The 54397-nt window shown below is 67.6% G+C and carries 56 protein-coding genes and 1 pseudogene (2 of these 57 cut by a window edge); 20 read left to right on the top strand and 37 right to left on the bottom strand.

Annotation, left to right across the window (positions count from 1 at the left end):
- The 9 genes from BS74_RS07635 to BS74_RS07595 all read right to left on the bottom strand — a co-directional run.
- Positions 1–250, bottom strand: partial view of a type II toxin-antitoxin system VapC family toxin gene (locus BS74_RS07635; protein ID WP_038057586.1) — the 5' portion only. It extends 152 nt beyond the left edge of the window; only the first 250 of its 402 coding nucleotides appear in the window; it begins with the start codon at positions 248–250; its stop codon lies beyond the left edge, outside the window.
- The gene (locus BS74_RS07630; protein ID WP_038057584.1) at positions 247–501 is read right to left on the bottom strand and encodes an AbrB/MazE/SpoVT family DNA-binding domain-containing protein; all 255 of its coding nucleotides are present in this window, start codon (positions 499–501) and stop codon (positions 247–249) included. The genes BS74_RS07635 and BS74_RS07630 overlap by 4 nt, the downstream gene beginning before the upstream one ends.
- A gap of 43 nt (positions 502–544) precedes the next feature.
- Positions 545–1855 carry a TldD/PmbA family protein gene (locus tag BS74_RS07625; RefSeq protein WP_038057582.1) on the bottom strand — a complete coding sequence of 437 codons (1311 nt, stop codon included), beginning with the start codon at positions 1853–1855 and terminating at the stop codon, positions 545–547.
- Positions 1852–3246, bottom strand: a complete 1395-nt coding sequence (locus tag BS74_RS07620; protein WP_038057580.1) for a TldD/PmbA family protein — start codon at positions 3244–3246, stop codon at positions 1852–1854. The genes BS74_RS07625 and BS74_RS07620 overlap by 4 nt, the downstream gene beginning before the upstream one ends.
- Before the next feature lie 51 nt (positions 3247–3297).
- Positions 3298–4221 carry a DNA polymerase III subunit delta gene (gene holA, locus BS74_RS07615; RefSeq protein WP_038057569.1) on the bottom strand — a complete coding sequence of 308 codons (924 nt, stop codon included), beginning with the start codon at positions 4219–4221 and terminating at the stop codon, positions 3298–3300.
- Between the two features lie 15 nt (positions 4222–4236).
- Positions 4237–5394 (bottom strand): acyl-CoA dehydrogenase family protein, encoded by a 1158-nt coding sequence (locus BS74_RS07610; RefSeq protein WP_038057567.1) that lies wholly within the window; start codon positions 5392–5394, stop codon positions 4237–4239.
- 69 nt (positions 5395–5463) lie between these two features.
- On the bottom strand, positions 5464–5673 hold the full coding sequence (locus tag BS74_RS07605) for a hypothetical protein (RefSeq protein ID WP_038057565.1): 210 nt from the start codon (positions 5671–5673) through the stop codon (positions 5464–5466).
- 5 nt (positions 5674–5678) lie between these two features.
- Positions 5679–6104, bottom strand: a complete 426-nt coding sequence (locus BS74_RS07600; RefSeq protein ID WP_038057563.1) for a DUF1999 family protein — start codon at positions 6102–6104, stop codon at positions 5679–5681.
- A 7-nt stretch (positions 6105–6111) separates the two neighbouring features.
- A complete protein-coding gene (locus BS74_RS07595) occupies positions 6112–7443 on the bottom strand; it encodes a vWA domain-containing protein (protein WP_038057560.1) in 1332 nt (443 codons plus the stop codon).
- Between the two features lie 235 nt (positions 7444–7678).
- On the opposite strand from BS74_RS07595, the gene tsaD reads away from it, so the two are divergent.
- Together tsaD and secA are read left to right on the top strand one after the other, a co-directional pair.
- Positions 7679–8662, top strand: a complete 984-nt coding sequence (gene tsaD / locus BS74_RS07590) for a tRNA (adenosine(37)-N6)-threonylcarbamoyltransferase complex transferase subunit TsaD (protein ID WP_038059030.1) — start codon at positions 7679–7681, stop codon at positions 8660–8662.
- Between the two features lie 38 nt (positions 8663–8700).
- A complete protein-coding gene (gene secA, locus BS74_RS07585) occupies positions 8701–11664 on the top strand; it encodes a preprotein translocase subunit SecA (RefSeq protein ID WP_425427249.1) in 2964 nt (987 codons plus the stop codon).
- Positions 11665–11867: 203 nt separating this feature from the next.
- On the opposite strand, the gene BS74_RS07580 is transcribed toward secA, so the two are convergent.
- The 7 genes and pseudogenes from BS74_RS07580 to BS74_RS07540 all read right to left on the bottom strand — a co-directional run bounded on the left by BS74_RS07580 (position 11868) and on the right by BS74_RS07540 (position 19402).
- Positions 11868–12602, bottom strand: coding sequence for a YebC/PmpR family DNA-binding transcriptional regulator (locus tag BS74_RS07580; protein WP_038057558.1), 735 nt, complete (start codon positions 12600–12602; stop codon positions 11868–11870).
- The gene (locus BS74_RS07575; protein WP_038057556.1) at positions 12589–14124 is read right to left on the bottom strand and encodes a cation:proton antiporter family protein; all 1536 of its coding nucleotides are present in this window, start codon (positions 14122–14124) and stop codon (positions 12589–12591) included. The genes BS74_RS07580 and BS74_RS07575 overlap by 14 nt, the downstream gene beginning before the upstream one ends.
- Before the next feature lie 69 nt (positions 14125–14193).
- Positions 14194–14829 carry a DsbA family protein gene (locus BS74_RS07570; RefSeq protein ID WP_038057552.1) on the bottom strand — a complete coding sequence of 212 codons (636 nt, stop codon included), beginning with the start codon at positions 14827–14829 and terminating at the stop codon, positions 14194–14196.
- A 34-nt stretch (positions 14830–14863) separates the two neighbouring features.
- Complete coding sequence (speE, locus tag BS74_RS07565) at positions 14864–15808, bottom strand: polyamine aminopropyltransferase (protein WP_038057550.1); 945 nt, start codon at positions 15806–15808, stop codon at positions 14864–14866.
- 2 nt (positions 15809–15810) lie between these two features.
- The gene (gene speD / locus BS74_RS07560; RefSeq protein ID WP_038059025.1) at positions 15811–16212 is read right to left on the bottom strand and encodes an S-adenosylmethionine decarboxylase; all 402 of its coding nucleotides are present in this window, start codon (positions 16210–16212) and stop codon (positions 15811–15813) included.
- 21 nt (positions 16213–16233) lie between these two features.
- Positions 16234–18832: pseudogene (locus BS74_RS13020) on the bottom strand (DNA translocase FtsK).
- Between the two features lie 78 nt (positions 18833–18910).
- Positions 18911–19402, bottom strand: a complete 492-nt coding sequence (locus tag BS74_RS07540) for an OmpH family outer membrane protein (RefSeq protein ID WP_038059020.1) — start codon at positions 19400–19402, stop codon at positions 18911–18913.
- Positions 19403–19499: 97 nt separating this feature from the next.
- Here BS74_RS07540 and BS74_RS07535 point away from each other — a divergent pair, with 97 nt between their 5' ends.
- The gene (locus BS74_RS07535; RefSeq protein ID WP_038057544.1) at positions 19500–19934 is read left to right on the top strand and encodes a hypothetical protein; all 435 of its coding nucleotides are present in this window, start codon (positions 19500–19502) and stop codon (positions 19932–19934) included.
- An 84-nt stretch (positions 19935–20018) separates the two neighbouring features.
- Positions 20019–20651 (top strand): CBS and ACT domain-containing protein, encoded by a 633-nt coding sequence (locus BS74_RS07530; RefSeq protein WP_038057542.1) that lies wholly within the window; start codon positions 20019–20021, stop codon positions 20649–20651.
- Here the strand turns inward: BS74_RS07530 and pheA are convergent.
- Complete coding sequence (gene pheA / locus BS74_RS07525) at positions 20648–21469, bottom strand: prephenate dehydratase (RefSeq protein WP_038057540.1); 822 nt, start codon at positions 21467–21469, stop codon at positions 20648–20650. The genes BS74_RS07530 and pheA overlap by 4 nt on opposite strands.
- A gap of 51 nt (positions 21470–21520) precedes the next feature.
- Here pheA and BS74_RS07520 point away from each other — a divergent pair, with 51 nt between their 5' ends.
- The 5 genes from BS74_RS07520 to BS74_RS07500 are packed head-to-tail and all read left to right on the top strand — an operon-like array spanning position 21521 to position 25693.
- Complete coding sequence (locus BS74_RS07520; protein ID WP_038057539.1) at positions 21521–22270, top strand: response regulator; 750 nt, start codon at positions 21521–21523, stop codon at positions 22268–22270.
- Positions 22271–22273: 3 nt separating this feature from the next.
- A complete protein-coding gene (locus tag BS74_RS07515; RefSeq protein WP_038057538.1) occupies positions 22274–23296 on the top strand; it encodes a lipid II:glycine glycyltransferase FemX in 1023 nt (340 codons plus the stop codon).
- A 43-nt stretch (positions 23297–23339) separates the two neighbouring features.
- Positions 23340–23906, top strand: a complete 567-nt coding sequence (locus BS74_RS07510; RefSeq protein WP_038057537.1) for a hypothetical protein — start codon at positions 23340–23342, stop codon at positions 23904–23906.
- Positions 23903–24760, top strand: a complete 858-nt coding sequence (locus tag BS74_RS07505; RefSeq protein WP_038057536.1) for an LptA/OstA family protein — start codon at positions 23903–23905, stop codon at positions 24758–24760. The genes BS74_RS07510 and BS74_RS07505 overlap by 4 nt, the downstream gene beginning before the upstream one ends.
- A gap of 3 nt (positions 24761–24763) precedes the next feature.
- Positions 24764–25693: an LPS-assembly protein LptD gene (locus tag BS74_RS07500; RefSeq protein ID WP_038057535.1), complete on the top strand. Its 930-nt coding sequence runs from the start codon at positions 24764–24766 to the stop codon at positions 25691–25693.
- A gap of 53 nt (positions 25694–25746) precedes the next feature.
- Here the strand turns inward: BS74_RS07500 and BS74_RS07495 are convergent, their stop codons facing one another.
- Both BS74_RS07495 and BS74_RS07490 read right to left on the bottom strand, forming a co-directional pair.
- Positions 25747–27255: an ABC transporter ATP-binding protein gene (locus tag BS74_RS07495; protein WP_038057533.1), complete on the bottom strand. Its 1509-nt coding sequence runs from the start codon at positions 27253–27255 to the stop codon at positions 25747–25749.
- 118 nt (positions 27256–27373) lie between these two features.
- Positions 27374–28498, bottom strand: coding sequence for a BMP family lipoprotein (locus BS74_RS07490; RefSeq protein WP_038057530.1), 1125 nt, complete (start codon positions 28496–28498; stop codon positions 27374–27376).
- A 60-nt stretch (positions 28499–28558) separates the two neighbouring features.
- Between BS74_RS07490 and ligA the strand changes: the two genes are divergently transcribed.
- The gene (gene ligA / locus BS74_RS07485) at positions 28559–30583 is read left to right on the top strand and encodes an NAD-dependent DNA ligase LigA (RefSeq protein ID WP_038057528.1); all 2025 of its coding nucleotides are present in this window, start codon (positions 28559–28561) and stop codon (positions 30581–30583) included.
- A 15-nt stretch (positions 30584–30598) separates the two neighbouring features.
- On the opposite strand, the gene thyX is transcribed toward ligA, so the two are convergent.
- On the bottom strand, positions 30599–31417 hold the full coding sequence (thyX, locus tag BS74_RS07480) for an FAD-dependent thymidylate synthase (protein WP_038057526.1): 819 nt from the start codon (positions 31415–31417) through the stop codon (positions 30599–30601).
- A 181-nt stretch (positions 31418–31598) separates the two neighbouring features.
- On the opposite strand from thyX, the gene trpB reads away from it, so the two are divergent.
- Positions 31599–32816, top strand: coding sequence for a tryptophan synthase subunit beta (gene trpB, locus BS74_RS07475; RefSeq protein WP_038057524.1), 1218 nt, complete (start codon positions 31599–31601; stop codon positions 32814–32816).
- Positions 32813–33592 carry a tryptophan synthase subunit alpha gene (gene trpA / locus BS74_RS07470; RefSeq protein WP_038057522.1) on the top strand — a complete coding sequence of 260 codons (780 nt, stop codon included), beginning with the start codon at positions 32813–32815 and terminating at the stop codon, positions 33590–33592. Before trpB ends, trpA begins: the two co-directional genes overlap by 4 nt.
- 37 nt (positions 33593–33629) lie before the next feature.
- On the opposite strand, the gene mqnC is transcribed toward trpA, so the two are convergent.
- A complete protein-coding gene (gene mqnC / locus BS74_RS07465) occupies positions 33630–34763 on the bottom strand; it encodes a cyclic dehypoxanthinyl futalosine synthase (RefSeq protein ID WP_185747714.1) in 1134 nt (377 codons plus the stop codon).
- A gap of 56 nt (positions 34764–34819) precedes the next feature.
- Between mqnC and BS74_RS07460 the strand changes: the two genes are divergently transcribed.
- From BS74_RS07460 to metG, 4 genes are all read left to right on the top strand, one after another.
- A complete protein-coding gene (locus tag BS74_RS07460; RefSeq protein ID WP_038057520.1) occupies positions 34820–35305 on the top strand; it encodes an adenosine diphosphatase in 486 nt (161 codons plus the stop codon).
- A 36-nt stretch (positions 35306–35341) separates the two neighbouring features.
- Complete coding sequence (gene bcp, locus BS74_RS07455; RefSeq protein ID WP_185747713.1) at positions 35342–35818, top strand: thioredoxin-dependent thiol peroxidase; 477 nt, start codon at positions 35342–35344, stop codon at positions 35816–35818.
- Between the two features lie 2 nt (positions 35819–35820).
- Positions 35821–36504 (top strand): ribose-5-phosphate isomerase RpiA, encoded by a 684-nt coding sequence (gene rpiA, locus BS74_RS07450; RefSeq protein WP_038057518.1) that lies wholly within the window; start codon positions 35821–35823, stop codon positions 36502–36504.
- Positions 36505–36599: 95 nt separating this feature from the next.
- Positions 36600–38489 (top strand): methionine--tRNA ligase, encoded by a 1890-nt coding sequence (gene metG, locus BS74_RS07445; RefSeq protein ID WP_038057515.1) that lies wholly within the window; start codon positions 36600–36602, stop codon positions 38487–38489.
- A gap of 136 nt (positions 38490–38625) precedes the next feature.
- Here metG and BS74_RS07440 read toward each other — a convergent pair whose 3' ends face one another.
- Complete coding sequence (locus BS74_RS07440; protein ID WP_038059001.1) at positions 38626–39951, bottom strand: S41 family peptidase; 1326 nt, start codon at positions 39949–39951, stop codon at positions 38626–38628.
- 77 nt (positions 39952–40028) lie between these two features.
- On the opposite strand from BS74_RS07440, the gene ftsE reads away from it, so the two are divergent.
- Entirely contained in the window at positions 40029–40757 is a 729-nt protein-coding gene (gene ftsE / locus BS74_RS07435; protein WP_038057513.1) for a cell division ATP-binding protein FtsE, read from the top strand.
- Positions 40754–41314 carry a ribosome hibernation-promoting factor, HPF/YfiA family gene (gene hpf, locus BS74_RS07430; RefSeq protein WP_038057512.1) on the top strand — a complete coding sequence of 187 codons (561 nt, stop codon included), beginning with the start codon at positions 40754–40756 and terminating at the stop codon, positions 41312–41314. The genes ftsE and hpf overlap by 4 nt, the downstream gene beginning before the upstream one ends.
- Before the next feature lie 6 nt (positions 41315–41320).
- Here the strand turns inward: hpf and BS74_RS07425 are convergent, their stop codons facing one another.
- Genes BS74_RS07425 through BS74_RS07405 form a run of 5 tightly spaced genes read right to left on the bottom strand, consistent with a single transcriptional unit; the run spans position 41321 to position 44454 of the window.
- Complete coding sequence (locus tag BS74_RS07425; protein WP_185747712.1) at positions 41321–42607, bottom strand: murein hydrolase activator EnvC family protein; 1287 nt, start codon at positions 42605–42607, stop codon at positions 41321–41323.
- Positions 42607–43461: a cell division protein FtsX gene (locus tag BS74_RS07420; RefSeq protein ID WP_038057510.1), complete on the bottom strand. Its 855-nt coding sequence runs from the start codon at positions 43459–43461 to the stop codon at positions 42607–42609. Before BS74_RS07420 ends, BS74_RS07425 begins: the two co-directional genes overlap by 1 nt.
- A gap of 10 nt (positions 43462–43471) precedes the next feature.
- Positions 43472–43741: a dihydrofolate reductase family protein gene (locus tag BS74_RS07415; RefSeq protein ID WP_038057508.1), complete on the bottom strand. Its 270-nt coding sequence runs from the start codon at positions 43739–43741 to the stop codon at positions 43472–43474.
- Positions 43742–43765: 24 nt separating this feature from the next.
- Positions 43766–43981, bottom strand: coding sequence for a dihydrofolate reductase family protein (locus tag BS74_RS07410; protein WP_038057506.1), 216 nt, complete (start codon positions 43979–43981; stop codon positions 43766–43768).
- The gene (locus tag BS74_RS07405) at positions 43978–44454 is read right to left on the bottom strand and encodes a peroxiredoxin (RefSeq protein ID WP_051946811.1); all 477 of its coding nucleotides are present in this window, start codon (positions 44452–44454) and stop codon (positions 43978–43980) included. Before BS74_RS07405 ends, BS74_RS07410 begins: the two co-directional genes overlap by 4 nt.
- A 108-nt stretch (positions 44455–44562) precedes the next feature.
- Here BS74_RS07405 and BS74_RS07400 point away from each other — a divergent pair, with 108 nt between their 5' ends.
- Positions 44563–44829 carry a hypothetical protein gene (locus BS74_RS07400; RefSeq protein ID WP_038057504.1) on the top strand — a complete coding sequence of 89 codons (267 nt, stop codon included), beginning with the start codon at positions 44563–44565 and terminating at the stop codon, positions 44827–44829.
- A gap of 19 nt (positions 44830–44848) precedes the next feature.
- On the opposite strand, the gene BS74_RS07395 is transcribed toward BS74_RS07400, so the two are convergent.
- Genes BS74_RS07395 through BS74_RS07370 form a run of 6 tightly spaced genes read right to left on the bottom strand, consistent with a single transcriptional unit; the run spans position 44849 to position 50740 of the window.
- Entirely contained in the window at positions 44849–45781 is a 933-nt protein-coding gene (locus BS74_RS07395; RefSeq protein ID WP_038058996.1) for a vWA domain-containing protein, read from the bottom strand.
- The gene (locus tag BS74_RS07390) at positions 45778–46698 is read right to left on the bottom strand and encodes a vWA domain-containing protein (protein ID WP_038057503.1); all 921 of its coding nucleotides are present in this window, start codon (positions 46696–46698) and stop codon (positions 45778–45780) included. The genes BS74_RS07395 and BS74_RS07390 overlap by 4 nt, the downstream gene beginning before the upstream one ends.
- Positions 46665–47534, bottom strand: coding sequence for a DUF58 domain-containing protein (locus BS74_RS13015; protein ID WP_038057501.1), 870 nt, complete (start codon positions 47532–47534; stop codon positions 46665–46667). Before BS74_RS13015 ends, BS74_RS07390 begins: the two co-directional genes overlap by 34 nt.
- Positions 47494–48531 (bottom strand): AAA family ATPase, encoded by a 1038-nt coding sequence (locus BS74_RS07380; protein WP_038057499.1) that lies wholly within the window; start codon positions 48529–48531, stop codon positions 47494–47496. Before BS74_RS07380 ends, BS74_RS13015 begins: the two co-directional genes overlap by 41 nt.
- 56 nt (positions 48532–48587) lie before the next feature.
- Positions 48588–49682 carry a zinc-dependent alcohol dehydrogenase gene (locus BS74_RS07375; RefSeq protein ID WP_038057497.1) on the bottom strand — a complete coding sequence of 365 codons (1095 nt, stop codon included), beginning with the start codon at positions 49680–49682 and terminating at the stop codon, positions 48588–48590.
- Complete coding sequence (locus BS74_RS07370; RefSeq protein ID WP_038057495.1) at positions 49679–50740, bottom strand: class II aldolase/adducin family protein; 1062 nt, start codon at positions 50738–50740, stop codon at positions 49679–49681. The genes BS74_RS07375 and BS74_RS07370 overlap by 4 nt, the downstream gene beginning before the upstream one ends.
- 44 nt (positions 50741–50784) lie before the next feature.
- On the opposite strand from BS74_RS07370, the gene BS74_RS07365 reads away from it, so the two are divergent.
- Complete coding sequence (locus BS74_RS07365) at positions 50785–51759, top strand: P1 family peptidase (RefSeq protein WP_038057493.1); 975 nt, start codon at positions 50785–50787, stop codon at positions 51757–51759.
- Here BS74_RS07365 and BS74_RS07360 read toward each other — a convergent pair whose 3' ends face one another.
- The 4 genes in view from BS74_RS07360 to BS74_RS07345 are tightly spaced (at most 57 nt apart) and all read right to left on the bottom strand, a layout consistent with a single transcriptional unit that may run on beyond the window.
- Positions 51760–52764, bottom strand: a complete 1005-nt coding sequence (locus BS74_RS07360) for a S1C family serine protease (protein ID WP_038057491.1) — start codon at positions 52762–52764, stop codon at positions 51760–51762. It lies immediately after the preceding gene.
- 57 nt (positions 52765–52821) lie between these two features.
- The gene (locus BS74_RS13010; protein ID WP_038057490.1) at positions 52822–53919 is read right to left on the bottom strand and encodes a HAMP domain-containing protein; all 1098 of its coding nucleotides are present in this window, start codon (positions 53917–53919) and stop codon (positions 52822–52824) included.
- Between the two features lie 23 nt (positions 53920–53942).
- Positions 53943–54320 (bottom strand): hypothetical protein, encoded by a 378-nt coding sequence (locus BS74_RS07350; RefSeq protein WP_038057489.1) that lies wholly within the window; start codon positions 54318–54320, stop codon positions 53943–53945.
- Positions 54317–54397 carry the 3' end of a cupin domain-containing protein gene (locus tag BS74_RS07345; protein ID WP_038057488.1) on the bottom strand. The gene runs 216 nt beyond the window's last position, so the window shows 81 of its 297 coding nt (coding positions 217–297); its start codon lies beyond the right edge, outside the window; it ends in the stop codon at positions 54317–54319. The genes BS74_RS07350 and BS74_RS07345 overlap by 4 nt, the downstream gene beginning before the upstream one ends.

Genomic DNA, 54397 nt, shown 5'->3' with positions numbered 1-54397 from the left:
AAAGGCCAAACCGCTCCCCCGCCAGGGTCCATACCTGGAGGGGCATCTCGGGGCGCAGGCGGATGGCGAAGGCCTGCAAAAAGGCTTCCAAAAGGGGCCAGCCTTCCCCGGCCCGCAGCTCGGCGTACACCGGCGGGCTCAAGAACAAGGCGTGGAAGGCGCAGGTTTCCAGAAGGCCTACCGCCTCGGCGTGGAGGGCATCCTTGGGGTCCAAGGCGGCCAGGATGACGTTGGTGTCCAGGCTGGTCATCCTTCCCTAAGGGCGCGCACGTACCCCACCGCGTCGTGCCCTGTGGCCCTTCCCAAGGCTTCGGCCTCCTCGGGGTAAGCCTGGAGAAGCTTCTGCAGGAGCTCCCGCACGGGGGGGCGCACGGGACGCAGGCGGATCTCCCCCTCCACCACCTCCACCCGGAGCTTTTCCCCGGGGCGTAGGCCCAGGGCCCGGCGCACCTCGGCGGGCAGGGTGATCTGGTACTTGGGGCTGACGGTGACGGTGGCCATGCTTTTAGCTTAGCGCAAAGCGCCAAGCAGATTTTGCTTTGCGCTAAGCCCCGGCGAAGGAAAGCTCCGCCACCGCCACCATAGGGCTTCCCAAGGCGGCGCCCATCACCTCCCAGTCCAGCTCGTCGCCCACGGCCTCTATCGCCTGAAGGAGCTCCAAGAGGTTCCCGCTTACGGCGAAGTTTTCCACCGCATGCCGCGCCTCCCCTTCCTCCACCCATAGCCCCAGGGCCTGCAGGGAGAAGTCCAGGCTCACGGGGTTGGCCCCGGCGTGGAGGCCCATGAACTCGGTGATCAAGACGCCCTTCTCTAGGCGCAGGTTGCCCACGGGCTCCAGGTAGAGGTTCGTGGGGGCCACGTCCAAGACCCCCCGGTAGGTGCGGAAGGCGTGGCCGGTGTTTTCCTGGCCCAAGGCCCTTGCGGTTTCCGCATTGTGCAGGAAAGTTTTGAAGATCCCCTTCTCCACCACCACCGTGCGCCGGGCCGGGGTGCCCTCGGCGTCAAAGGGACGGGAAAGGAGCCCCTTTTCCAAGGTGGGGTCGTCCACCAGGGTGACCCATTCGGAGGCGATCCGCTCCCCAATCCGGTTTAGGAGGCGGCTTTTGCCCTCCAAGGCGCTTTTTCCCGAAAGGGAGCGGGCAAGCACCCAGAGGAGGCCCGCCATGGCCTTGGGCTCCAGATAGGCCCGGTAGCGGCCCGTGGGGAGGGGTTTGGCGTTCAGAAGCCTGGCGGTCCTCTCCCGGATCTCCAAGGCGGTGCGGCCGGGGTCTAGGGCGTGGAACTCCTTGGCCAGCTGGAAATCCCAGCCCTGCTTGAGGCTTGCCCCCTCCCCCATGACCAGGCTTCCCCCCATTCCCGCAAGGCCCGTGCGGAAGTCCCCCTCGGCCCCCAGGGTGCTGGCCAGGGCCACCCGGACCTCCTTCTCCATATACCCCCCCATGAGGACGCTTCGGGTCCTGGGGTCTTCCCACAGGGCCTTTTCCAGGGCCAAGGCCCCTTGCTTCTTGGTTTCCAGGGGAGCGGAAAGGCCTTCCCCCAGAAGGTCGTGGCTTCCCAGGGCCCGGCCCGGGGGGATGAGGCCTTCCTTGTCCGCCAGGAGGGCGTTATCCCGGGCCTCCGCCAGGGCCCACTCCAGGGCTTCCGGGGAGAGCTCCTCCGTGTAGGCGTAGCCCACCCGGCCCTGGGCCACCACCCTTAGGCCGATGCCCCCTTGGCGGGCCTCCTTGATCTCCTCCAGGGCGCCTTGCCGGGCCCGTAGGGAAAGCTCCCGCTCCTCCTGGAAGAGGACCTCCGCCTCGAGGCCCAGCTCCTTGGCCCGCCGCAACAGGTACCGCTTGGCTTCCTCCAGGGTCATGCCCTACCTCCCACCACGATCTCCGAGACCAGCACGTGGGGCTGGCCCACCTCCACGGGCACCATCCCCGAGAGGCTTCCGCACATCCCGGGGGCGTTTTCCCAATCCTTGGCCACCGCCACCACCTTCCGGATGGTCTCCGGCCCTTTGCCCACCAGCATGGCCCCCCGCACCGGCTCCTCTATGCGCCCCTTGCGGATGATGTACCCCTCCTGCACCGCGAAGTTGTACTCGCCCGAGCCCGGCTTCACCTGTCCACCCCCCATCTCCTTGGCGTAAAGGCCGAACTCCACCCCCGCGATGAGCTCCTCCACCTCCTTGTCCCCCGGGGCGATGAAGGTGTTGCGCATCCTGGAGGTGGGGGCGAAGGTGTAGTCCTGCCTGCGCCCTGACCCGGTCATGGGGTAGCCGGTGAGGAGGTGGCCCAGCCGGTCCACCATGTAGCTTTTGAGGATGCCCTTTTCAATGAGCACCGTGCGCTCCGTGGGGCGGCCCTCGTCGTCCACCTCCGTGGAGCCCCAGGCGTGGGGCAGGGTGCCGTCGTCCACATAGGTGACCGCGGGGCTGGCCACCTCCTCCCCCAGCCGGTCCGCGAGGACGCTGGCCTTTTTGGCCACGCTGGTGGTCTCCAGGAGGTGGCCCAGGGCCTCGTGGAAGAGGACCCCGCCGAAGGCGTTCCCCACCACCACGGGCATGGTCCCGGCAGGGGCGGGCTTGGCGCGGAGGTTGGTGAGGGCCTGGCGGGCGGCCTTGGCCCCCACCTCCTGGGGCGGGTAGAGCTCAAAAAGCTCCAGGCCCACGCTCTTGCCCGGGGCGGCGTAGCCGGTCTGCACCTCGGTGCCGTCCTGGGCCACGGCCAGCACGTGGAGCCGGGTGCGGACCCGCTTCTCCTCCGCCCAAGTGCCCTCGCTGTTGGCGATCAGGACCTCCTGTTCCCATTCCTGGAGGCTGGCCTCCACCCTTTGGACCTCGGGGGCGATCCGGGCCCCGGCCTCGGCTTCCAGGAGGCGCTCCAGGCGGAAGCGCTTGTCCTTTTCCGAGAAGGGCACCTTGGGGGTGTGGAGGCCTTGGGGGGCGGTTTTGCGGAAGTCCAGGCCCCCGGCGCCCCGTTCGTCCACCCGTCCCAGGGCCCCCTTGGCCCTGAGGAGGGTTTCCAGGGCCTCCAGGAGGCCTTCTTGGGTGAGCTGGTTGGTGTAGGCGTAGACCACCTCGAGGCCGAAGAAAAGCCTGATCCCCGCCCCGTAGTCCAGGCCGGAGATGGCCTCCTCCAGCTTCCCCGAGCGCACGGTCATGCGCCGCCTTCGGGAGCGCTCCGCATAGATCTCGGCGAAGTCGGCCCCGCCCTTTAGGGCCTGCCGCAGGACCAGGGCCACCAGGTCTGGGTTTAGCATGGCTAGAGGCTACCCCGGCACTGACCGGCAGGTCAATCCCAGGGGCGGGCTTCAGGCGGGCCTTGCCGGGGCGAGGCGGAGGAGGGCGTAGACCGCCCCCTCCAGGGCCAGCCAGGGGTCCTTGCCCTCCTTGGCCCGGCGCTCCGCCTGGACCAGGGCGTCCAGGCCGGCCAGGAGGGTTGCCTTGGGGAGGCCGCGAGCCAGCTCCAGGGCCCTTTTGGCGGCGTAGGGGTGGGCCTCGAGGCGGAGGAGGTCCGCTTCCGTGGGCCTGGGGTTTTCCTCCAGGAGCATCCAGGCCTTGGCCAGGAGGGAAAACTGCCAGGCGAAGGCCCCCAGGAGCCTTAGGGGCTCTTCCCCTTCCTCCCTTAGCCGCTTCAGGCGGCGGAAGGCCTCCTTGGCGTTTCCCTCCAGCACCGCCCGCACCAGGTCAAAGCCGCTTACCGGGGGCTTTAGGGCCACCACCCGCTCCACCTTCTCCAGGGTGAGGGGGGGGTCCAAAAGGGAGAGCTTCTCCAGCTCCCTTTCCAGGGCCTCGAGGTCCCCTTCCAGGGAGGCCAGGTACTGGGCGATGCCGGCGGTTAGCCGAAACCCCAGGCGCTTGGCCCGGTTCTCCAGGTGGCGGATGAGGTCCTTGCCCTTGGGGGTAGGGAAGTCCCGCCGCTCCCGGGTGCGGTAGAAGGCGGCCCGGGCGGTGGTGGGCTTGGGGTCCAGGATGAGCACGGCCACCTCTTCGGGGACGTTTTCCAGAAGGGGCTTGAGCGCCTTCCACTCCCCCTCGCTCACCTCCCGCAGGTCCAAAAGGGCCCCCGCCTGCCCGAAAAGCCCGGGGCGTAGGGCCTCGGCCAGGGCCTCGGGGGTGGGGTCAAGGTACAGGCCCCGCCCCTGGCCGGCCAAGCGGGTCAGGCCCCGAAGGGAAGCCTCCTGGAGGAGCGCCTCCTTGGCCAGGAAGGGGTCGCCGGTGAAGGCGATGACCATGGCGTCCGCCTTCCGCTAAAAGGCGTTCAGCCCCGTGGCCTCCCTGCCCAGGACCAGGGTGTGGATGTCGTGGGTCCCCTCATAGGTGTAGACGGTTTCCAGGTTCAGCATGTGGCGGATGGCGTGGTACTCCAGGGTGATGCCGCTTCCCCCCAGGATCTCCCGGGCCAGGCGGGCGGCCTTGAGGGCCTTCATCACGTTCTGCCTTTTGGCCAGGGAGACCTGGGCGGGCTTGAGCTTCCCCTCGTCCTTGAGCCGGGCAAGCCGCCAGGCGAGAAGAAGCCCCTCGGTGTGGTCGGCAAGCATCTCCGCCAGCTTGGCCTGCACCAGTTGCTTTTGGGCGATGGGCTCGCCGAAGGTGCTTCGGCTCTTGGCGAAGTCCACCGCCTCGGTGTACACGGCCTCCAGGGCCCCCAGGACGCCCCAGGCGATGCCGAAGCGGGCCTGGGTGAGGCAGGAGAGGGGGGCCTTGAGCCCCTCCGCCTTGGGGAGGCGCAAGGCCTCGGGTACGCGCACCTCCTCCAGGACCAGCTCGCTGGTCACCGAGGCGCGCAGGCTCATCTTGTGCTTCACCTCCCGGGCCTGGAAGCCTTTGGTATCCGTGGGGACGATGAAGCCCAAGACCCGGCCCTCCTCGTCCTTGGCCCAGATGAGGGCGATCTGGGCCAGGTTGCCGTTGGTGATCCACATCTTGGTGCCGTTTAGCACCCAGGTGTCCCCCTCCCGGCGCGCCCGGGTCTTCATGTTGCCGTAGGGGTCCGAGCCCCCGTCGGGCTCGGTGAGGCCGAAGCAACCCACCATCTCCCCCCGGGCCAGCTTGGGCAGGAACTCCCGCTTTTGTTCCTCGCTGCCAAAGGCGTAGATGGGGTACATCACCAAGGAGCTCTGCACGCTCACGAAGCTCCTGAGCCCCGAGTCCACCCGTTCCAGCTCGTAGGCGATGAGGCCGTAGGCGGCGCTGCTCACCCCTGCCCCCCCGTACTCCGGGGGCAGGGTGGGGCCTAGGAAGCCCAGCTCCGCGAACCTGGGTATGAGGTGGGTGGGGAAGACCCCTTCCTCCCACCACTGGCCTATATAGGGCAGGGCCTCCTTCTCCAGGAAGCGCCGGGCGGCCTTTTGGATCTCCCTTTCCTCCGGGGTGAGGAGGTCTTCAATGGCGTAGAAGTCCAGCATGGGGCACCTCGGCTACCAGTCTACCCTGCCCCAGGGGTCCCCACCGAAGCCAGGGCTTCGGTGGGGCATTTAGAGCATGCCCGCCAAAAACCCCTCCTCCCGGATGGTGCGCAGGAGGTCCATCACCGTCAGGACCTGGGGGTCGTACTCCACCAGGATTTGGGCGGGGCCGGTGGCCTGCACCTGGGAGGTGCCGGGAAGGCCCTTGAGGGCGGTAAGGATCCGCTCCATCCCCTCCGGGGTGGGCTCCCCTCGGATGCCAATGAGAACCCGGTTCATGGCCCTTATTCTAGGACGCCCCGGGTTTCGCCCCGTTGCCCGCGGCTTCCCAGGACCCGCACCGCCAGGACCAGGGGACCGATGGCGAAGCCCTGGGCCTTTAGGGCCTGGGCCAGTTCCTCCCGCCCGGGGTCCAGGTGCAGGGCCACCTCGTAGACCCCGGCGTCGTAGGCGCTTTTTACCACCGCGGCCAGGAGGCCCTCCAAGGTGGCCTGGTCCTTGCCCTCCACCCGGCTGACCAGGACCGTGGTGGCCTCCCCCTGCCACACCGCCTGGGCCAGGGCGAAGCCCTTGGGTTCCTCCCCTTCCTCGGCCAAAAAGGAGTGGCCGGTGCGGGCAAAAAAGCGCACGGCCCCCAGGCTTAAGGGCCGGTTTCCCGCCACCCGGTTGAGGAGGTCCAGGTCCAGTTCGGTAAAGGGACGGAAGCGCATGGGCCCATTATGCCCCCTGGGCCTTCGGCCTGGGGCGGAAAAGGAGGGCTTCCAGGAGGAGCACCAAGGCGGCCAGGAGGGCCAGGAAGCGGCCTCCCCCTCCTTGCCCCTTGGGGAGGAAGCTGGGCCCCGGGGTGGGGAGGAGGGTTTCCCCGGGGGAGAGGAGTCCGCTTCGCACCTCCCGGTGGGACTTTAGGAAGTTGTAGACCAGCAAGGGGAAGAAGGGGCGGTCCTGGATGGCGGCCAAGGGGGGCAGGTAAAGGCCCCCTTCCGTCAGGTAGATGAGGCCCACCCCGCCCTCCCCTTCCGCCAGGGGCCGCCAGGGAGCGGGGGGTGGGGGAGGTGGGGGCAGGCGCTCCCCCAGGAGGGCCACCCCTTCCAGGAGGGGGTGGGGGGTGGTGAGGAGGATGGGGGTGGGGCTTCCCCCGGAAGGGGCCAGGTACAGGCTGGGGCGCTCCGGGGCGCCTTCCGGCACCCCTATCCGCACCCGGACCTCGTCCCCCAGCACCGCCCCCAGCAGGCGGAAGAGCCTCTTTAGGGCAGGGAGGGGAGGGTAGTCCACCCCCAGGCGGCGGAGGCCGAAGCCCGCCTCGTCGTCCAGGTCCAGGGCGCCCCCATCCAGGAGGCGGGCGGTGAAGGTGGGGGGGAGGTTTTCCAGGCGGGCAAAGCCCCGGGGTGGGACGGGCACCTCCTCCACCTTGCCCCCTAGGGCCACCCTTGCGGTGAGGGTGCGGCTCGCGCTGTTGCCTAGGGCTAAGAAGCCGTGGGCCACGGCCACGAGGCCCAGGTTCTCCCTTGGGGTGCCCACCCCCAGGTACCCCTCCACCCCGGGGGGCGGGGGGGCGTCGCTGACCACCACCACCGGGGCCTTGAGGAGCCGTCGCCCTAGGGCGACGGCCTCCTCCAGCCGGGCCTGGCGGTCCTTGGCCTCCAGCTCCAGAAGCCTTCCCCTTAGGGCGATCCCAGGGGCGGGGCCATGGGCTTGGGGCCTTTCCCCAGCCCGCACCAAGACGGCCTCCGGGGTTCTTTCCAGAAGGGGAAGGAGCCTTTCCTTGGCCAGGTCCAGCCGGGTCTTGGCCCCCTCCCGGGCGGCCATGCTGGCGGAGGCGTCCACCACGAAGACCATGGGGGAGGGGCCTAAGGGGGGGTCCTCGAGGGCCAGGACCATCAAGGCGGCCGCCAGGAGAAGGAGAAGAAGCCTTAGGTCCAACCGGGGCCTAAACCGCCTCCGCCTGCCCCTCTGCCAAAGCCACACCCCGGCCCAGGGGCGCACCCTGGGCCTTTGGGCCCGGTAGAGGAGGTAGACCAGGAGGAGGACCGGAAGGAGAAGCCACAGCATTGCCCTTAGCCTAAGGGCTCATGCCTGGGGGTTGCCGCGGGATAGGGACCCAGAAGGCTATCTTCTGGACGGGGCGCTTAGCCCCTCCTTGGGGGGTCTGTTAGAGTAGCGGAAGGGGAGGCCAAGCTCCGGGGGCTTTCGGAAGCGGAAGGCGCTTGGAGGAGGGGAAGGGGCCTTCCCCAGGCCCTCTTGGCCCCTTACGGGGTTTGGCGCTGGAACCGAGGGCGGCATGGGCGTGTGGGTTTTGGGCATCGATACCTCCTGCGACGACACCGGGGTGGGCCTGGTGCGGGATGGGGAGGTGGTGGTCAACCTGGTGGCCAGCCAGGTGGCCCTGCACCAGGCCTACGGCGGGGTGGTGCCCGAGCTGGCCAGCCGCGAACACCTCAAGGTCCTTCCCCTCCTGGTGAGGGAGGCCTTGGCCCAGGCGGGGATCGGGCCCAAGGACCTCTCCCTCATCGCCGCCACCCGGGGCCCTGGGCTCATCGGGGCCTTGCTGGTGGGGTACACCCTGGCCAAGGGGATGGCCTGGGCCTTGGAGAGGCCCTTCTACGCCATCCACCACCTCGAGGCCCACATCGTGGCCGCCTGGCCCGAGGGCCTAGCCCCTCCTTTCCTGGCCCTGGTGGCCTCGGGGGGGCACACCCACCTCTTTGAGGTGCAGGCCTTGGGCCGTTACCGCCTCCTGGGGGCCACCCGGGACGATGCCGCGGGGGAGGCCTTTGACAAGGTGGCGCGGCTTCTGGGCCTGGGCTTTCCCGGGGGGCCCGAGATCGAACGCCTGGCCCAGGAGGCCAGGGGGGAGGTGCCCTTCCCCGTGCCCCTGCGGGAGCAGAAGGGCTACGACTTCAGCTTCTCCGGCCTTAAGACCAAGGCGGTGCAGCTGGTGGAGGCGGGGCATGAGGCCTCGGCCCTGGCCAAGGGGTTCCAGGAGGCGGCGGTGGAACATCTGGCCCAGGTGGTCCTCCGGGCCGCCCGGGACACGGGCCACCGGGTGCTCCTGGTGGCGGGGGGGGTGGCGGCCAACCGGGCCTTGCAGGCGCGCTTCCAAGAGGCGGGGCTCAGGGTCCACTTCCCTCCCAAGGGGCTTTCCCAGGACAACGGGGCCATGGTGGCCCTGGCCGCCTGGCGGCGCCTCCAAGGGGGTTTCCCTCCCAGCCCCTTGTCCCTGGGGGCCACCGCCTACTGGCCCTTGGAGGCTTCCCCTGAGGAGGCCTGAAGGCTTTCTCATCCTGAAGGGGTACAATCGGCCTTAGGATGCTGGGCCTCATACGGAAGCTTTTTGACAACAACGAGCGGGAGATCGCCCGCTACTACAAGCAAGTGGTGGAGCCCACCAACCGGCTGGAGTCGGAGGTGGAGAAGATCCCTGACCTGGCCGCCGCCTACGCGGAGCTTAGGGAGAAGCACGCGAGGGGCGCAAGCCTCGAGGAGCTTCTCCCCATGGCCTTCGCCCTCACCCGGGAATCCGCCAAGCGCTACCTGGGCATGCGCCACTTTGACGTGCAGCTCATCGGCGGGGCGGTGCTCCACGAGGGCAAGATCGCCGAGATGAAGACCGGGGAGGGGAAGACCCTGGTGGCCACCCTGGCCGTGGCCCTGAACGCCCTGAGGGGTAGGGGCATCCATGTGGTCACGGTGAACGATTACCTGGCCCGCCGCGATGCGGAGTGGATGGGGCCCGTGTACCGGGGCCTGGGCCTCAGCGTGGGGGTGATCCAGCACAGCTCCACCCCGGAGGAGCGCCGCAAGGCCTACCTGGCGGACGTCACCTATGTGACCAACTCCGAGCTGGGCTTTGACTACCTCCGGGACAACATGGCCATCAGCCCGGACCAGTTGGTGCTCCGCCACGACACCCCCTTGCACTACGCCATCATCGACGAGGTGGACTCCATCCTCATCGACGAGGCCCGCACCCCCCTCATCATCTCCGGCCCGGCGGAAAAGGCCACGGACCTCTACTACAAGATGGCGGAGATCGCCAAGAAGCTGGAGCGGGGCCTGCCCGCCGAGCCCGGGGTGCGCAAGGAGCCCACGGGGGACTACACCATCGAGGAGAAGAACCGCTCCGTGCACCTCACCCTTCAGGGGATCGCCAAGGCGGAAAAGCTCCTGGGGGTGGAGGGGCTTTTCAGCCCGGAGAACATGGAGCTGGCCCACATGCTCATCCAGGCCATCCGGGCCAAGGAGCTCTACCACCGGGACCGGGACTACATCGTCCAAGACGGCCAGGTCATCATCGTGGACGAGTTCACGGGCCGCCTCATGCCAGGCCGCCGCTACGGGGAGGGGCTCCACCAGGCCATCGAGGCCAAGGAGGGGGTCAGGATTGAGCGGGAAAACCAGACCCTGGCCACCATCACCTACCAGAACTTCTTCCGCCTCTACGAGAAGCGGGCCGGCATGACCGGCACCGCCAAGACCGAGGAGAAGGAGTTCCAGGAGATCTACGGCATGGACGTGGTGGTGGTGCCCACCAACCGCCCCATGATCCGGCAGGACTTTCCCGACGTGGTCTACCGCACGGAGAAGGGCAAGTTCTACGCGGTGGTGGAGGAGATCGCCGAGAAGTACGAAAGGGGCCAGCCGGTCCTGGTGGGCACCATCAGCATCGAAAAGTCGGAGAGGCTTTCCCAGATGCTCAAGGAGCCCCGCCTCTACCTTCCCCGGCTGGAGATGCGCCTGGAGCTTTTCAAGAAGGCCAGCCAGAAACAGCAGGGGGAGGAGTGGGAGCGCCTGAGGAAGCTTTTGGAGAAGCCCACCCAGCTTAAGGACGAGGACCTGGCGGCCTTTGAGGGGCTCATCCCCCCGAAGGGGAACCTGCGCGCCGCCTGGGAGGGCTTGAAGCGGGCGGTGCACACCCTGGGCGTCCTGCGCCAGGGCATCCCCCACCAGGTGCTGAACGCCAAGCACCACGCCAAGGAGGCGGAGATCGTCGCCCAGGCGGGCCGGAGCAAGACGGTCACCATCGCCACCAACATGGCGGGCCGGGGCACGGACATCAAGCTGGGCGGAAACCCCGAGTACCTGGCGGCGGCCCTTCTGGAGAAGGAGGGCTTTGACCGGTACGAGTGGAAGGTGGAGCTCTTCATCAAGAAGATGGTCTCGGGCCAGGAGGAGGAGGCCCGGGCCTTGGCCCAGGAGCTGGGGATCAAGGAGGAGCTCCAGGAAAAGATCCGCCAGATCCGGGAGGAGTGCAAGGCGGACGAGGAGAGGGTGCGGGCCTTGGGGGGGCTTTTCATCCTGGGCACCGAGCGGCACGAGTCCCGGAGGATTGACAACCAGCTAAGGGGCCGTGCGGGGCGCCAGGGGGACCCGGGGGGAAGCCGTTTTTACGTGAGCTTTGACGACGATCTCATGCGGCTGTTCGCCTCGGACCGGGTCATCGCCATGCTGGACCGCATGGGCTTTGACGACTCCGAGCCCATAGAGCATCCCATGGTGACCCGCTCCATCGAAAGGGCACAGAAGCGGGTGGAGGACCGGAACTTCGCCATCCGCAAACAGCTTTTGCAGTTTGACGACGTGATGGCCCGCCAGCGGGAGGTCATCTACGCCCAGCGGCGCCTGATCCTCTTGGGCAAGGACGAGGAAGTGAAGGAGGCCGCCTTGGGCATGGTGGAGGAGACGGTGGCGGGGATTGCGGAAAACGTCCTAAACCCCCAGGTGCATCCGGAGGATTGGGACCTCGAGGCCCTCAAGGCCGCCCTGCTGGACACCGTGCCCCAGCTTGCGGGCTTCCCCTTTGAGGAGCTTCGCACCCTGAAGCCGGAGGAAGGGGTGGAGCGCCTGGTGGAGGCGGCCCTCGAGGCCTACGAGGCCAGGGAGCAGGAGCTTTCCCCGCCCCTTATGCGGGCCGTGGAGCGCTTCGTGATCCTCAACGTGGTGGACTCCGCCTGGAAGGAGCACCTGCACAACCTGGACGTCCTCCGCCAGGGCATCTTCCTCCGGGGTTACGGGCAGAAGGACCCCTTCCAGGAGTACAAGATCGAGGCCACCCGGCTTTTCAACGACATGGTGGGCTTCATCAAGGGGGAGGTGGCCAAGTTCCTCTTCCGGCTTAGGGTGGAGGCGGAGCCCATGCGCCCGGTGCGGGAGGCCCCCTACGTGCCGGTTCCGGCACCCAAGGAGGAGGCCCGGCCCTTCGGCGTGGAGAAGAAGCGCCCCGCCACCCCCCGCCCCAGCCCGGCCTTTCCCGCGCCGAGCGGCGGCGGCTGATGCGGGAGGAGAAGAAGCGCAAGAAGGAGTAGCGCCCTTTTCCAAAAGCCTTTCCTGGGCGTTGCCGCGCTTGGCCTAAAGGGGTTTGCTGAGGCCCCCACCTTGGCTAAAGCCAAGGTGGGGTTAAAGGCCAAGGCATGCCAAGATGCGGGCTTGGCCCCTGGCCAGGGTCAGGGAAGAGGGGGGGTGCGCATTTGGGAGGGTTAGGCCTCCACCTGGAGGCTTGCGGGGTCCAGGTTGGTGTAGACGTGTTGCACGTCGTCAAGGTCCTCCAAGGCTTCCACCAGGCGCATGACCTTCAGGGCCTCCTCCGGGGGCAAGGCCACGGTGTTCTGCGGGTGCTGCACCACCTCCGCCGCCTCCACGGGGATGCCCCGCGCCTTTAGCTCCTCGGCGATGCGGTAGGTACCGGCGGGGTCGGTGTAGATGGTGAGGCTTTCCCCTTCCTCCTCGAGGTCCAAGGCCCCTAGCTCAATGGCCGCCTCTTGCGCCGCCTCGGAGTTTGCGCAGACGATCACCCCCTTGCGCTCAAACTGCCAGGCCACGCTGCCGCTGGCCCCCAGGGAGCCCCCGTATTTGTTGAACACGTGGCGCACCTCCCCGGCGGTCCGGTTGCGGTTGTCGGTGAGGGCGTAGACCAAAAGGGCCACGCCCCCCGGGGCATACCCCTCGTAGACGATCTCCTCGTACTGCTCGGCCCCGTCCCCGCCGCCTTGCAGCTTTTGCAGGAGGCGCTCAATGTTTTCCATGGGGACATCGTCGGCGCGGGCCGCCTCAATGGCGTTTCGTAGCTGGACGTTGGCCTCCGGGTAGGGGCTTCCCCCGGCTCGCGCCGCCGCCTGGATGGCCCTTAGGTGTTTGGAGATGATCTTGCCGCGCTTGAGGTCGTTGGCGGCTTTCTTGCGCTTGATCTGTGCCCACTTGCTATGACCGGCCATGGCTCACCCCACCCATTATAGCCAGCTTCTCCAGGACCCTTTCCGCCAGGCGTTCCCCCGCCTCGCGGAAGGGGTGGAAGAGGAGGGTCACGCCCGCGGCTTCCAAGGCGGGGTCCTCCTCCAGGTGGAAGCTGGTGGCGGCCAGGATCCCCTTAAAGCCCCGCTCCTTCAGCCAGCGGGCGGCCAGCAGTTTGGCCTCCAGGTCGGGCAGGGCCAAGACCACGGCTTTCAGGCCGCTTAGGTCCAGGCGTTCCCAAAGCTCGGGGTCCTCCGCGTCCCCGTAGAAGACCCTGCGCCCCTTGGCCTGGTGGCGGGCCACCTTCTCCGGGTCGGCGTCCAGGCCCACGGGGCGCTCCCCCCCGGCCTCCAGAATGCGGTAGACGGCGCCCCCCGTGCGGCCCATGCCCACGATGAGCGCCGTGGCCCCTTCCAGGCGCTCGGGTTCCTGGTCGGGGTGGGCCACCCTTCGCTCCAGGGGAAGGAGGCGGGCCTCGAGGCGCTTGTAAAGGCTATGGCTGTACCGGGCCAGGGGGGCGGAAACGGCCATGGAAAGCGCTACCCCTAAGGCCAGGGTGGGAAGGCTATAGGGCAAAAGCCCCGCCCGCTCCAGGACCACCCCCACGATGAGGGCAAACTCCGAGTAGTTCCCCAGGTACATCCCGCTCACGAAGGCGGTGCGGGCCCGAAGCCCCAGGAGGAGAAAGAGGGCGAAGAAAAGGGGGGATTTGATCAGGACGAGGAGGAGGGAGGCCAGGACCAGTCCCGGCTCCACGCCCCTTAACCCTTCCCGGAGCCCTATGTCTAGGAAAAACGCCACGAGGAAGGCTTCCTTTAGGCCCCAAAGGGCCTTGGCCATCTCCCCTCCCTTTTCGTGGCCGGAGAGGAGGACGCCCATGGTCAAGGCTCCCAGCTCCGGGGACAGGCCCGCCTGGCGGAAGCCTTCTCCCCCAAGAAGGGCAAGGCCCAGACCAAAGAGCACCAAAAGCTCCTCGTGGCCGCTTTTTTCCAGAAGCCAGGACACGGCGAAGCGCCCCAGGGGCACAAGGAGGATGAGGCCGGCCCAAGGGCTGATCCGGTTTTCGCCGTAAAGGGTGATGAGGCCCACGGCCACCAGGTCCTGAAGGACCAGGATGCCCACGCTGAGGCGACCGTGGTAGGTGGTCAGCTCCTTCTTGTCCTCCAGGACCTTCACCACCAGCACGGTGCTGGAAAAGGCCAAGGCCATGGCCAGGGGAAGGCTTCCCAGGAGGAGGAAGGCCAGGAGGGAGAAGAGCAGGAGGTGGAGCCCCCCTGCCACCAGGACTCGAGGCTCCAAGAGGTCCTGGAAGCGGAGCTTTAACCCCACGGTGAAAAGCAGAAGGAGCACCCCGATCTCCGCCGCATGGTGCAGGAAGTCGGTCTCCCCCAGGCCCAGTCCGTTTAGGGCAAAGCCTGCCCCCAGGTAGCCCACCAAGGGGGGAAGCCCCAGGCGGCTGGCCAACAGGCCCAGGGCGAAGGCGGCGGCCACCCAGAGGGCCTCCATGGGTCCTAGGGTAACAAATAAGCCAAAACACGGCAGGCTAAGGCCTGCCGTGTTTCTACACCCATCCCCCTACTTTTTCTCGGCCAAGGCTTTATCCAGGAGGTTTTTCCACTCCTCGTAGCTCAGGAAACCGGTGCGCTTTTCCCCGGCGATGAAGAAGGTGGGGGTGCCGGTGAGGCCCAGGTCCGTGGCCAGCTTCTGGTCGGCCAGGACCCCCTCCCGGTGCTTGTTGGAGGCCAGGCACTGGGCAAAGGCGGCCTCGTCCAGCCCCATCTGTGCCGCCAGATCCAGCAAATACCGGTCCAGGACGCTCCCTTGCAGGTTCCCCCAGCCGGAGGCGGCCCGGAAGAGGACCTCGTGGTACTCGTAGTAACGCCCCTGGTCGGCGGCGCAGGCGGCGGCCTCGCTGGCCCGGATCACGTGGGCCTGGCCGGGGAAGGGGAAGTCCCGGAAGAGGTAGCGCACCTTGCCGGTGTCCATGTACTCGGCCTTAAGCCGGGGGAGGACGTTCAGGGCGTGGTTTTGGCAATGGGGGCAGAGGTAGTTGGAGAAGTCCACCACCACCACGGGGGCGTCCTCGGGGCCCAGGGCGAAGCGGGCGCCCTGGGCGGGGTCCAGCCCCCGCTGCCCCTTGGGGCCCCAAAGGATCCAGCCCAGGCCCACCAGGGCCAAGGCCACCACCACGAGAACGATCACGCGTTGCATGGGCCTACTTTACCATGCCCCGGGTGAGAAGGCTTTAGCCCCGGTAAGGGGCCTGCCGGGCCTCCCCTTCCGGGGTAACGTAGAAGGGGTTCTGGTCGGTGGACACCAGGGTTTCCCGGTCAATGGCCTCTTGGATGTCCTTGGGCAGGACGAAGAGGGCCTCGAGGTAGGGGGCGGAAAGGTGCCGCAGGGCCAGCTGCCGTTCCCGGATGCGGGCCTCGATCACCCCTTCGGAGAAGGCGGCGGGGTCAAAGGCATCCGAGGCCAGGAGGAAGCCGAAGTTCAGGAAGAAGCCGGGGATGTGGTTCTTGTAGCTGCGCACATAGCGGAAGGCTTCCCGCACCGTGCGGTGGATCACCGGGTGGATCCGGTGGTGGGTGAGCATGATCATGCCCGCCTGCATGCCCATGATCCCCCCCGGGTTCAGGTGGGCCTTCACCAGCCGGTAAAACTCCACGGTGTAAAGGAGCCTGGCGGGGTTGTCTTCCCCCACGGGGTCCGTGAGGTCGATGAGGATCACATCGTACGTGTCCTGGTTCTTTTCCAGGTAAGCCCGGGCGTCGTCGATGATCAGGACCGTGCGGGGGTCCTCAAAGGCCCCCTGGTGCCATTCGGGCATGTGGCGCTTGGCCAGCTCCACCAGCTCCCCGTCGATGTCCACCATCACCGCCCGTTCCACGCTGGGGTGCTTGAGCACCTCCCTCAGGGTGGCCCCTTCCCCGCCGCCCACGATGAGCACGGTCTTGGGCTCGGGGTGGGAGAGCATGGCCGGGTGGACCAGGGTTTCGTGGTAGACGTACTCGTCCCTTTCCGTGCTCTGCACGTCCTTGTCCAGGACCAGCACCTTGCCAAAGCCTTGGGTTTCAAAGAGAAAGTAGTCCTGGTACTGGGTGCGGCCGGAGGCGATCACCCGCTCCATGCGCCGCACCATGGTCTCAAAGGGGGTGATGTGCTCAAAAAAGTACATGCCGTAGTCCATGGCTATCCTCCTTGCTGGCCGCCGAAGGCCCGGCGCCGGATGGCGTGTTCCCCACCCCGCCAATAGCGGAAGGCGGACTCCTCCTTGGCCCCAAAGGCCCGGGAAAGCCCCTTCAAGACCTCCTCCGGGTTCACCCCATCCCGGTAGAAGTAGAGGTCCAAGGTGGCGGAGGCGTTATCCTCGGGCCAGGTGTGGATCATCACCGCGGCCACCGGGCTCACCACCGCGGCGGAAAGCCCTTGGGGGTGGAACTTGTACACCACCGACTGGGCCGAGCCTCGAGGCGCCCCCAGGCGCATCACCGCATCCAGGAGGGCGGCCTCCACCATCTTGGGGTTTTCCAGGACATCCAGATCGCAACCGTAGATTTCCGCCACCCAGCGCCCGCCCGGCACCGTTTCCACAAAGGGCCATAATAGCACACCTTACCCGAAGAAGTCCTTGAGCTGTTCTTTGCTGATGAGGACCTCCCGGGGCTTGGAACCCTTGGAGGGGCCCACGATCCCCATGGCCTCCAGGGCGTCCATGAGCTTGCCCGCCCGGGCGTGGCCGATGGAAAGCCGGCGTTGCAGGCGGCTTACGGAGCCATACCCCTCCTCCACCACGATCTCCGCCGCCTTCTTCAGCAGGGGATCGGAGAAGTCCACCTCGCCAGGCCCTGCCCCCTCCGGCCCCTTTGGGGGTTCAAAGTCCTGGCCGTAGGCCTCGGCAAACCGGTCCTCAAAGCTTTGCCCCCTCAGGTAACCCGCCAGGCGCCCCACCTCCTCCTCGGAGAGGTAGGGCACCTGGAGGCGCACGGGCTTGGGAAGCCCGGGTTGGTAGAAGAGGGCATCCCCTTGGCCGATGAGCTTCTCCGCCCCTTGGGTGTCCAGGATGGTGCGGGAGTCAAACCCGCTGGACACGGCAAAGGCCAGGCGGGCGGGGATGTTCACCTTGATGAGGGAGGTGAGGATGTCCACGCTGGGCCTTTGGGTGGCCAGGACCAGGTGCATCCCCGTGGCCCTGCTCATCTGGGCCAGGCGCAAGATGGCGGACTCCACCTCCTTGGGGGCGGTCATCATCAGGTCCGCCAGCTCGTCCACCACGATGATCAGATAGGGGAGGGTTTCCCCACCCCCCTTTTCCATCTTGGCGTTGTACTGTTCCAGGTTCCTGGCCCCTACGCTGCTTAGGAGCCGGTAGCGCCGTTCCATGTGGGCCACCGCTCCCTGCAGGACGCCCGCGGCCTCCTCGGGGCTTGTGACCACGGGGCGCACCAGGTGGGGGATGCCCTCGTAGGGGGTGAGCTCCACCATCTTGGGGTCTATGAGGAGAAGGCGGAGGGAGGTGGGCAGGTGCTTATAGAGGAGGCTGGCGATCAGGACGTTGATGGCCACGCTCTTGCCGCTTCCCGTGGAGCCGGCGATGAGGAGGTGGGGCATCTTGGCGAGGTCCCTCACCCAGATCTCCCCTTCAATGCTCTTGCCCAAGATCAAGGGCAGCAGGGCCTTGGCGTTTTGGAAGGCGGGGGATAAGACGGCCTCCGAGAAGCGCACCAGCTCCCTTTTGGGGTTCGGCACCTCGAGGCCCACCGTGTTCTTCCCGGGAATGGGCGCCTCGATGCGCACCGCCCCCACCGCCAGGGCCCGGGCCAGGTCGTTTTGCAGGCTCTGGATGCGGCTGATCTTCTCCCCGGGGGCGGGCAGGAGCTCGTAGCGGATCACCGAGGGCCCGCGGGCATGGCCCACCACCTCCGCCTGCACCCCGAAGTGCCGGAGGGTGTCGGCGATGGTGCGCTTCAGCCTTTCCACCTCCTCTTCCAGGCCCCGGGCGGCCCCCTTGGGCTCCGGGGGGTCCAGGAGGTCCGGGGTGGGAAGGGCCAGGGCGGTGTTCTGGGGAAGGGGGCGGGGGGCGAGGGGGGTCCGGATGGGCCTGGGGCGGGGAGGGCTCGGGAAAGACCAGGTCCAGGTCAAAGGCCTCCGGTTCGGGGGCAGGGGGTGGGGGGGAGGAGGCGGGTGGGGGATTGCCCGTGAGCAGGGCCCTTAGCCCCTCCGCCTGGGCCTCGGGGTGGCGGGAGAGGAAGGAAAGCCAGGAGGAAAGCGCCTCGTGGCGCTCCTCCAGGTCCTGGACCAGGCCAGCCAGCTCCTCCCAACGGGCCTTGCGCTCCTCCCTAAGCCTTAGCCCCTGCACCAGTCCCCCCACGGTGGCCCGGGGGGTGGGGATGGCGTGGAGGGCCTTCAGGCGGGCCAAAAGGGCCTGGGCCTCCAGGTGGAGGGCTGCCCGCCTTTCCTCGAGGGCATCCCGCAGGGGACCCTCCCCGGGCACGGGGGTTTTCAAGCCCTGGAGAAGGGATTGGAGCCGGGGTTCCAGGGGCCTTTGGTCCTCCTCCATCTGCCGCTTCAGCTCGGCGGCCCTTTCCCGCAGGAAGTCCCTAAGGGCCTTTTCCACCCCCGGGAGTTCCGCGGGGGAGAGGTTTTGCCCTAGGGCCTTTAAGGCGGTGTGGTCGGGATAGATGCGGGCCAGGGCGGCCATCCTCCGCCTGAGGACAAGGGCCTTCAGGCGGTGGCGGGTCCACCGGACCCCTTCCACCCCCAGGCGGAGGCCGGTGAGGAGGAGGTATAGGGGCGGTTTGCGGCGCCAGAGGTCCAGGACCACGGAGGCCAGCAGGAGGGGGAGGAGGAGGCCCAAGGCCCCGGCCTGACCGAGCAAAAGGGTGCGCCAGAAGGCGCCCAGCCGGCCCGCCAGGGGCCCTAGAAGGGGGAGGAGGGCAAAGGCCAGAAGGTAGAGGAAAAGGAGGTGGCGAAGGAAGGGCCCCAGGGGTTTTCCCCGGAAGAGGAGCCCTCCCAGGAGGAGGAGGCTTGGGGGGATAAGGTAGGCGGGAAGCCCCAGGGTCCCGTAAAGCTTCTCCCGCAGAAAGGACCCGAGGACCCCCGTGGGTATGGGCAGAAGGGGAGCCAGAAAGAAAAGCCCCACGCTCCAGACCAGGGCGGCCAGGGCCTCGAGGTCAGGGTTGCGGCTGGGCTTGGCCGGCTTCCGCTTCGCCATCGGAGGGATTATAACCTTCGGGCGGGCGGGGTAAAAGAAAGACCCCGGGGGGCTTCCCCCCGGGGACCAGGGCTTGGGCTAGCGCCGCAGCTCCTTCTTCACGGCCTCGGTCAGGTCCGTGTCATCGTCCGCGTAGACCACCAGCCCCGACTGGGCGGCCACCTGGCGGCTCATGACCACGGCGAAGCCCTGGGCCTTGGCCACCTTGGCGATGGCCTGGTCCACCTCCTCCAGGATGGGCTTAAGCACGGGGTTCTGACGGTCCTGCCACTTCTTCACGGTGTCCTGGTAGGTCTTGAGGAGGGCCTCGTAGTCCTGGCGCTCCTTGGCCGTGGCCTGGCCCGAACGGACCTTCTGGTCCAGGGGCTTGAGCTTCTCCTCCAGGGGGGCCAGCTCCTTGCGGGCCTGGGCCTGGAGGTCCTGGATCTTCTTATAGTCGGGGTGGGCCTGCACCAGGGCATCGGCGTCCACAAAGCCCACCCGGGTGGCCACATTCCGGTTCTGGGCCAGCATGGGGGTGAGCAGGGCGCCAAAGGCCAGGAGGAGGGCTGCTAGGGAAAGCCGTTTCATGGAGGAAAGCGTAAGGCCTGAGGGTGAAGGGTGGGTGAGAGGAGCCTTTCTTTCGCTTGGCCCCAGATGGGGGTAGGATGCTTTGAGGAGGTGGGTTATGCGCAAGACCCTTTTGCTTTTGGCGCTTCTGGCTTTGGGTACAGGGGCTTTTGCCCAGCGGGCGGTTTCTTTTCGCCTTTCCCTACCCCCGGCTGGGCTAGGGCTTGGCCTCGAGGCGCCCTTGGAGCGCAACCTGGTCTTCCGCGGGTTTGCGGATCTCTTTCCTGGGGGGCCCAGCTTCCTGGCGGCGGGGGAGGTGCTCTTCAAGCCCGACCTGGGCCAGCTGGACCGGGACCTGCGGGGGATCAGGCCCTACTTCGGGGGTGGGCTTGGCGGGTACTTCGCCGCGGGGAGCGAGGTGGGGTTGCACCTCTCCTTGGGGGTGGAGTTCCTCCTGGACGCCCGCACGGGGATCTTCCTGGACGGGGAGTACTTTTACGCCTTTGGCGGGGGCCGGTTTGGGCGCACGGTTATAGGGGCCAACCTGCGCTAGAGGAACCTCCTTGTCCCCGCCAAGGCCTTGGCGGGGACATTTTTCTTCTTGCCCCAGGGTAGACTGGAAACCGGAGGTGAAGCCATGCTGGTCAGGGACTGGATGACCAAGGACCCCCTTACCGTGGCCCCGGATACCCCGGTGCTGGAGGCCATTAACCTTTTGAAACACAAGGGCTTCCGGCGCTTGCCGGTGGTGAAGGATGGGAAGCTCGTCGGCCTGGTCACCGACAAGGACCTCAAGGACGCCATGCCCTCCAAGGCCACCACCCTGTCGGTCTGGGAGATGAACTACCTCCTTTCCAAGCTCACCGTGCAGGAGGTGATGGCCAAGCCCGTCATTACCGTGGAGGCCGATGAGCCTTTGGAAAAGGCGGCCCTTTTGTTGGAGGAGAAGAAGATCGGCGGCCTTCCGGTGATGGAGGGGGAGAAGCTGGTGGGCATCATCACGGTGACCGATGTCCTCAGGGCCTTCATTGAGGTGCTGGGGCTGAAGATGGGGGGCTTGCGCATCACCGTGGACATCCCCGATGTGCCCGGGGCCCTGGCCCAGATGGCCCAGGCGGTGCCGCCGGCCAACATCGTTTCCATCGCCACCGCCGCCCACCTGAATGGGTACCAGCGCCTGGTCCTGAGGGTGGTGGGGGAGGATGTGGCGGGGGTTCCTGACCGGCTCAAGGCCGCGGGGGAGCGGGTGGTGGACGTACGCCCCGGCTAAGCCCCGTTGCGATAGGCGGGGTAGGAACCCAGGACCTTGAGGAAGGCGGCCCGCCGGAGGAGGCCGAGAAGGGCCTGGGCGGGGCCAGGGTCCTCCAGGTGGCCCTCGAGGTCCAGGTAGAAGAGGTAGCTGAAGGGCTTGTCCCGTCTGGGGCGGGACTCCAGCTTGGTGAGGTTCACCCCGGCCTCGGCGAAGACCGTGAGGGCCTCCAAAAGCCCCCCGGGCCGGTGGCGCACGGCAAAGACGATGCTGGTCTTATGGGGCCCCTCCCCTTTTGGGGCCTCCTCCCGGCCGATGACGAAGAACCGGGTGTAGTTGTGGGGGTAATCCTCAATGTTCTCCGCCAGAATCTGCAGGCCATAAAGCTCCGCGGCCCGCCGGCTGGCGATGGCCCCCACCCCGGGCTCGGGGTTTTCCGAGAGGGCCCGGGCGGCCCCGGCGGTGTCGTAAACGGGTATGGGGGTAAGGCGCATGCGGGCCAGGAAGCCGTCGCACTGGGCCAGGGCCTGGGGGTGGCTTTTCACCGCCTTGAGGTCTTTGAGCTCTGTGCCCTTGGGGGCAAGCAGGCAGTGCTCCACCCGGTGGATGATCTCCCCCACCACGTGGAGGTCGCTTTCCAGAAGCAGGTCGTAGGTCTGGTTGATGCTGCCCGCGGTGGTGTTCTCCACGGGCACCACCCCAAGCTCCGCCTCCCCCGCCTCCACCGCCTCAAAGACCTGGTGAAAGGTGGGAAAGCCCATGGGGGTGGAACCGGGAAAGTTCCTGAGCAGGGCCTCCTCGCTGTAGGCTCCTTCCGTCCCCTGGAAGGCGATCCTCATGCCCCCCATGCTACTCCTTCCCGTAGACGCAAGAAAGCCCTTTCCCTTAGCATGGCCTTTGTGGCGCGGCTTCTTGTGGTGGACGATGACCCCCGCATCCGTCACCTCTTGGACCTCCTGCTTTCCGGGGCGGGCCACCAGGTGGTCCTGGCGGATTCCGCCAAGGCGGCCCTGGAACACCTGCGCAAGGAAACCCCGGACCTGATCCTCTTGGACATCATGATGCCGGACATGGACGGCCTCACCCTTCTTGGGCGTATCCGGGCGGTGCGGCGCCTGGCCAAGGTGCCGGTGATCATGTTCACCGGGGGCGGCAGGGAGTTGGAGGGCCCCAGCCGGGCCCTGGGGGCCGATCTTTTCCTGGAAAAACCCATTTCCGGCCGCCGCCTTAAGGAGGCTATAGAGGGCCTTTTGAGCCAGCAGGGGTACGTGCTTCCCGGGGGGGAGCGGGTGGCCAGCCTCGAGGAGGTGGGGGTGCGCCTATCCCAGGATTTGCCCGAGGAAAAGCGGTTTAAGGCCCTCTGGCTCAAGACCTCCGGCCGCCGGGCCCTTCTTAAGAACCTCCTGGCCAAGGGTTGGACCGAGGCCCTTTTGCGGCGCATCCTTCCCGGTGAGTACGATCTTTATGACCTTCTGGGCCACCTGGCCTTCGGCTGGCCCCTGGTGCCCCTGAGGGAACGGGCGGCCCGGGTGCAGGATCCGCGCCTGGCCTCCCACCTGGAGGCCTACGTGAGGGAGAAGCGGTTACCCCTGGAGGGCGATGGCCTTCTGGAAGAGCTGGCCCAGGCCCTGTACGCTTAGGGGGTGGCCGAGCTTGTAGAGATCCGCGATCCCGAGGCCTGGAACCGGCTGGTTTCCCAGCTGCCCATTACCAGCGCCCTGCAGTCTTGGGGCTGGGGGGAGGTGAAGCGGCTTTCCGGCTGGGTGCCCAGGCGGCTTGCGGTGTACGGAAAGGAGGGGCTTCTGGGGGCGGCCCAGGTGTTGTTGCGCCCATTGCCTGGGGGTCTACGCCTGGCCTATGCGCCTCGAGGTCCCGCCCTGGCCCGCCTCGAGGACCTGCCCCAGGTGGCCCGGGCCCTGGCCCAGGGGGTGCGGGGCACCCACCTGGTCCTCGAGCCCGAGGCCGGGTTGCCAGCGGAGGAACCGCCCCCCAGCTTCCCGGGCCTCCTCCCGGAGGAGGCCATCCAGCCCGCCTACTCCCTGTGGTTGGACCTCAGCCAGGGGGAGGAGGCCCTCCTTAAGGGGATGAAGGAGATGCACCGCCGCAACGCCCGCCTGGCCCTGAAGCGCACGGAGCTTTCCGTGGAGGGGGAGGAGGCTTTCCCCGAGTTCTTCCGCCTTTTCCAGGAGACCAACCGCCGGGCCAGGCTCCTGCAGCACGCGGAGGCCTATTACCGGGCGGTCCTTAAGGAGTTGAACCAACCCTACGGGGAGGCCTTTTTGGCGGTGGCCCGTAAGGATGGGGAGGCCTTGGCGGCGGGGCTTTTCGTGGCCTTTGCCGGCAAGGTGGATTACCTCTACGGGGGAAGCAGCCGCGCGCACCCTGAGGCCAAGGCGCCCATGGGCATGCACCTGGCGGCCATCCGCCACGCCCTTGGCCGCGGCTACCGCATCTACGACCTTTGGGGCGTGCCCAGAACCCCAGAGGGTAGCCACGCCGAGGGCATATGGCGCTTCAAGGAGGGGTTTGGGGGCCGGCGCGTCCAGTTTCCCGCCTACACCTTGCCCCTTTCCCCCCTGTACCGTCCCCTCAAGGCCCTCCTGCGCCTGCGCAAAACCTGGGTGAACCTGCGGGTGCGGGGGAACCCGCGGGATGTGTTGGGCTAAGGCCCCCTGGGGGCGCTGTCATCTTTCTCAAGGGGGCTTGGGTATGGTGGGAAGGGTGCGGGCTCTTCTTGCTCTCCTCCTCGCCTTAGGCTTCCTTCTGGGTTGGCTCCTGCGGGTTTCCCCTAGGCCCCTTCCCCAGGAGGCAGGGGTGCGCCTAAAGGGGGTGGAGTTCCTCCTCTTCCCGGAGGAGGAGGGGGTGGAGTGGCGGTTTTCCGCCCAGGAGATGGTGGAGGAGGGAGGGGTTTTCCGCATCCAGGGGGGGCTTAGGGGCGAGCGGTACGTGGAAGACCGGCTGGACCTGCGCCTCTTCGCCCCCCAGGTGACGGTGGAGCCGGGGGATAACCTGCGGGCTCCTTTCGCCCAGGTGGAGATCCTGAAAGGTTGCTTCCGCCTCCAGCTTTCCGCCCCGGGCAAGGGGGAGGTCCTCATCCGGCAGAAGGAGGGGTTTTTCGCCCCCTGGGTGCGGATTGAGGCCCCCAACCTGAGGGGGGAGGCCCTGGGCTTTCGCTCGGATTTCGGCATGGAGCGCATAGAGGCGGAAAGCCCGCGGTTTGAGTTTCCCGCGGGGGGTACCTTTGGCCCTTGCACCGTGGAAGGAGGTAGTTCATGAGGAGATGGGTGTGGTTGTCCCTTTTGGGTGTGGCTTTGGCCGCTTCCAGCGTCCGGGTGATCCAGGTGGAGGGGGGTCGGCTTTCAGGGGACCTGCGTTACGGCCCCTGGACCTTTGAGGGGGAGGTCAGGGGCCGGGTGAAGGACTTGGAGATCCGGTCCCCCAAGGCCACCCTCACCGCCCCCAAGGGCAAGACCATGCAGGAGGCGGAAGGGGAACGGGAGGCCCGTTTTGAGGGCGGGGTGGTGGTGCGCCGGGGGCGGGTGGAGGCCAGGGGGCCGGTTCTGGTCTACCGCGAGAAAACCGGGGAAGGGGAGCTCTTGGGCCCGGCCCGCATGCGCCAAGAGCCCAAACCGGGGGAGGATCCGGTGGAGGTGGAGGCCAGCCGCATGGCCTTCCAGGTGGATACGGACACCTCCAGCAGCGAAAATGCCCTTCTCCGAAGCGGGAACCAGGAGGGGCGGGCGGCCTTGGTCTACTACGAGGAGGAAAAGGGCCTGGCGGTGTTCACCGACCCCAAGGAGGTGGTCCTCACCCGCAAGCGCAAGGATGGGGACCTGGTGATAAGGGCCAAGGAGGTGCGAAGCCTCACCGGACCCAAGAGGCTCATCGCCACCGGGGGGGTGCGGCTACAGGATGGGGATCTGGTGACCACGGGGGATAGCCTCTACTACGACGACACCACGGGGGAGGCCCTCGTTTTGGGTAGGCCTGCGGTGAGCGAGAACAAGAAGGAAGGGTTTAGGCTTTCGGGGAACACCCTCCAGCACAACGTGAACCGCCACCAGGTGCGGGTCTACGGCAAGGCCTTCCGCCTCCCGGTGGAGGAGTTCCGCAAGCTCTCGGAGAGGTAGCCCTTGGCCTTCAGGTGGCTCCTCCTCTTCCTCCTGGCCCTGGTCTTGGCCCTGGCCCAGGAGGTGTACCGCCCCGAGGTGGAGCTGGTCCGGAAGGACAAGAAGGTGGTGGCGTGGGTGAGCGGGGAGGAGGGAAGCCTGTTTTACGCCGACTACGGGGACCTTTTGGTGGGGGAGCTTCAGGCCCTCTCCTCCGAGAGGGTCCAGGTGGAGGGCCGGGTTTTCTTCCGGGATGCGGGCAGCGCCCTCGAGGAGGGGCTAAAGGTGGGGGAGAGGGTGGAGGTGGCCTATAACCCGGACTGGGAGCGGGAGGGGCTTCCCTACCTGATGCGCCTGCGAAGGGCTGGGGAGGGAAAAGGGGAGCGCTACCTCCGGCTCGTCCTCTATGACCCCAAGGGGGTGGAGGTGCGCCTGGGGGAGGAGGTGGAGGCCCAGGGGCCCCTGGCGGTGGTGGAGCGGGGCAGGGTGGAGGAGCTCTTCCTTTCCGGGGGGGAGGCCCGGTACCTGGAGGAGGAGGGTCGGCTGGAGCTGAGGCCGGCCCCTGGGAAGGTGGCGGTGGTCCAGGGGCGGGTGCGGGTGGAGGGGCAGGGGCTCCGCTACTTAAACGATACGGGGGAGGCCTTCCTGGAGGGGCCTTTGCGGCTTCAGCGGGAGGGGGAGAAGCCCCTTTCGGGTAAGGCGGGCGCCTTGCGCTATCTTCTGGACGAGGATCGGCTCTGGCTTCTTGGGGGGGTGGAGTTCACCCAGGGGGGGCGCACCACCAAGGCGGAAAGGGCCCTCCTGCGGGAGAAGGAGGGCTACGCCTACCTCTTCGGCGGGGTGGAGAGCCGGGACGAGAAGGGCCAGGTGCGGGGGGAACGGGTTCGCTACGCCCTCAGGACCGGGGAGGTGGTGGTCCTGGGCGGGGTGGCCGGGGAGTTCCGGGGCGACTAGGCGCCCCAGAAAGGCTTTGGGCATCGTCCTTTTCGACCCCCATGGCCAGGCGCTTAGGCGGTTACCCCGGCCATCAGAAGCCCGAGGCGTTCCTCCTTGGCTTCCTCCGGGGTGAGCTCGCCCACGATCCGCCCCTCGTACATGACCAGGATCCGGTCCGAAAGGCTGATCACCTCGGAAAGGTCCGCGGAGACCAAAAGCACCGCCAGGCCCCGGTCCCGGGCCTCCACCAGGCGCTGGTGGATGAACTCAATGGCCCCCACGTCCACGCCCCGGGTGGGCTGGGCGGCGATGAGGAGCCTTGGCCCCCGCAAGAGCTCCCTGCCCACCACGATCTTTTGCTGGTTCCCCCCGGAGAAGCGCCGGGCGGAGAGCTCGGTGGAGCGGGGACGGACATCAAAGGTCTCCACCAGGGTCCGGGCGTGCTGCTCCATGGCCTCCCCGTCCAGGAAGCCCAGGAAGCCCCGGAAGGGGGGGCGGTGCTGGTCCCCAAGGATGGCGTTTTCCCGCACGGAAAAGTCCAGGACCAGGCCCCGGGCGAGCCGGTCCTCAGGGATATGGCTTACGCCCGCCTCCCGCACCCTTAGGGCCTGGTGGGGAAGGGGGCGGCCTAGGTAGCGCACCGTGCCCCGGTACCTGCGCAGGCCCGCCAGGGCCTCCACCAGCTCGGTCTGGCCGTTCCCCTCCACCCCGGCGATGCCCACGATCTCCCCGGCCCGCACCCTGAAGCTCACCCCCCTTAGCCTAGGGGGCGCCTCGAGGCCCTCCACCTCCAGCACCACCTCCCCCGGCTTGGCCGGCCCTTTTTCTACCCTTAGGACCACCTCCCGGCCCACCATCATCCGGGCCAGCTCCTCCAAGGAGGTCTCGGGGGTCTTCACCGTGCCCACCACCTTCCCGTCCCGGATCACCGTGACCCGGTCGGACACGGAAAGCACCTCCTTCAGCTTGTGGCTGATGAAGATGGCGGCGTTCCCCTTGGCCACGTAAGCCCGGAGGAAGCGGAAAAGCTCCTCCGCCTCCTGGGGGGTGAGGACGGCGGTGGGCTCGTCCAGGATGAGGATTTTGGCCTCACGGTAGAGGGCCTTTAGGATCTCCACCCGCTGTTGCAGGCCCACGGGCAGGTTCTCAATGCGCTCGTCCAGGGGCACCTGGAAGCCCAGTTCCGCCATGAGGGCGGTGGCCCGCTTCCGGGCCTCGTGGAGGTTGAGGTAAAGGGGGCTTCCCGGCTCGAGGCCCAAAACCAGGTTCTCCAGCACGGTGAAGGGCTCCACCAGCATGAAGTGCTGGTGCACCATGCCGATGCCGTGGGCGATGGCGTCCAGGGGGCTTTTGGGCCGGTAGGGCTGGCCGTCCACCCACATCTCCCCTTTGTCCGGCGGCTGAAGGCCATAGACGATCTTCATCAAGGTGGACTTCCCCGCCCCGTTCTCCCCCACCAGGGCCAGGACCTCGCCCCAGTTCAGGTCCAGGCTGATGTGATCGTTGGCCAGGACCAGGGGGAAGCGCTTGGTGATGTCCTTCAACACCAGGGCCTTCCGGGTAGCTCCGCTCGCCTCCACCCCCGGAGTATACAAAAAGGCTGGGGAAGGAACCCCAGCCTTGGGCGAGGCTTCCCCATTTCGGCTAGGTCAAGCCCTGGAAAGGTGGAGGGGCTGACCTAGCCTGGGTGGGGCGGCCTTAGCGCTTCTCGGGCACCTTGAGCTGCCCCTTGACGATCTGCTGCTTCAGGACCTCCAGCTTGCTCACCACGGTGGCGGGGATCAGGGCCTTGTTGTACGCATCCAGGGCGTAGCCCACCCCGTTGTTGGCCAGGCCGAACTCCCGCACCCCGCCCTTGAAGGTCTTCTGCACCACGCTCTTGATGACCTCGTAGGTGGCCACGTCCACCCGTTTCATCATGGAGGTGAGGCCGTGGTTCAGGGTGTTGGGGTTGTTGTCGGTATCGCCCAGGTAGTTCTGGTTGGCGTCCACCCCGATGAAGAAGAGGGGCGTGGCCTTGGTGCCGTCGGTGCCGCAGGTTTTGGTGTAGTCGGCGTACTTGGGCACCTTGGCGTAGGGGTCGGCCTTGCGCACGAAGCGGATGGCCCCGCCCTCCTTCAGGCACTTGGCCTGCTTCACGTAGTCGATGAGCCCCAGGCCCGAACCCCCCGCGGCGGCGTAGATGATGTCCGCCCCTTGGCGCACCTGGCTGGCGGCGATCTCCTTGGCCTTGGCGGGGTCGTTCCAGGCAGCGGGGGTGTTGCCCACGTAGCCCACCAGGACCTTGCCCTGGATCTTGTCCTCCTTGAAGGCGTACTCGGCCCCGGCGCGGAAGCCCGCCTCAAACTTGTGGATGAGGGGGATGTCCATGCCGCCGATGAAGCCCACCACCCCGGTGCGGCTCATCTTGCCGGCGATGTAGCCCACCAGGAAGCTCCCCTCGTGCTCCCGGAAGACCAGGCCCACGGCGTTGGCGAGCTTCCCTTCGCCGGGGACGGCGTCAATCACCGCAAAGTTCACCTTGGGGAACTCCTTGGCGGTGGCGGTGATGGCGGGCTCGTTGGCGAAGCCCACTCCGATGACCAGGTCAAAGCCCTCCTCGGCGAAGGTGCGGATGCCCTGGCCCACCTGGGAGGGGTCGGCGGGCTCAAAGTCAAAGAGCTTGATGCCAAAGTCCTTGGCCGCCTTCTGCGCCCCTTCCCAGGCGGACTGGTTGAAGGAGCGGTCGAACTTGCCTCCAGCGTCAAAGGCAATGCCCACCCGGACTTGGGCCAGGCTCAGGCCTAGGGTCAATACCGCCAAAAGGGCCAGGATACGTTTCATCTGCCACCTCCTATGGCATCTCGCCGGAAGGCATTATACCCGGTTGGGTAAACTCAGGGCATGACCCTGGAGGAGGCGCGCAAACGCATCAACGAGCTACGGGACCTGATCCGCTACCACAACTACCGCTACTACGTCCTGGATGCCCCGGAGATCTCGGATGCGGAATACGACCGGCTTCTTAGGGAGCTGAAGGAGCTGGAGGAGCGTTTCCCCGAGCTCAAAAGCCCCGACTCCCCCACGGAGCAGGTGGGGGCGAAGCCCCTGGAGGCCACCTTCCGCCCCATCCGCCACCCCACCCGCATGTACTCCCTGGACAACGCCTTCACCCTCGAGGAGGTCAGGGCCTTTGAGGAGCGCGTGGAGCGGGCCCTGGGGCGGAAGGGGCCTTTCGTGTACACGGTGGAGCACAAGGTGGACGGGCTTTCCGTCAACCTCTACTACGAGGAGGGGATCCTGGTCTGGGGGGCCACCCGGGGGGATGGGGAGACGGGGGAGGAGGTGACCCAGAACCTCCTCACCATTCCCAGCATCCCCCGGAGGCTTAAGGGGGTGCCGGGGCGCCTCGAGGTCCGGGGGGAGGTGTACATGCCCATAGAGGCCTTTCTCCGCCTCAACGAGGAACTGGAGGAAAAGGGCGAAAAGATCTTCAAAAACCCCAGGAACGCCGCGGCCGGCTCCCTTCGGCAGAAGGACCCCAGGGTCACCGCGGGAAGGGGGCTTAGGGCCACCTTCTACGCCCTGGGGCTTGGCCTGGAGGAAAGCGGGGTAAGGACCCAGTTTGAGCTTCTCCATTGGCTAATGGAGAAGGGCTTCCCCGTGGAGCACAGCTTCGCCCTGGTCCAGGGCGTGGAGGGGGTGGAGGGGGTTTACCAGGCCTGGCTGAGGGAGCGGCGGCACCTTCCCTTTGAGGCGGACGGGGTGGTGGTGAAGCTGGATGAGCTTGCCCTTTGGCGGGAGCTTGGGTACACCGCCCGGGCACCCCGCTTCGCCATCGCCTACAAGTTCCCCGCGGAAGAGAAGGAGACCCGGCTTCTGGAGGTGGTGTTCCAGGTGGGCCGCACGGGCCGGGTGACCCCGGTGGGGGTGCTGGAGCCGGTGTGGATCGAGGGGAGCGAGGTGAGCCGGGTTACCCTTCACAACGAAAGCTACATTGAGGAGTTGGACGTGCGCATCGGGGACTGGGTCCTGGTGCACAAGGCGGGAGGGGTGATCCCCGAGGTCTTAAGGGTTTTGAAGGAGAAGAGGACCGGGGAGGAGAAGCCCATTCGCTGGCCAAAGACCTGCCCCGAGTGCGGCCACCGCCTGGTGAAGGAGGGCAAGGTCCACCGCTGCCCCAACCCCTTGTGCCCCGCCAAGCGCTTTGAGGCCATCCGCCACTACGCCTCCCGCAAGGCCATGGACATCGGGGGCCTGGGGGAGAAACTGATTGAGAAACTCCTGGAAAAGGGCCTGGTGAAGGACGTGGCCGACCTTTACCACCTGAAGAAGGAGGACCTGGTGGGCCTGGAGCGCATGGGGGAGAAAAGCGCCCAAAACCTCCTTCGCCAGATTGAGGAGAGCAAGGGGAGGGGGTTGGAGCGCCTGCTTTATGCCCTGGGGCTTCCCGGGGTGGGGGAGGTGCTGGCCCGCAACCTGGCGGCCCGCTTCGGCACCATGGACCGGCTTCTTCAGGCCTCCTTGGAGGAGCTTCTGGAGGTGGAGGAGGTGGGGGAGCTCACCGCCCGGGGCATCCTGGAGACCCTCCAGGACCCTGCCTTCCGCCACCTGGTGCGCCGCCTAAAGGAGGCGGGGGTGGAGATGGAGGCCAAGGAGCGGGGCGGCGAAGCCCTGAAGGGCCTTACCTTCGTCATCACCGGGGAGCTTTCCCGCCCCCGGGAGGAGGTGAAGGCCCTCTTGCGGCGCCTTGGGGCCAAGGTGACGGACTCCGTGAGCCGCAAGACGAGCTACCTGGTGGTGGGGGAAGCCCCGGGGAGCAAGCTGGAAAGGGCCCGGGCCCTGGGGGTGCCCATTCTCACGGAGGAGGAGCTTTACCGGCTCCTGGAGGAGCGCACGGGGAAGAACCGGGAGGCCCTGCTGGCCTAAGGCCCGCGGGCCACGCTACGTGGGCTCCGGTGGAAAGAGCTTGGTTAGGGCCTCCTCCAGCCGGGAACCGGAAAGGCCAAGCTCCTTTAGGGCCTTCTCGTAAAGCTCGGGGGTGAGAAGCCCCCGCAGGGCCCTGAGCTCCGTCTGGGAGAGATGAGCCCCCTTGAGCACATGCTCCTCAAAGCTCTGCCAGGCCAGGGGCACCTTGGCCTTCACCAGAAGGGCGATGGCCTGGGCGTACTGCCTGATCTCCCACTGGGCGTGGGGGTCCAGGCGCAGGGCCAGGAAGTGGAAGAGGTTGTGCAGGTCCTGCTTCCAGTAGAACTCCGTGTAGAGGTTTAGGGGGAGGACCATCCGGGCCATCTCCCGGGCGATGCCCTTTTCCAGGAGGGTTTGGTAGGCCTCGTAGGCCTCCTTCTCCACCCCCTGCAGGAGGCGTAAGGCCTCCTCGTCGGTGAAGGCCCCCTCCGAGCCCTGCTTGTTCCTCCGGGCCTGGCGACGCCAGGCGGGAGGCTCGTAGAACTCCTCCTTTAGGATGGAATACCTACCAGAAATCTCGTTCACGCTGGCGGTGCGGTGGCGGAACCACTGGCGCACCACGAAGAGGGGGGCCTTCACGTGGAACTTGAACTCCACCATCTCAAAGGGGCTGGTGTGGCGGTGGCGCATGAGGTAGTCGATGAGGGCGGCGTCCTCCCGCACCGTCTTGGTGCCCGGTCCATAGGAGACCCTGGCCGCCTGGACGATGGCGGCGTCATCCCCCATGCAGTCCACCAGGCGCACGAACCCCTTATCCAGGACAGGAATCTCAGGATGCGCTTCCCCGTGACCCATGCCCTTGAGTCTACTTGTCCTTTGGCCCAAAGGGGTCTACCCTAAGCTCATGCGGGTCCGCACCCCCTTTGCCTACAAGTGGCGGCATGGGCGCTACAGGCCCTAGGGCCCTTGGCTATAGGGCTTGCGGCGTGTAGGATGGATAGGCTTTGTGGCGCCAGGGCGCCCATTTGGAGTAGGTATGTTGAGGTTGCCAGACTTTCCCTTGCCCGATCCTCGAGGACGCTTCGGTCCCTACGGAGGAAGGTACGTTCCCGAGACCTTGATCCCGGCCCTGGAGGAGGTGGAAGCCGCCTACCGGGAGGCCAAAAAGGACCCCGCATTTTTGGCGGAGCTGGAGTACCACCTGAGGACCTTCGCTGGCCGGCCCACCCCCCTTTACCACGCCAAGAGGCTTTCCCAGCACTGGGGCGGGGCCCAGGTGTACTTGAAGCGGGAGGACCTCCTGCACACCGGGGCCCACAAGATCAACAACACCCTGGGCCAGGCCCTTTTGGCCCGGCGTATGGGCAAAAGGCGGGTGATCGCCGAAACCGGGGCCGGGCAGCACGGGGTTTCCGTGGCCACGGTGGCGGCCCTTTTCGGCTTGGAATGCGTGGTCTACATGGGGGAGGAGGACGTGAGGCGGCAGGCGCTGAATGTCTTCCGCATGAAGCTCCTGGGGGCTGAGGTGCGGCCCGTGGCTGCCGGAAGCCGCACCCTGAAGGACGCCACCAACGAGGCCATCCGCGACTGGCTCACCCATGTGCGCACCACCTTCTACATCCTGGGCTCCGTGGTGGGCCCCCACCCCTACCCCATGATGGTCCGGGAGTTCCAAAGCGTCATCGGGGAGGAGGTGAAGGAGCAGAGCCTGAAGATGTTCGGCCGTTACCCCGATGCCCTCATCGCCGCCGTGGGCGGGGGGTCCAACGCCATCGGCCTCTTCGCCCCCTTCGCCTACCTGAAGGAGGAAGAGCGCCCCCGGCTCATCGGGGTGGAGGCGGCGGGGGAGGGGCTTTCCACCGGGCGGCATGCCGCCAGCATCGGGGCGGGAAAGCGGGGGGTGTTGCACGGGAGCTACATGTACCTCCTCTACGACCACGATGGCCAGATCACCCCGGCCCACTCGGTTTCCGCCGGCCTGGACTACCCTGGGGTGGGGCCGGAGCACAGCTACTACGCGGACCAGGGCATCGCCGAGTATGCGGCGGTCACCGATGAGGAGGCCCTGGAGGGCTTCAAGCTCCTGGCCCGCCTCGAGGGGATCATCCCCGCCTTGGAGTCGGCCCACGCCATCGCCCACGCGGCCAAGGTGGTACCCGAGATGGACAAGGACCAGATCGTGGTCATCAACCTCTCGGGCCGGGGGGACAAGGACGTGACCGAGGCCATGCGCCTTCTAGGAGGAGAGCGATGACCACCCAAGAAGCCTTTGCCCAGGCCAAGGCCGAGGGGCGGGCGGCCCTCATCCCCTACCTCACCGCAGGCTTCCCCAGCCGGGAAGGCTTTTTGGAGGCGGTGAAGGAGGTGCTCCCCTACGCCGACCTCCTGGAGATCGGCCTTCCCTACTCCGACCCTCTGGGGGATGGTCCGGTGATCCAGCGCGCCAGCGAGGTGGCCCTCAGGAAGGGCATGAGCGTCCAAGGGGTCTTGGAGTTGGTGCGGGAGGTGCGCCTCCTCACCGAAAAGCCCCTTTTCCTCATGACCTACCTGAACCCGGTGCTGGCCTGGGGGCCGGAGCGCTTTTTCAGCCTCTTTCGGCAGGCGGGGGTCACGGGCCTGATCCTTCCCGACCTGCCCCCGGACGAGGACCCGGCCCTGGTGCGCCTGGCCCAGGAGATCGGCCTGGAGACGGTCTTCCTCCTGGCCCCCACCTCCACGGACGGGCGGATCGAGACCGTGGTCCGCTACGCCACGGGCTTCATCTATGCGGTGTCCGTCACCGGGGTCACGGGGGAGCGGGAGCGGCTTCCCGAGGAGGTGCGGGACCTGGTGCGGCGCATCAGGTCCAGGACCTCCTTGCCCGTGGCGGTGGGCTTCGGGGTTTCGGGGAGGGAGACCGCCGCCCAGGCGGCGGTGGCCGACGGGGTGGTGGTGGGAAGCGCCCTCATTCGGGCCCTGGAGGCGGGCCGCCCCTTACGCCCCCTCTTGGAGGAGATTCGCCAGGGGCTTGTCCAGAAGGAACCGGTTTAGCAAGGGGGCCCGTCGCGGCGCAAGCCGCGACGGGGCCTTAGAGGGGCAGTTCCACCGTTTCCGCCAGGATGGCCTCGGGGTCCGGGTAGCGCAGGATGCGGTACAGGGGGTCCCGCTCCGCGGGCCTAAACCCCGCATCCACGATGTGGCGCACGATTTCCCGCACCGTGGCGTGGGTGCGCCCGTGGCCCCCGGCCGCCGAGACCACGTTCTCCTCCAGCATGGTGCTGCCGAAGTCGTCGGCCCCGTAGTAGAGGGCGGCCTGGGCCACCTTGAACCCCAGGGTGGGCCAGGAGGCCTGAAGGTGGGCGAAGTTGTCCAGGGCCAGCCGGGCGATGGCCAAGGTTTTCAGGTACTCGTGGGCGGTGGCCCCCGGGGCCTTGCCCTTCAGGCGGGTGTGCTCCACCTGCAGGGTCCAAAGGGCGAAGGCGGCAAAGCCGTTTTGGTATTGCCGCAAGGCCTTGTCCTGCTGGGCGCGGAGGCCTAGGAGGTGAAGGGTGCGCTCCCTGGGGCCTTCCCCGAAGCCGATCACCATGCTGGCCAGGGTGTAAAGCCCTAGGGACTGGGCGGCGTCCACGATGCGGTACCAGTCGGCGGTCCTGATGCGGGCGGGGGCCGCCTTTTGCCGCACCTCATCCACCAGGATCTCCGCCCCTGCCCCCGGCATCCCGTCCAGGCCTGCTTCCTGGAGTTTCTCCAGGATGTTTTCTGCCGGCAGGCCGGTGAGCCGCTCTAGGCCAAGGATCTCCTCGGGGCTGAAGGCGTCGATGCGCAGGTCGGGGAAGCGCCCCTTGAGGTAGTGCAGGAGGTCCAGGTACCACTCCAGGGGAAGCTCCGGGTTCACGCCCCCTTGCATGAGGATGCGCCTTCCCCCCACCTGGTAAAGCTCCTCCACCTTCTTGGCGATCTCCTCGTAGGAGAGGGTGTAGGCGTCCTTCTGCCGCTTGGTGCGGTAAAAGGCGCAGAAGGCGCAGGCCACGGTGCAGACGTTGGTGTAGTTGATGTTGCGGTCAATGAGGAAGGTGACCACCTCGGGGTCGGTCTTCTGGAGGCGCACCTCGTGGGCCGCGGCGGCCAGCTCCGGTAGGGGCAGATCAAAAAGGGCAAGCACCTCGGCCTCGGTAAGCCTCTCTCCCCCTACGGCCTTCTCCAGGACGTCCATGGGCTCCATGCTACACCTTCCGCACCCCCTGGGGTTGGGTCTTGGGCCACGGATAAAATGGGGGCATGGAACTCAAGCTCATCCCCATCCAGAAGCCGGAAAACCTCAACGTCATCCTGGGCCAAGCCCACTTCATCAAGACGGTGGAGGACCTGCACGAGGCCTTGGTGACCGCGGTGCCGGGCATCAAGTTTGGCCTCGCCTTCTCCGAGGCCAGCGGCAAGCGCCTCATCCGCCGCTCCGGCACCGACCCCGAGCTCACCGAGCTGGCGGTGAGGAACCTCCTCAACCTGGCGGCGGGGCACACCTTCCTCATCGTTTTGGGGGAGGGCTTCTACCCCATCAACGTCCTGCATGCGGTGAAGGCCTGCCCCGAGGTGGTCAGGATTTTTGCCGCCACCGCCAACCCCCTCCAGGTGGTGGTGGCGGAGGAGGGGGAGCAAAGGGCCATCCTGGGGGTTATGGACGGGTTCAAGCCCCTGGGGGTGGAGGATGAGGCCGAGGTGGCCTGGCGCAAGGACCTTTTGCGGCGTTTTGGGTATAAGCTTTAGCGGCACCGCGGGCCTGGCGGGGACGGGTGCGGTATCATGCCCTACATGGAAGCGGGAAGCCTTGCGCCGGACTTTGAACTCCCCGACCAGGAGGGCAGGCTCCACCGCCTCTCCCATTACCGGGGGAAGTGGGTGGTGCTGTACTTTTTCCCCAAGGACGATACCCCTGGCTGCACCAAGGAGGCCTGCGGTTTTCGTGACCGCATGGGGGATTTGCAGGCACTGGGTGCCGTGGTCCTGGGGGTGTCCGCGGACGATGTGGAGAGCCACCGGCGGTTCGCCGAGAAGTACGGGTTGAACTTTCCCCTTCTTGCCGACCCGGAGCGCAGGGCCATCCAGGCCTACGGGGCCTGGGGGAAAAAGAACCTTTACGGCAAGGAGTACGAAGGGGTGTTGCGCCAGACCTTCCTAATAGACCCCGAAGGGCGCATCGCCAAGGTATGGAAAAAGGTCTCCCCTGAGGGGCATGCCGAGGAGGTGGCCGAGGCCTTGCGGGGCTTAAGGGGGTTTTAGCCGTGGAGAGGCCCTTGGAATCCTATAAGAAGGAGGCGGCCCACGCCGCCGTGGCCTATGTCCAGGATGGCATGGTGGTGGGCTTGGGCACGGGGTCCACGGCCCGGTACGCGGTCTTGGAGCTGGCCCGGCGGCTCAGGGAAGGGGAGCTTAGGGGGGTTGTGGGGGTCCCCACCTCGGAGGCCACCAAGGACCTGGCCCTTAGGGAGGGGATTCGGGTGGTGGATTTGCCCCCGGATGGGGTGGACCTGGCCATAGACGGGGCCGATGAGATCGCCCCCGACCTCTCCCTCATCAAGGGCCTGGGCGGGGCTCTTTTGCGGGAGAAGATCGTGGAGAGCAACGCCAAGGAGTTCATCGTGATCGCCGACCACACCAAGAAGGTGCCGGTTTTGGGCCGCGGGGTGCTGCCGGTGGAGATCGTGCCCTTTGGCCATCTGGCCACCTTGAAGGCCATCCGCGCTCTGGGAGGGGAGCCGGAGCTGAGGATGGAGGGGGATGAGTTTTACTTCACCGACGGGGGGCACTTGATCGCCGATGTGCGCTTTGGCCCCATTGGGGACCCCCTGGGTCTGCACAGGGCCCTTCTGGAGATCCCGGGGGTGGTGGAAACGGGCCTTTTCGTGGGCCTGGCCACCCGGGCCCTGGTGGCGGGGCCTGCGGGGGTGGAGGAGATCCTCCCGTAAGGTGTAGAATCGGACCCATGAAGGGCATGCCCCACCCTTAGGGCGGGAGGAGCCTCCCGCCCGGGGCGCATGCCCCGGTTTTTCTTGGAGGAGGGATGGAAAAGGTCTTTTACATCACCACCCCCATCTACTACGTGAACGCGGAACCCCACCTGGGCCACGCCTACACCACGGTGGTGGCGGACTTTCTGGCCCGCTGGCACCGGTTGGATGGGTACCGGACCTTTTTCCTCACCGGCACCGACGAGCATGGGGAAACCGTCTACCGGGCGGCCCTTGGGGCGGGGGAGGATCCCCAGGCCTTTGTGGACCGGGTATCCCAGCGCTTTCGCAAGGCTTGGGAGCTTCTGGGCATCGCCTACGACGATTTCATCCGTACCACGGAGGAGCGGCACAAGCGGGTGGTGCAACAGGTCTTGCAGAGGGTCTACGAGGCTGGGGACATCTACTACGGGGAGTACGAGGGGCTTTACTGCGTAAGCTGCGAGCGCTTTTACACGGAGAAGGAGCTGGAGGGGGATCTTTGCCCTATTCACGGCCGCCCCGTGGAGAGGAGGCGGGAGGGGAACTATTTCTTCCGCATGGAGAAGTACCGTGAGTGGCTCATTGACTACCTCCAGACCCATCCCGACCTCATCCGGCCCGAGGGGTATAGGAATGAGGTGCTCTCCATGCTCTCCGAGCCCGTGGGGGATCTTTCCATCTCCCGGCCCAAGGCCCGCGTCCCTTGGGGCATTCCCCTGCCCTGGGATGAGGCCCACGTGACCTACGTGTGGTTTGACGCCCTCCTCAACTACGTTTCCGCCCTGGGCTACCCCGAGGGGGAGCGGTACCGGGTCTTCTGGCCCCAGGCCTGGCACCTCATCGGCAAGGACATCCTGAAGCCCCATGCCGTCTTCTGGCCCACCATGTTGAAGGCGGCCGGCATTCCCATGTACCGCCACCTGAACGTGGGCGGCTTCCTCTTGGGGCCGGATGGGCGCAAGATGAGCAAGACCCTGGGGAACGTGGTGGACCCCTTTGCCCTAGCGGAGAAGTACGGGAAGGACGCGGTGCGCTACTACCTCCTCCGGGAAATCCCCTACGGCCAGGACACCCCCGTGGGCGAGGAGGCCCTCAAGAACCGGTACGAGGCGGACCTGGCGGACGACCTGGGGAACCTGGTGCAACGCACCCGGGCCATGCTCCTGCGCTACGCCGGGGGGCGGGTGCCGGAGCCGGTGCCCGGGGAGGGGTTGGAGGAGGGGAGGCTTCTCGTGGAGCGCCTCCGCCTCTTGGTGCGGGAGCTCAGGTTCCACGTGGCCCTCGAGGAGGTCATGGCCTACGTGAAGAGCCTGAACCGCTACCTCAACGAACGGCGCCCCTGGGAGCTCTATAGGCGGGATCCGGAGGGCGCAAAGGCGGTGCTCTACCGGGTGGTGGAGGGTTTGCGCATCGCCTCCATCGTCCTCACCCCGGCCATGCCGGAGAAGATGGCCGAGCTTCGGCGCGCCTTGGGGCTCAAGGAGGAGGTGCGTTTGGAGGAGGCGGAGCGTTGGGGCCTGGCCGAGCCCCGCCCCATTCCCCAGGAGGTCCCCCTGCTCTTTCCCAAGGAAACGGCCGGGGGCGGCCCGTCCCCGGCCGGGAAAGGAGACCGGGTGGAAGCGGCAAAAGCGGAAAACGCCCAGATTGGCCTCGAGGACTTCGCCAAGGTGGAGCTCCGGGTGGCGGAGGTGGTGGGGGCGGAAAAGCACCCCAACGCCGACAAGCTCCTGGTGCTCAGGCTTTCCCTGGGGAGCGAGGAGCGCACCGTGGTTTCCGGCATCGCCCAGTGGTACCGCCCCGAGGACCTGGTGGGGAAGAAGGTGGTGGTGGTGGCCAACCTGAAACCGGCCAAGCTCCGGGGCATAGAGAGCCAGGGGATGATCCTGGCGGCTTCGGAGGGGGATAAGCTGGCCCTGGTCACGGTGGAAGGGGACATTCCCCCTGGGGCTTGGGTGAAATAGCCTGGCGCGAGGGAAGGGAAAAGGGCCGGGTTTTTCCCGGCCCCTTGGCTTTCAAAGGGCTAGGTGCCGATGCAAGAAGAGCGAGGCCCAAAGGCTTTCTAGGGTCCCCGCCGTGGCGCAAGCCACGACGGGGTACTTAGCGGGTGGCGTTCAGCTCCTCCAGGGCCCGCTTGAGGATGGCGTCTTGCTCCAGGTCCAAGACCGCCTGCCCCCGGTCCTCGGGGAGGGGGCGCTGGCGCTGGGGTTCGGCGTAGGTGAACTTCCCCTCGGCATCGGCCTTGACCTTCACGGTCTTGCCGTTTAGGGTCACGGAGATCTCGGCGCCTGCCGGGGCCCCGGCCCCTTGCAGGGAGAAGGGGGTGGGGAAACGGGTGTCCTTCACCTCGATGTCGGGCTTCAGGCCCTCCTTGTTGATGGCCCGGTGCTTGGGGGTGAGCCACTCAAAGGTGACCAGGGTGAGCTCGCCTCCGTTGGCCAGGGTGTAGGGGGTTTGCCCCACGCCCTTGCCGAAGGTCTTTTCCCCAATGACCTTGGCCCGGCCGTAGTCCTGCAGGGCCCCGGCCACGATCTCGCTGGCGGAGGCGCTGTTCCCGTTGACCAGGACCACCATGGGGCCATCCCACAAGGGTTTCCCCGCGGCCTCGCACCAGACCCGGGTGAGGTTCTTGGTGCGGGTGTAGACGATGGGGCCTTCCTTCAAGAAGGCGCTGGCCACCGCGCAACCCTGGTCCAGGAGGCCTCCCCCGTTGTCGCGCAGGTCAAGGATGAGCTTCTTGATGCCCTGGGCCTTGAGCCCGTCAATGGCCCGCTTCAGCTGGTCCTCCACCTTGAAGTTGCCGAAGGTCTCCAGGGCGATGTAGCCCACGTCCCCGATCTTCCCCGTGGAGACGGAGATGATCTCCACCTTCTCCCGGATGAGCTCGAAGACCAGGGGAGCGGGGGTCCCCTCCCGGCGCACCTTGATGGTGACCTTGGTGCCCTCACGGCCCCGGATTCTGGCCACCACCTCTTGCAGGGGAAGGCCGGTCACATCCTCCCCGTCCACCTCCAGGATCACATCCCCCGCCCGCATCCCCGCCCGCTGGGCGGGCAGGCCCTTCATCACCCCTTCGATCTTGGCCCCCGTGCCGTCGGGGTTGGCGGGGGTGAGGGTGGCCCCGATGCCGAAGAACTCCCCCCTCAGGTCCTCCTGCCGGAGGCTTGCCCGTTGGGGCGGGGAGTAGCTGGTGAAGGGGTCCTTCAAGGCGGACACCATGCCCCCGATGGCCCCCTCCAATAGGGCGTTCAGCTTCTCCCGGGGCAAGGGTTCCAGGTAATCCTGCTGGATCCTTTGGTAGACCTCCAGGAGGGCCTGGCCGTTGGGGTTTTGCAGGGGGTTTTCCGCCTGGGGACGAGGAAGCTGGGCGTACACCAGGGCCAGGACCACCCCGAGCCCTGCGATGAGCCATGCGCGTTTTTTCATCTCTTCCCTCACCTAGCCTCCACTATAGCGCCCGAGCATGAGAAACAACCGTGGTCTGTCTTCCGTATAGTAAGGGCATGATCGCCTTCCACCGGGTGGGCCTGGAGTACCCCCGCACGGGGACCAAGGCGCTTTACAACGTGAGCCTCGAGGTGAAAAAGGGGGAGTTCGTCTACGTGGTGGGGCACTCGGGGGCGGGGAAGTCCACCCTGCTGGCCCTGATCCTGCGCCGGCTTCTGCCCACCCAGGGGGCGGTGTACTTTGCGGGCCAAAACCTCAGGCTCCTGAAAGGGGACCAGGTGGCCCTCCACCGCCGCAGGATCGGGATGGTCTTCCAGGACCACCGCCTCCTTGCCGACATGACGGTGGAGGAGAACCTGGCCTTTGTGCTCCGGGTGCAGGGGGTTTCCCCCAGGGAATGGGGAGAGCGCATCGCCATAGCCCTAAGGCGGGTGGGGCTTTCCCACAAGAAAAGGGCCTTTCCCGATGAGCTTTCGGTGGGGGAGGCCCAGCGGGTGGCCATCGCCCGGGCCTTGCTCCTGGACCCCCCGGTGATCCTGGCGGACGAGCCCACGGGAAACCTGGACCTGGACAACGCCCTCCAGGTGCTGGATATCCTCAAGGCCGCCCATCAGCGGGGGGCCACGGTGGTGGTGGCCACCCACAGCCGGGAGCTTTTGGAGGCCTATCCCGCGCGGGTGGTGGTGCTGAAGGCCGGGCAGGTGGTGCGGGACGAACGCCCTGGGGAAGGTGGTAGCATAAGGGTAAGGGAAAGCCCTGACCGGGGCGGAAAGGAGGGTGTATGAACGTCTACAAACTCATCGGCCGCAACCTGGAGATCACCGACGCCATTCGGGACTACGTGGAAAAGAAGCTTTCCCGCCTGGACCGCTACCAAAATGGGGAGCTCATGGCCAAGGTGGTGCTCTCCTTGGCGGGCAGCAACCACGTGGCCCGCAAGGCCAAGGCGGAGGTGCAGGTGGACCTCCCCGGGGGGCTCGTCAGGGTGGAGGAGGAGGATCCGGATCTCTATGCCGCCATCGACCGCATGGTGGACCGGCTGGAAACCCAGCTGAAGCGCTACAAGGAGCGGCGCTTCGTGGGCAAGCGGCACACCTACCAGGGGCCACCGCCCCCTGAGGTGCGGGACCTCGAGGCCCTGCGCAAGCCCGAGGAGGAGGAGGGTCCCAGGATCGTCCGGGTGAAGCGCTTTGAGATGAAGCCCATGGACCCGGAGGAGGCGGCCTTCCAGATGGAGGCCTTGGGTCACGACTTCTTCGTGTTCCGCAACGCCAAGACGGACGAGATCAACGTGATCTACCGCCGCAAGGACGGCAACTACGGGCTGATTGAGCCCGCGTGAAGGCCTTCAGTAGTAGGCGGAGGGATCCACAAAGCGGGTCTCTCCGCCTACGCGTACCGCCACCCTGAACTCCATCTCCTCCGGGCGGATGAGGAGGCCTCCCCCCGTGTAGCCGAGAAGCTGGCCCCTTTGCACCCTTTCCCCTTCCTGGACCAAGGGCTCCTGCAGGTTGGTGTAGACGGTGGAGAGGGTTTCCGTGTGCACCAGCATCACCGTGTAGCCCAGGTTGGGCAGGTAGAGGATTCCCGCCACGTACCCGTCGGCGGCGGCCTGGACCGGGCTTCCCGGGGCGGGGCCCTGGATGACCTGGAAGGGGCCTTCCTGCCCATAGGGCACCAGGATCCTCCCCCCGGGCACGGGGAAGGCCAGCCGGCCCACGGTGGCGGGCAGGGGGGGAGGGGGCACCACCACGCTCACCTCGGGCCCTCGGGGCCCTGGCTGGGCCGCTAGGCGGCGCCTCTCGGCTTCCTGCCTCCTTCGCGCCTCCTCCTCCCGCCTTCTTCGCTCCTCCTCCTGGCGCTGGAGTTCCAGGAGGCGTTGCCTTTCCGCCAGGACCCTCGCCTGTAGCTGGGCCAGCTGGGCTTGGAGGCGCTGCCGCTCCGTCAGGGCCTCCCGGAGAAGGGCCCTCTTGCCCTGTTCCTCCCGCCTGAGGCTCGCCAGGGTGGCCTCCAGCTCCCCCTTCTGTGCCTCGAGGGCCCTTTGGGTCTGCCCCAGGGCCTCCTCCTTGGCGGTGAGGTCGGCAAGGAGGAGGCCAAGCCGCTCCCGTTCCTCCCTCAGGGCCTTCAGGGTGGCCTGGAGGGTGCGCACCAAGGCCGCGTCCTGTTGGGAGAGGTAGCCCACCCAGCGGGCTCGCACCGCCAGGTCGGTGAAGGACTGGGCCCTGAGGAGGGGCAGGTAGCGGCCCGCCTTTTCCCTGTGCAGGCTTTGCATCAGCCTCCGTAGCCGCTCCTTGAGGTCGGCCAGGTCCCGCTCCAGCTTGGCGATGCGGGCCTCGGCCCGGGCCACCTCCGCCTTGAGGCGGGCGATCTCCTGCCGGAGGGCGGTGCGCTCCTTCTCCAGTCGGGCGATCTCCCCCTCGAGGCGGGCCTTCTCCTTGAGGAGGTTCTGCACCCGGTCCGTGAGGCGGGAAAGCTCCCGGTTCAGGGCCTGGATCCGGGCCTGGCTTTGGGCCTCCAGGGCCTTGGCCCGGGCGGCCTGTTCCTGCAAGCGGCGAAGGGTTTCCTCCTGGGTGGCCAAGCTCTGGCCCTGGGCGAGGAGGAGGAATAGGAAGGACACGAAGACCCAAAAACGCACTAGACCTCCCTCAGGTAGGCCCGGCTCGCGGCGTAGGCGCCCCCCGCCCCTAGGACCGCGGCCAGCAGCAGGACCACCCCCCCCGTGCGCCAAAGGTCGGGGGTGCTGAGGATGGGCAGGAAGGGCAAAAGCCCCTGGACCGCCTGCGCCAAGGCCCGGTAGAGAAGGCCCCCAAGGAGCACCGCCAAGACCCCCGCGCTTAGGGTGAGGATCACCCCTTCCCAAAGGAAGGGCCCTTGGATGAAGCGGCGGGTGGCCCCCACCAGGAGCATGATGCTCAGGGCCTCCTTGCGGCTTTCCACCGAGAGCCGGATGGAGCCCATCACGCTGAAGAAGGTGTTGAGGAGCAGGAGGCCCACCAGAAGCCCCATGGCCAGGCGGCTTCCCGAGAGCACCTGCACCAGGCGCTCGGTGAGCTCCCCGCCGTACTCCACCCCTTCCACCCCGGGAAGCCTCTTGAGCCTCTCCGCCACCTGGCGCACCGCCCCGGTTTCCTTAAGCCTCAGGCGCAGGGTATCGGGCAAGGGGTTTTCCACCAGGTCCTTGGCCTCGGCCAGGTAGGGGTAGTCCAGGACCAGCTGGGCCAGGGCTTCCTCCTTGCTCTGAAGCCGCACCTCCCCCACCTCGGGCCAGCCCTGGATCTCCGTGAGCAGGGCTTCCACGTTGGCCCCGCTTTGCAGGAAGGCCGCCACCTCCAGCTCCCGCTCCAGGGTCTCCACCACCCGCTCCAGGTTCCAAAGGAGGAGGCCCAGGAAGTAGAGGAGGGCAAAGGACACGAGCGCGGTGAAGAAGGTGGCGAGGCTCGAGGTGGGGTGACGGCGAATCTGCCGCAGGCCCTCGCGGATGGCGTACACGCCCTATATCTTACGCCTCTTGCGTGAGAAAGCGCTTTGGTCGGTAGCGGGCGAGGAGAACGCCTTGGGGAAGGGTTTCCGCGTCCAGAAGCGTTAACTCCAAGAAATCGTCCAGGAACCGCCTTCCCTGGCCTAGGACCACCGGGCAGTAGGCGAGCCGCACCTCTTCCAGGTGCGCCGTGAGGGCCTTGGCCAAGGTGGGCCCCCCCACGAGCCACAAGGCGGCGAGGCCCATGGCCGTGGCTTGGGGGAAGAGGGCTTCGGGGCTTGGCACCCGCACCCCGGGGCCCCTAAGGCCAGGCCTTTAGCTCACCACCAAGGCGGGCTTGTCCCCAAAGACCCATCCCAGGTCCAGGGCCTCCTCGTAGGTGCGCCTTCCCATCAGGAGGCCATCCACTTCTGCCAGAAGCCTGGGGATGTAGGCCTCGGCGGCTTCGGCAAAGGGCTGGAGCCAGCCCGGCCCCGCGGGATGGACCGCCACCCCGTCCAGGCTCACCGCCAGGTGGTAGATGACCCTCACCGTAGCCGCTCCTTGAGGTAGGCCAGCACGGTGTCCGCATCCTTGAAGGGGTTCACCCCCCGCCAGACCCGCTCGATGCGCCCCTCGGGGTGGATGAGGAAGGTGTCCCGGCTGTAGAGGCCGAAGAGGCTCCGCACCCCGTAGGCCCGGGCCAGCCGCCCGTCCCGGTCGGGGATCATCCCCCCTTGGAGGGCCAGCCGTTCCAGGAAGGCGCACTGCTCGGAGGCCGGGTCGTGGCTCACCCCAAAGACCTGGACCCCAAGCCGCTGGAACTCCCCGTAAAGCTCGGAGTAGCGCTTGGCCTGGGCGGTGCAGCCGGGGCTTCTGGCCTTGGGGTAAAACCAGAGCACCGCCCAGCTTCCCCGCAGGTCCACGGGGCGGCCGTAGCTATCCCGGGCCTGGAGGATAGGGGCCTTGTCCCCCGGGGCGAGGGGCTGGGTCCGGAGGAAGCCCAGGAGGAGGAGGTTGCGCACGCCCCCAGCCTAAGGGGGATGGGGAGGGGCGAAGGTGGCCGGGGCCGCAAAGGCCCAAAAGGTGTCCCCACCCTCCCACGCTGGGGAAAGGCTTGCTACCCTCAGGGCATGAGGTCCTTCCTGCTGGGCCTGTTCCTGGGGGGACTCCTGGGGGCGGGGATGGCTTGGGTGGCCCGGGGCCCTGGGGGGGTAGGGGGCTTTTCGGCGGGGGTTCCCGTGCAGCTTCCCCTGCCGCTCCAAGGCGGGGATGCCTGCGAGCCCCAGGTCTACCTCTTCCTGAACGGCCAGTTCTTCCGGATGCTCCCTGTGCCGGGGGGCGAACCCCAGGAGCTCTTCCCGGTGGAACCGGTGCCTAACCCCTTTGGGGGCTCCTGAAGCCCTTGAGTCCCCGCCCTTAGCTGGGGCTGAGGTAGCGCCTGGCCGCCAGGGCTAAAAGGGCCAGGAAGCCCCCCAGGAGGCCGAGGAGGCCGGTGGCTTCCTGGGGCTCCACCTCCACCCTTACCGCCTGGGCCAGTTCCCGGTAAAGGGCTAAGAGTTCCCCCTCGGAGGCCACCAGGAAGTGGCGCCCTCCGGTGAAGGCCGCCAGGGACCACAAAAGCTCCTCGTCCACCTCGTAGGCCCCGGCGAAGAAGCCGAAGGCGCTCACCGGGTCCTCGGGGCCTGGGGTCCAACCGGGCACCCCCACCCCCACGGCGAAGATGCGCACCCCCATGCGAGCCGCCTCGTTGGCGGCCTCCAGGGGGTCGGTACCGGTGCGGTTGCGCCCGTCGGTGAGGAGGAGGATGTCCCCTTTGCCCCCTGCCTGGCGGATGTTGTTCAGGGCCTCCAGGATCCCCTCGCCGATGGCGGTGGAGCGTCCGAATTCCAGGCTTTCCAGGCTTTCCCAAAGGCGCTTGCGGTCCGCGGTGGGGGGGTGGACGGTGTGGGCGTAGCCGCTGAAGGCCACCAGGGCCACCCGGAGGCCCCGGGGGGCCTCCTCCAGGAAGGTTTTGGCCGCTTGCTTGGCGGCCTCGAGGCGGTTGGGCTTCAGGTCGGAGGCCATCATGCTCCGGCTCACGTCCATCACCAGCACCACCACGTTCTCCCTGACCTGCCCGGGAAGCGGGAGGAGGGGCCTGGCGGCCCCCAGGGCCAGGAGGAGGAGCCCCAGGAGGAAAAGGGCCGTGGGCAACCAGGGAAGGGGTCCCCGGGCTTCCTTGGCCGCCTCCTTGAGGAGGGGCACCAGGGGGTGGGGGAGGCGTCCCTTGGGCCGCCTCCGGTAGAGGCCCAGGAGGAGGAAGGCCACGAGGAGCAGGAGGCTCAGGGCCTCAGGGGCCAGGAGGCTCACGGCCACCTCCCTTCTTGGGCCAGGTTCCGGTAGGCTCCGAAGGCGAGGAGCAGGAAGCCCGCCACCACCAAGGCCTGGGAGAGGTCCTGGTTCTGGATGCGCCAGACGTACCGGGGCCGTAGGGCCTGGTAAAGGGGTTGGAAGTCCTCCCCCAGGGCCGCGCCCCCCGTGGCCTGGGCCAGGCGCAGGAGGCGCAGGGGGTCGGCGGGCACGAAAAAGAGCCCCTGGCCGATGCGGCTCACCGCCCCCTGGGGATTTCCCAGGGGGCGCACGAAGACGGGCAGGCCGGCCCGCGCCAGCTCCGCCCCCACCTCCAGGGGGTCCTGGCCGGCGTTGGCCGCCCCGTCAGAGAGGAGGAGCAGGGCGGCGGGGGGCTGGGCCTTGGGCAGATCCCCCTCGGGGCCTTCCGGCCGGAGGGTGCGCTTGGCCTGGAGAAGGCCTTGCCCCAGGGGGCTCGTCCCCCCAGGCTTCAAGGCCTCCAGGGCCTGGAGGAGGGACTTGCGGTCGGTGGTGGGGGAAAGGACCAGGACCGCCTGGGGGCCAAAGGTCACCAGCCCCACCCTTACCGAGGGGTCCAGGCCCCGGAGGAAGGTTTTGGCGAGGTCCTTGGCCTTTTCCAGGCGGCTTGGGGTTTCGTCGTCCGCGGCCATGGAGTGGCTGGTGTCCACCACCAGCGCCACCTGGGTCAGGTTTTCCCGCCAGGGGAGGGGGGCCTCGAGGCGGCCCGCGGCAAGGAGCAGGGGGAGGGGGGCCAGGAGGTAGGGCCAGGCCGGTGGCCTAGGCCGGGGGGCGAAGGCGGGGTCCAGGCTCCTGAGGAGCCGCCTCCTGCCTGCCCGCTCCCCCCAGAGGAAGAGAAGCCCCCCAGCCCCCAGGAGGAGGAGGCCTAGGAGGAGGCCGGTGGGGTTTTGAAAGGCCACCTTCGCCTCCTTTCCACCAGCCCCAAGAGAAGGGGCACCAGGTCGTTCTCCGTGGAGGCCAGGAGGGGATGGGCCCTGGCGCGCTGCAGGCCCCTTATCCGCTCTTGCCGCAGGGCCTCGGCCCGCCTCCGGTAGGCCTCCCGCACCCTCCGGTCCAGGGCGTTCACCTCCACCGCCTCCCCCGTTTCCGGGTCCAGGAAGGAGAGCACGCCCGCTTCCGGGAGCGCCCGCTCCCAGGGGTCTTCCACCAGGACCGCCACCAGGTCGTGCCGGGCCGCCAGGCGGGCGAGGGGGGCCTCAAAGGGGTCCAGGAAGTCCGAGAAGACGAAAAGGAGGCTCCGCCGCCTGGCCACCCGTCCCAGGAGGTCCAAGGCTTCCCCCAAAGGAGCCCCGCGCCCCGGTTTAAGGGCTTCCCGCGCCAGGAGCAGAGCCTGCGCCTTGCCTCCTTTCGGGGGCAGGAGGCCGGTGGGCAGGATGGCCCCCACGCGGTTCCCGTGGCGCAGGGCGATGTAGGCCGCGCAGAGGGCCAGCTCCAGGGCCAGGGCGTACTTCTCCCGCCTCCTGGAGCCAAAGCGCATGGAGGGGCTGCCGTCCAGGAGCAGCCATAGGGTGAGCTCCCGCTCCTCCCGGAAGCGGCGCACGTGGAGCTCCCCTGTCCTGGCGGTGGCGGGCCAGTCGATGCGCTCCGCCTCGTCCCCGGGGCTGAAGGGGCTCACCTCCGCCAGGTCCAGGCTGCGGCCGTAGAACACCCCCCGGTAGTCCCCGAAGAGGAGCCCGTCCAAGGGGCGGACCACCTCAAGCTCCAGCCGGGCCAAGAGGGCTTCGGGCGTCTCCATACGGGTCATGCAGGGGCACGAAGGGCGGGGGCAGGCGCTGGAGGATGGCCTCCAGCACGGTTTCTGCCCTCACGTCCTCCGCCAGGGCCTGGTAGGAGAGGACCAGGCGGTGGCGGAGGGCGTCCAGGTAGAGGTCGCGGACGTCCTCGGGCAGGGCGTGGGCCCGGCCCCGCACCAGGGCCAGGGCCTTGGCCCCTTGCACCAGGGCCAAGGAGGCTCGAGGGCTGGCCCCGAAGGCCACGAAGGGCTTGAGGTCCCCAAGGCCCACCCTTTCCAGATGGCGGGTGGCTTGCACCAGGGCCACCGCGTGCTCCGCCACCTTGGGGTGCACGTAGACCCGGTCCGTCAGGCGGGAAAGGGAGAGGAGCTCCTCCAGGCTGAGGACCTGCTCCACGTGAATCTCCTCCCCCGCGGTCATGCGCTCCACGATGAGGAGCTCCTCGTGGAAGGCGGGGTAGTCCACCACCACCTTGAGGAGGAAGCGGTCCAGCTGGGCCTCGGGCAGAGGGTAGGTGCCCTCGCTTTCGATGGGGTTTTGCGTGGCCAGAACCAGGAAGGGCTGGGGCAAGGGGTAGGTCTCCTTGCCCAGGGTTACCTGCCGTTCCTGCATGGCCTCGAGGAGGGCGGACTGCACCTTGGCCGGGGCCCGGTTGATTTCGTCCGCCAGGAGGAGGTGGGCGAAGATGGGGCCAAGCTCGGTGCGGAACTCCCCGTCCTTGGGGTTGTAGATGCGGGTTCCCAGGAGGTCGGCGGGCACCAGATCGGGGGTGAACTGGATCCGCTGGAAGCTACCCCCCACGGCCCGGGCCAGGGTTTTCACCGCCAAGGTTTTGGCCAAGCCGGGCACCCCCTCGATGAGCAGGTGCCCCCGGGCGAGAAGGGCCACCAGCATGCGCTCCAGCAGGTGGTCCTGGCCCACGATGACCCGCTTCACCTCCTTCAGAAGGGCCCGGAGCTTCTCCCCCGCTTGCACAAAGGGTTCCTCTTCCCAGACCATGCCCACCCCCTGCGGTTTCCAGCCAGTATAGCCCCCCGGTGGGGGAGCGGTGGCCCTTAGGCCACATTTGGCCGGAAGAGGGCCTTGCCCTGGGCCTTTAGGGCCTCCCGCCAGGCCTCCAAGGGGAAGGCCCCCGCCACCAAGCGTTCCAGGCCCCCAAGCTCCGGGAGGAGGGCCACCGCCTGGGCGAACTCCTCCCGGGTGTAGGTGTAGCTTCCCGAAAGGGCCACCTCCTTGAACCAGAAGGGGGAGAGGTCGGCCCACTCCAGCCCAGGGGCTCCCAGGAGGAGCACCCTGCCCCCCTCTTGGGCCAGGGTGAGGGCCTGCCGGAAGCCAGCCCCGCTTCCCGAAGCCTCCACCACCGCTTCATACCCACCCCGGTACCCCTCAAAGAGGAGGTAGCGGTAGCGCCGGGCCCGGTCCTCGAGGGCCTCCTTGGCGCTTCCGTAGACCCGATCCGCTCCGAAGGCCAAGGCCCGCTCCGCCTGGTCGGGGTACTTGGCCACCGCGTGGACCTTCCCGGAAAACCCTAAGGCCCGAAGCAGCCTCACCGCGAGGAGGCCCAGGGTGCCCATGCCCAGGACGAGGATCTCCTCCGGCCAGGGGTGGAGCTTCCCTAGCCCCCGGAGCACCACCGCCAAGGGCTCGGCAAGCACCGCCCGCCCCTCGGGTACGCCCTCGGGGATGGGGTAAAGCCTTTCGGGCCGGGCCAGGATCCACTCCCCCCATCCCCCGGGGAGGTCCCGGTTGTAGCCCAGCATCCCCGGGGCCAGGGCCCCTTCGGCCACGTTCTGGCAAAGCCCCTCCTCTCCCCGCTGGCAGGCGGGGCAGGGGGCAAGCCCCCGGTCGGCGCAGGCGAGGAGGGGGTTTACGGCCACCAGGCTTCCCTCCACCTCTCCCAGGATCTCGTGGCCCAGGACGGCGGGAAAGGAGAAGAAGGGGCTTATGGAGGGGGGGCTTTTCCCGTGGAGGAGGGCGAGGTCCGAGCCGCAGACCCCGCTTAGGCGCACCCGCACCCGCAAGAACCCCTCCCGCTCGGGCAGGGGCACCTCCGCCAGGCGCAAGGGGAGAAGCCCCTTGGGAAAGCGTTTGCCCAGGGCCCTTGCGGCGAAGAAGCGGGGCAGGGAGGGGGTGTAGAGGAGGGCCTTCATGACATGGGCACGGTGCGGATGAGCTTGCCCTCAATCCGCTCCATGATCTCCTCCAGGCTGCGCCCGGTGATGGTGAGGCCGTGGTTCTTGAGGCCCACCACCGCCCGGGTGGGGTCGGGGGCCTGGCGCACCTTCTCCGCCACCGCCTGGGCCAGCTCGTAGGTGCCGCAGGGGTAGTTGAAGGGGGTGGCGGGCACCCCTTCCATCCAGGCGTGCACGTGCAGGATGGCCCCCACCCCGGGGTGTTCCCGGTAGATCATCCAGTGCTCAATGGCGTCCACGCTCACCCGCCGGGGCTCCACATGGGGGGGGACGGAGAGGAGGATGGCGTTCTGCTCGGGATCGTAGTCCTTCACCATGAGGATGTCCCGGCCGATCTCCTTTAGGTTGGCCTTGTCCACCCCGCTGGCCGACATCCAGAAGCGCCCCTTGTCCTTGCGCACGGAGAGGTTGCCATACGAAAGCCCGCCGATGCCATAAAGCCGCTTCACGTGGCGGAGGTCCTCGGGGGGAAGGATCTCCTCAATGGGGAAGGGGGCGGGAAGGAGGTCCCACTCCTTGAGCTTTTTTCCCGCCCAGTACATGCTTTCCGTGAGCTCGTCCCCTTGCCAAAGCTCAGGCTCGAGGTCCTTGTGGAAGACGTTGTTGATGACCAGGCGGCTACAGGCGATGGGCCTTAGGCGGGCGGCCACCCTTTCGTAAAACCCCTCCCCTATGGGTTCGTCGTAGTGCCCCAGCTCCAGGGTGAGGAACTTCACCCCTTGGCCGGGAACGTAGGCCAGGAGCACGTTGGAAAGGGCGCGGACCAGGTAGGGGTAGAGGGCTTGCAGGGGTTCTTGGGGGAACTCCGAAAGCTCCAGCACCGAGGCCACGAAGGTGGCCTGGGCCCGCCGGCGGTAAGGGCGCGGGTTTTCCAGGGAAATGGCGTTCAGCACCAGGTTGGGGGCCTGGGCCTTGGGGTTGTGGCGGAACCCCTGGGCTTCCAGGGCTTTGCCCAGCCCTTCCAAAAAGGCTTGGACGGTGGGGGAGGCCTCGCCGTGGATCAGGTACTCCCACATATGCCCTCCTTGTTCTGCTCCCTAGCCTACCCGATACTTGGCTTATGGCGGAAGCCTTGTGGGGTAAGGCGGCCCTTTGGCCGGGGATCGGGGTGGGGCATTTCACCGACCTCGAGGCCCTCACGGGTTGCACCGTGGTCCTGGTGGAGGAGGGGGCTGTGGGGGCGGTGGACGTGCGGGGGGCGGCCCCCGGCACCCGGGAGACGGACCTCCTCCAACCGGAAAACACCGTGGAAAGGGTGCAGGCCGTTCTCCTCACCGGGGGAAGCGCCTTCGGCCTGGCGGCGGCGGAGGGGGTGGTGCGCTACCTGGCGGAGCGGGGGAGGGGCTTTCCCACCCCTGGGGGTGTGGTGCCCATCGTGCCCGCGGCGGTGCTTTACGACCTGGGCCGGGGCAGGGTCCACCGCCCTCCCGATGGGGAGGCGGGCTACCGGGCGGCCTTGGCTTCCGGGTCTGAGCCTTGGGAGGGGAGCGTGGGGGCGGGTACCGGGGCGGTGGCGGGCGGGGTCAAGGGCGGGGTGGGCCTGGCGGGGTATGCCTTGGAAGAGGGGTACCGGGTCCTGGCCCTGGCGGCGGTGAACAGCCTGGGCCGCCCCTTTGACCCCAGGACGGGGAGGCTTTACGGGGAGGAGCTTTTGGCGGAAGAGGAGAGGGCCCTTTTGCCGGACCGCTCCCGCTACCGGGGGAGGCCTGAGGACTACCGCTACCCCTTCCTCCTGGGCCAGAACACCACCCTGGCGGTGGTGGCCACGGACGCCCCCTTGAGCAAGGCCCAGGCCAAGAGGCTTGCCATCATGGCCCAGGATGGCATCGCCCGGGCCATCCGGCCGGCCCACACCCCCCTGGACGGGGACCTGGTCTTCGCCTTGGCCCTGGGGGAGGGGAAGGGGGTGGACCCTTACGCCCTGTTGCGCCTTGGGGCCTACGCCGCCGATGCCGTGACCCGGGCGGTCCTGCGGGCGGTTTTGCTGGCGGAAGGCGTACCGGGCCTTCCCGCCTACCGGGACCTTGTGGGCTGACTACCGCCCGGGGAAGGGGGCGAGCTCCACCTCCAGGCGGAAGACCTCCCCGCCCCGGCGTACGGTGAGGCGGACCCTTTCCCCCACCTGGTGGCGGCGGACCTCCCGAAGGAGGTCCTCGAAGCTGTTCACCGGGACCCCGTTGACCTCGAGGATCACGTCCGGTACCCCTCCCGATTCCAGACCCTTTAACCCTGCCCGGTGGGCGGCCCCGCCCGGCACCACCTCCCCCACCACCACGCCCCCTGGGGGTAGGCCCAGCTCCCGGGCCAGCTCCGGGGTAAGCCCCCGGGGGCCCCTAAGGCCCAGGTAGGGCCAGTAGCTCCTTTGCCCCTGCTCGAGCCTGGCCAGGACCGGGCCCCGGTCCGCAAGGGGGGTGAAGAAGCTCCGGAAGCCCTCCTCCGTCTGGCCGATGGCCACCGCCACCCCCACCACCTTCCCCTCCAGGTTCAACACGGGCCCCCCCGAGTCCCCAGGGGATAGGGGGAGGGTGGTCTCCACCAGGCCTTGGGGCAGGAAGGGAGAGGGGTCTGCGGAAACCCGGGTGACGCGCCCATAGCGGGGGGCGATGAACTGGTCCCGGCCGTTGCCGATGTGCAGGAGGGCTTCCCCCACCTGTGGGCGCCTTTGGGTTTCCAAGGGCAGGAGGGCTGGGGCCTGGGCCGCCGTGGCCAGGACCGCCAGGTCCAGGGGCTCGGCGAAGCCCAGGAGGGTGGCCGTGGCCCGGCTCTGGTTGGCGAGCACCAGGGTGTAGGGCCCCCCCTCCCCCACCACGTGGTAGGCGGTGAGCACCAGGCCGGGGGCATAGAAGAACCCCGTGCCCCGGCTTCCCTCAGGGCCATCGATGCGGAGGACCGCCGGGTGGGCCCGGGCATAGACCTCCTGAAGCCCCGCGGGCGGGGCTTGCACGGGCTCGGCCCAGCGCAGGCGCGGCTCCGTGGCCAGGAGGGCGTAGAGGGCTAGGCCAAAGGGTACCAGAAGGGCAAAACCCCAGGCTTGCCTCATGCCCCCATTGTGCAACCCCCTGGCCGCAGCAAAGGAGCCTTCCCCACCATCTGGGCCTCAGTGCCAAAGCAGGAGGAGGCCCAGGAGGAAGAACCCCGCCGCCGGCCAGGGGTGGGGCCGCCGGAGGAGGAGGTGAAGGAGAACCACCCCGATGAGGGCCAGGAGGGGGTGGGGGAGGGGTTGCCACACGAAGACCAGGTGGAGGAGGCCCAAAAGGGCGTTCAGGTCGTAAAGCCCCAGGAGAAGGCGGATGGGCCTGGTGACCTCCTTCCGCAGGAAGAGGTAAAGCCCTGCCACGAAGGCGAGCCCCACCAGGGCCCACCCCAGGAACCGGTGGAGGGCGGGTACCCCCAAAAGGGCGGTGGGAAGCCCCTGGAGGGTGTAGCCCAAGGCGGTGGCCAGGACCACCAGGAGGCCAAAGCCCATCTGCGTCCAGCCGATGACCCGGGCCTCCACCGGGGGCCTGAGAAGGGCCAGGCTCCCATAAAGGGCCAGCAGGAGAAGGGCGAGGGTCGTGGGAGCGGGAAGGAGCCCTTGGCCTTGAAGGAGAAGGGCGAGAAGGGTAGCGGTCCAGAGGGCCAGGTGGGCGGGGTAAGCCTTGGGGTGGCCTCCCCGGGCCCGGAGGACCTGGGTGCGGGCGTAGTAGAGGGCGGCGATATCCCTCAGGGCCAAGGCCAAAAAGCTTCCCCAGGCGATCTCTGCTCCCAAGCCACCTGCCAGCACCCCCGCTGGGGCTAAGGAGGCCATGGTCAAGGCGGCGGCGATCTCGGGGAAGAGGTCCCGGGAGCGGTTGGCGGCATCCGCCCAAAGCATATAGGCCCCTAGGGGTAGGGCGAGGAGAAGGGGAAGAAGAAAGGGGCCTTGCGCGGTTAGGGCCGTAAGGAGAAGGCCTAGGGAGGCCAAGGCCGCGTAGCCTCCCCCCACCTTCAGGGCCAGGCCGGTTCGGGGATAGCGCCTGCGCTTCCGCAGGTCCTGGTAGGCCAGCTTCAAGGGGTGCCGGGCCAGGAACCCGAAGAGGCCCAGGAGAAAAAGGCCCAGGGTGTGGGGTCCTGGCGAGAGCAAAAGGCCCAGGAGGAGGGGTTCCAGGGTGAACCCCCAGCCCCCGTGCTCCGTGGGGAGGGCCACGGTTTTCAGGGGAACACCTGCCGCACGCATACCGTTCTCCAAGATGGGGTTCCCTAGCCCCAGAGTACCTCCAGCATGAGGAGGGCAAAGAGCGTTCCGGCCAAGAGGGAAAGGGTGGCAAAGACCCCCCATAGGGGGTTCCCAAGTCCCAGGCCCCAGGCCAAGGCCATGCCCAGAAGGCCAAGATTGGCCAGAAGCACCTGGAAGAGGGCCAGTCCTGGCCTGCGGAAGACCACCCCCCGGAACCGGGGCAAGGCGTGGTAGGCCACCCCGTAGATCATAAGGCTCACGAAGCCTAGGAGTTGCAGGTGGGCATGGGCGGGCCGCCAGGTGTGGGGAAGGAGGCCCAGACCGAGGAGGAGGCCCACCAGGTTGGCGGCCAGGAACCAGAGGAGGGCGGAGGTGAGGGCCAGGCGGCTTGCCGGGATCATGGTCTGGGGGTGATGATGCCAAGCACCAGAAAGCTTCCCTCCCCGGCTTTGGCCCCGTGGGCCTCCCCGGGCTCCGC

The sequence above is a fragment of the Thermus amyloliquefaciens genome, from assembly GCF_000744885.1.
Lineage (GTDB): Bacteria > Deinococcota > Deinococci > Deinococcales > Thermaceae > Thermus > Thermus amyloliquefaciens.
The sequence above is the reverse complement of the archived record's forward strand: the minus strand, read 5'-3'. Positions and strand labels throughout refer to the sequence as shown.

Coding starts and splice junctions, on each gene's coding strand:
- BS74_RS07620 (WP_038057580.1), bottom strand. CDS start 3,246: ATGCTAAACCCAGACCTGGTGGCCCTGGTCCTGCGGCAGGCCCTAAAG.
- ftsE (WP_038057513.1), top strand. CDS start 40,029: ATGATCGCCTTCCACCGGGTGGGCCTGGAGTACCCCCGCACGGGGACC.
- BS74_RS07460 (WP_038057520.1), top strand. CDS start 34,820: ATGGAACTCAAGCTCATCCCCATCCAGAAGCCGGAAAACCTCAACGTC.
- BS74_RS07365 (WP_038057493.1), top strand. CDS start 50,785: ATGGCGGAAGCCTTGTGGGGTAAGGCGGCCCTTTGGCCGGGGATCGGG.
- BS74_RS07400 (WP_038057504.1), top strand. CDS start 44,563: ATGAGGTCCTTCCTGCTGGGCCTGTTCCTGGGGGGACTCCTGGGGGCG.
- mqnC (WP_185747714.1), bottom strand. CDS start 34,763: ATGGAGCCCATGGACGTCCTGGAGAAGGCCGTAGGGGGAGAGAGGCTT.
- thyX (WP_038057526.1), bottom strand. CDS start 31,417: ATGGGTCACGGGGAAGCGCATCCTGAGATTCCTGTCCTGGATAAGGGG.
- BS74_RS13015 (WP_038057501.1), bottom strand. CDS start 47,534: ATGGAGACGCCCGAAGCCCTCTTGGCCCGGCTGGAGCTTGAGGTGGTC.
- trpA (WP_038057522.1), top strand. CDS start 32,813: ATGACCACCCAAGAAGCCTTTGCCCAGGCCAAGGCCGAGGGGCGGGCG.
- BS74_RS07490 (WP_038057530.1), bottom strand. CDS start 28,498: ATGAAACGTATCCTGGCCCTTTTGGCGGTATTGACCCTAGGCCTGAGC.
- BS74_RS07350 (WP_038057489.1), bottom strand. CDS start 54,320: ATGATCCCGGCAAGCCGCCTGGCCCTCACCTCCGCCCTCCTCTGGTTC.
- BS74_RS07520 (WP_038057539.1), top strand. CDS start 21,521: ATGGCCTTTGTGGCGCGGCTTCTTGTGGTGGACGATGACCCCCGCATC.
- pheA (WP_038057540.1), bottom strand. CDS start 21,469: ATGAGGATCGCCTTCCAGGGGACGGAAGGAGCCTACAGCGAGGAGGCC.
- BS74_RS07605 (WP_038057565.1), bottom strand. CDS start 5,673: ATGAACCGGGTTCTCATTGGCATCCGAGGGGAGCCCACCCCGGAGGGG.
- ligA (WP_038057528.1), top strand. CDS start 28,559: ATGACCCTGGAGGAGGCGCGCAAACGCATCAACGAGCTACGGGACCTG.
- BS74_RS07505 (WP_038057536.1), top strand. CDS start 23,903: ATGAGGAGATGGGTGTGGTTGTCCCTTTTGGGTGTGGCTTTGGCCGCT.
- hpf (WP_038057512.1), top strand. CDS start 40,754: ATGAACGTCTACAAACTCATCGGCCGCAACCTGGAGATCACCGACGCC.
- BS74_RS07580 (WP_038057558.1), bottom strand. CDS start 12,602: ATGGCCGGTCATAGCAAGTGGGCACAGATCAAGCGCAAGAAAGCCGCC.
- BS74_RS07540 (WP_038059020.1), bottom strand. CDS start 19,402: ATGAAACGGCTTTCCCTAGCAGCCCTCCTCCTGGCCTTTGGCGCCCTG.
- metG (WP_038057515.1), top strand. CDS start 36,600: ATGGAAAAGGTCTTTTACATCACCACCCCCATCTACTACGTGAACGCG.
- BS74_RS07575 (WP_038057556.1), bottom strand. CDS start 14,124: ATGGAGGCCCTCTGGGTGGCCGCCGCCTTCGCCCTGGGCCTGTTGGCC.
- BS74_RS07440 (WP_038059001.1), bottom strand. CDS start 39,951: ATGAAAAAACGCGCATGGCTCATCGCAGGGCTCGGGGTGGTCCTGGCC.
- bcp (WP_185747713.1), top strand. CDS start 35,342: ATGCCCTACATGGAAGCGGGAAGCCTTGCGCCGGACTTTGAACTCCCC.
- BS74_RS07360 (WP_038057491.1), bottom strand. CDS start 52,764: ATGAGGCAAGCCTGGGGTTTTGCCCTTCTGGTACCCTTTGGCCTAGCC.
- BS74_RS07510 (WP_038057537.1), top strand. CDS start 23,340: ATGGTGGGAAGGGTGCGGGCTCTTCTTGCTCTCCTCCTCGCCTTAGGC.
- BS74_RS07570 (WP_038057552.1), bottom strand. CDS start 14,829: ATGCAACGCGTGATCGTTCTCGTGGTGGTGGCCTTGGCCCTGGTGGGC.
- BS74_RS13010 (WP_038057490.1), bottom strand. CDS start 53,919: ATGCGTGCGGCAGGTGTTCCCCTGAAAACCGTGGCCCTCCCCACGGAG.
- secA (WP_425427249.1), top strand. CDS start 8,701: ATGCTGGGCCTCATACGGAAGCTTTTTGACAACAACGAGCGGGAGATC.
- BS74_RS07600 (WP_038057563.1), bottom strand. CDS start 6,104: ATGCGCTTCCGTCCCTTTACCGAACTGGACCTGGACCTCCTCAACCGG.
- speE (WP_038057550.1), bottom strand. CDS start 15,808: ATGGACTACGGCATGTACTTTTTTGAGCACATCACCCCCTTTGAGACC.
- BS74_RS07530 (WP_038057542.1), top strand. CDS start 20,019: ATGCTGGTCAGGGACTGGATGACCAAGGACCCCCTTACCGTGGCCCCG.
- BS74_RS07630 (WP_038057584.1), bottom strand. CDS start 501: ATGGCCACCGTCACCGTCAGCCCCAAGTACCAGATCACCCTGCCCGCC.
- BS74_RS07610 (WP_038057567.1), bottom strand. CDS start 5,394: ATGCTGGACTTCTACGCCATTGAAGACCTCCTCACCCCGGAGGAAAGG.
- trpB (WP_038057524.1), top strand. CDS start 31,599: ATGTTGAGGTTGCCAGACTTTCCCTTGCCCGATCCTCGAGGACGCTTC.
- BS74_RS07375 (WP_038057497.1), bottom strand. CDS start 49,682: ATGAAGGCCCTCCTCTACACCCCCTCCCTGCCCCGCTTCTTCGCCGCA.
- BS74_RS07625 (WP_038057582.1), bottom strand. CDS start 1,855: ATGACCCTGGAGGAAGCCAAGCGGTACCTGTTGCGGCGGGCCAAGGAG.
- holA (WP_038057569.1), bottom strand. CDS start 4,221: ATGGTCATCGCCTTCACCGGCGACCCCTTCCTGGCCAAGGAGGCGCTC.
- BS74_RS07595 (WP_038057560.1), bottom strand. CDS start 7,443: ATGCTGTGGCTTCTCCTTCCGGTCCTCCTCCTGGTCTACCTCCTCTAC.
- BS74_RS07535 (WP_038057544.1), top strand. CDS start 19,500: ATGCGCAAGACCCTTTTGCTTTTGGCGCTTCTGGCTTTGGGTACAGGG.
- BS74_RS07380 (WP_038057499.1), bottom strand. CDS start 48,531: ATGGTCTGGGAAGAGGAACCCTTTGTGCAAGCGGGGGAGAAGCTCCGG.
- BS74_RS07370 (WP_038057495.1), bottom strand. CDS start 50,740: ATGTGGGAGTACCTGATCCACGGCGAGGCCTCCCCCACCGTCCAAGCC.